Source organism: Helicobacter sp. 23-1048, from assembly GCF_053654545.1.
Map to the genome: position 1 here is coordinate 115344 of NZ_JBSIUT010000001.1, position 57162 is coordinate 172505.

Sequence of the window (57162 nt, forward strand, 5' to 3'; positions counted from 1 at the left end):
TGAATGTCATAGCAATTATAAATTTGTGCCTCACTATTTTTAGAATCTTTGCTCTCTTTTTGGTTTTTATACGATTTTTTGTCTTTTGAATGAAGTGTTTTTTTATCAAAAAGTGTCTTTACCACAGAATGCGCAATTTTGGCAGATTCTTTCATCACATCGCCCAAACTTCCCGTAAGCGTAAGATTCCCTTTGCCTTTAATTTTAATCGCCTCAATCTTTAACACATCTCCACCCACGCTCGTCCAAGCAAGTCCATTAGTTACACCTATCCTATCTTTGCCCTCTGCGCTTGTTACTTCAAAAATAATTTTCTTTAAGAAGCTGGGGAGATTCTTTGGTGTGATAGAAACTTTAGGATTTTTCCCTCGCACGCCTTTTGCTTCCTTTACACTCGTCTTAGTGTTTTTAGAATCTTTGGCAATTTCAAGTTTTAAAATCTCTTGGGCACTTTTACGCATAATGCTTGCGATTTGCCTGCGCAAACTTCTCACGCCAGCTTCTCTAGTGTATTTTTCGATAATTTCTTTGAGAGCTTGGGTGCTAATGCTTACTTCATTGCTTTGCAGGGCGTGTTTTTTAAGCTCTTGGGGGATAAGATATTTCTTAGCGATGTTAAATTTCTCGCTCGGCGTGTAGCTTGAGATTTCAATAAACTCCATTCTATCGCGCAAGGGCGGAGTGATGAAGCTAATATCATTTGCCGTAGCGATAAAAATAGCTTGAGATAAATCTAAATTAAAATTGGTGTAATAATCACGGAAGGCGACATTTTGCTCGGGGTCTAAAATCTCTAAAAGCACGCTTGAAGGGTCGCCACGATAGCTTTTGCCAACTTTATCGATTTCATCAAGCACAATGATAGGATTCATTTCCTTTGCTTCGATAAGCCCTTGTGTAATGCGTCCGGGCATAGCACCGATGTAAGTGCGTCTATGCCCGCGCAATTCATTGACATCTTCCATTCCACCGAGTGCGATTCTCACTAATGCGCGTTTGGTGGCTTTAGCGATAGAGTTTGCAAGGCTTGTTTTGCCCACGCCCGGTGGTCCATAAAAGCATAAAATCGTGCCTTTAGAATCTTTAAGTTTCGCCTTACGCTTCAGCGAAAGCTCACGCACTGAAAAATACTCAATAATGCGCTCTTTAGGACTTTTAAGCGCGTAATGGTCGCTATCGAGTTGCTTATTTATGGCGTTTATAGAAATCTTTGCTTGAGAAAACTTCCCAAAAGGAATCTCCAAGCACCACTCGACATAATTTTGCAACAAATTCGCATCTGCGCTGTCTTGGTGCATTCTGCTTAGTCGTTGGATTTGCTTTTTAATCTCCTTATACGCGTCCTCATTCATATACTTTTTGAGTGATTCAAGTTTTTGTTTGTAGGCTTCTATTTCCTCATCTTTTGGATTCTCGCCGAGCTCCTTTTGGATAAGTTTCATTTGCTCTTTTAAGAAATATTCCTTATTCACCTGCTCCATTTTATTATGCACTTTGGATTTGATTTCTTTTTGTAATCGCTGTGCGCGGACTTCTTCCATTACATATTGCACGATGAGCTCTAATCTCACCAACACATCATCTTGAGCAAAAAGCTCATACGCCGTATCTTTGACCAAATGCAAGCTCGAAGCTACTCTATCAATCACGCGATTCGCATCATAATCCTCATCAATCGCACGCAAAATATCCACATTGCTAAAAAAATGCTGACTTGTGTTTGCTAAGATTCTCACATTTTCGCGTAAAACCTCTAAAAGTGCGTTTGCTGTGCTTTCCTCATACGCTTTATAAGGGTGGGCGTTTATCAACCCGCTTAATCCCTCATCATCGCTCTGATTATTCACACTTATAATCTTGGCGCGCTCTATGCCTTGAAAGAGGACTTTTACCCTGCCATCGGGCGAGGCAGATTTACGCACGATAAGCCCTATCGTGCCCACACCATAAAAGCCATTTTCCTCTTTCGCCTGCGCGATAAAAATAAGTCCGTTGTGTGAATCTAATGCCTTATCAATAGCTTTTATATTTTCCTCATCGCTGACAAAAAGCGGAGTAATCATAAATGGATAGACAAGGGCATCGTTGTGGATAAAAATGGGGGTGCTTAATGGAAAAGAAATGGATTCTGGTTTCATTTGTATGCCTTTATGCGTGTAATTTTTGATTTACCAATTAAAGATTCTCACATACCACGGGATATGAGATGGTTTAATCTTAATGTCTTGGGCTATTTCTTGATTGCGCGAGAGATAATCATCTTGCGCCTGCGTCTTGCCCTTGCGCTTATAAACATTAGCGATAGAGGTATTAAGCTCATTTTCGCCTAGCTTAAACTTAATAAAAATGTATTCCACAAATGGCTTATACCGACTATTTGGAAAATCATTGAGATATGCTTGCGTCTCATCAACCGCGCGGTAGAGAAATTCTTGGTCTTTGGCGTAGTTTTTAAATCCATAATAATTGGCTAAAATTTTAAGAAATCCTAAATAATCTTGGTCGCTAAAAGTAGAAAATCGCTTCGCATACTCATCGATATAAAAACTCGCGAGCAAATATTCCTCTCTATCCATATGGGCTTGAGCTAAAATAAGCATAGCCTCTGGCAGAAGTGGAGAGTTAATATGCTCTGATTGCAATGAGGAATAATGAGAATCTGCGCCCTCAAGATTCCCAAAATTGATTTCTTTTAAAATATTTTCATACCAATATGCCGCGCTTTTGTTGTATTGGACTTCTTTTTGCGCACACGCGCTAAACCAACCCAAACAAAGCAAGGCACAAGAGATAATGAGGGATATTTGTTTCATTTTCTCACCTTTATAAATAAATTTACACGCCAATTCTCATAGAATCTCAAAGAGATTGTATGAATATGGTATTATTTTTGTTTATGTAATTTTTACTAAAAGTGGTATTATACACAATTTAAAGTATATACTTAAACAAATTACAAGGCTTTTCCACAATTTTAAGTGCAGGAGTGAGATAATGCTTTTTGAAGTGAAGTCGCCGATTTTAGGCTTTGAGAATGTAATGCAGATGGAGTTTGAACAAATTGATGACCTTTTTATGCGTATTAGCAACCCAGATGGCGATGGTGGCGTGCCTACCTTTACCCTAGTAAATCCATTCTTGCTACGCAATTATGAGTTTGAGATTCCCACTGCGTTAAAAGTGTTGCTTGAACTAGATACTTGCAAAAATATGCTTGTTGCTAACATTATGGTTTTGCAAAATCCTATCGAAAACTCTACCATAAACTTTCTCGCTCCCATTGTGTTTAACTTTGATAATAAAACAATGGCACAAGTCGTCCTAGATAGCATCAATTATCCGCAATACTCCATTGCAGAGCCTATTAGAATGTATTATGAAAAAGATGAGGCAAACACCCAACAACAATAAATAATCTGTTATAATTTGAATAAAGTAAAATACCAAAGCGTATGAAATTTTTTAGCCACAATATCCAAACAACGCTACAAAACAAAGGTCTAAATCCCACCTCAAGCGCACAAATAGCACGATTTGTGTGGAGTTTTGAGCTTGGTTTTTATATAAGTATTGTTTTGCTTATCATTGCTGGCATTTTACATATTGATTCACATTATTTTTTTGGTGTGCTTGTAGGGTTATGTGGTAATACCGAACACACAATATGTGGCACAGCATACAATGTTTTACTCACTATCCTTGTGTGCAGTCTTTTCTCTCGCCACACATTTTTACTTGCACTTACAGGCATAACGAGTGGTGTTTGTGGTTTGTTAGTGGCGATTGTGGTTTTGAAAGGAATAGCCCCACTACTTATCATCACAATCATTGCAATGCTTTTTATTGCACCTTTTGTGCTAAATTTCTTTGCTAAAAAGCAACGCACAGAGAACTTTTTTACTCTATTATCTATTGAAATATATGCGATAATAGCATTTTTATTGCCTATTTTGTTTTTATCGGCTATCTTTCACGGCAAATAAGCAAGTTTTAAGTAATAAATTTATTGTAAGGAGTGGAGATGAAAAAATTACTTTTTATCGGCTATGGCAATATGGCAAGGGCTATTGGGGCTGGAATCATAGAATCTGGACTTAGCAAGGAATATGAGATTACTATCACTGGGCGTGATGAAACAAAAGCACAGGCTTTATGCGAGTTTTTACGCACTTACTCTAAGAGAGAAAATCTCCGCATTAACGCGCTCAAGGCAGATTCTCACATTGATGTGCAAGATTGCGAGGTGCTTTTATGCGTGAAGCCCCACGCATTTAGTGCGTTTGCATATAAAGGCGAGGCTGGCATTGTGTATTCGGTGATGGCGGGCATTGGCGTAAAAAACCTACAATCCCATATCAACGCACGCAATATCGTGCGCATAATGCCAAATGTAGGCGCACTCTACGCACAATCAGCAAGTTGTGTGTATATCAAAAACCCAAATACCGACAAAGAGCGCGTTATAAGGCTTGTTGAGAGTTTTGGGAATTGCGTGCTAGTAGATAACGAAGACTTAATCGATGCTTCAATCGCTACAAGTGGAAGTTCGCCTGCATTTCTAGCCCTCATCGCAGAATCTTTAATTGATTGTGGCGTGTATAATGGACTTACACACAGCCAAAGCACGGAGTTAGTCGCTCAAACTTTTAAAGGGTTTGCCACATTGCTTGCAAACACATCGCCAAAAGACATTAAAACCTCTATAACTTCGCCATCAGGCACGACAGCGCGAGGATTGGCGGTGCTTGAGAAATGCGCGGTGCGCGGTGCGATAATGCAAGCGGGCATAGAATCTATCAATCGCGCCAAAGAACTAAGCAAGCTTTAATGGCGATTATCGCGCAATTTGCGCGCTTAATGCCCCACCCTTAGCCTTTGTAACACGCACATTGACAAACTCGCCCACCTCACCTCTATAATCATCAATCCTAATAAGCCGATTACTATCGCTACGCCCCTCACTCCAGCCCTGAGATTCATTATAATTTTCTACTAGCACTTCATACACTCTGCCGATTTCGCTTTTAGCGCGCTTAGCAAGCAGTGTTTTATGCAGATTCTGTAATCGCGCCAATCGTTCCTTTGCCACGAGGGAATCTACAAGCAACGCACTATCAATATTATACGCACTCGTATGCGGACGAGGCGAATACACAAAACTATAAATCGTATCAAACCCCACTTCTCGCACCACTTCTAATGTATCTTCAAAGTCCTCTTCGCTCTCTGTTGGGAATCCCACGATAATATCCGTCCCGATTCCAACATCGCTATATCCAGCCAAACGCAAAAAATGGCGGAGCTTTTCTATACGCTCTAAATACCACTCTTTGGTATAACCGCGCTTCATCGCTTTGAGAATCTTTGTCGAACCGCTTTGCAAAGGAATGTGAATGGACTTGCAAATTTTTTTATTGTTTGCAAATTCGTGTAAAAATTCATCATTCATATGAAGTGGGTGCGGGGAAGTAAAACGAATGCGAGAGATACCATCAATTTGACTTAAAGAGCGTAAAAGTTGTGTGAAATTCATTGGTTTATGTGGAATAGAGAATCTCACGCCATAATTATTGACATTTTGCCCTAAAAGTAGGAGTTCTTTTACGCCATTTTGTGCAAGTTTGCGTGCCTCGTTTAGCAAAATCTCTTCTGGGATAGAAATTTCCTTGCCACGCGTAAAAGGCACTATACAATAGCTGCATTTTTTATCACAGCCAATCGAAATATTTAAATGCGCTTTGATTCCCATTGTTTGAGGTGAAGCAAACACATAAGTGCTATCATCGTAGTTAATATCCACCTCAACGGCTTTTGGCGTGTGAAGCACTTGAGTAATCTTAGAGGTATTTCTCGCGCCAAGCACGAAATCCACAGCTTTTGACTTTTTGATAATGCTTTCGCCCAAATGGCTCGCCGTGCAACCACAGATTCCAATCTTTGCACCACTTTTTTTACCCCGCGCCAATGCACCAATTTCGCTAAAAAGTTTTCGTTCTGGTTTCTCACGCACAGAGCAAGTGTTAATGATGATTAAATCTGCATCTTGTGGATTTGCGGTAAGTGTGTAATGCTCTTTTTGTGCAAGCTCAGCGACAATATGCGCGGAATCTCGCTCATTCATCGCACAGCCAAGCGTTTGGATATAAAGTTTTTTTTCACCCATTGTGTATTTTAAGTATTTGTTAATGCAATGTTGAATTCGGGCTAAATAATGTGAATCTCATAAATATAATTATTTGCATCAAGTCCATAGCGCACTTCATTGAGTTTCACGCGCAAATTTGCTTTCTCTAGCGTTGTTTTAGCCTTTTGCATATCTTTATGGGCATTGCTCCCATCGAAGTAAAAAATATGCTTGCCTTCCCCATATTGCTTTTTTACCTCATCAAGAGTGATTTTGGCTGGAGACTTTTTGTCTTTAATATCTGCTTTAGCGATTTGAAGTTCCATAATTTACCCCTTAAGAGTGTAGAATCTAAGACTTTGCTATAAAATCTCTTTTAAGAAAAACGCAAGTATAACTAAAACTTACCAAAATTTTTGCATTTATTAAGCGAATTTTGATTAAAATTATACCTCTGCAAATCTTGCTAAAATAAAATCAAAGGATACAAGTAGCATTATGGAAAAAATTTTAGACATTATTGATAGCATTGCTTACGAAAAAGGCATAGAATCTAAATCTGTTTGCAATATCGTCAAAGAGGGCATTTTACAAATCGCTAAAGAAGAAATCAACCAAGATTACGAATACTTCATCGAAGAAGATGAAAAAATGCGCACACTTAGGCTTTTTTATAAAGTGCAAGTATGCGCAGATGATGATGAGCGTGTGGCAAATGAAAACCCCAATTTTATCGCTATTTCTAAAGTGAGTGAAGACAACATAAATGTAGGCGATACGCTTGAATACGAGCTCAGTTTAGATTCTATGAAAAGAGGGGCAATCAACAAACTTTTTTTAAGCATTGAGAATAATTTACAGCGAGAAATGGAAGAGCAACTTTTAAATAGCCTCAAAGAAAAACTCCACCAAATTGTCGCTGGAGTGGTCGTGGGGATAGATAATGAGGAAAATACCTTTGTAGAAATCAATGCAATCCGCGCAATTTTGCCTCAAAAAAACAGAATCAAAGGCGAGAAATTTAAAGTCGGGCAAACCATAAAAGCATTATTAAAATTCGTAGGTGTGGGAAAAAATGGTATTCGTTTGGAGCTCTCTCGCACCGCACCAAAGTTTTTAGAGGAATTATTACGCCTTGAAGTCCCCGAGCTCAAAGATGATGAAATCCACATTCACAAAAGCGCGAGAATCCCCGGAGAAAGAGCAAAAATTGCCATTTGGACAAACAACGCAAGGATTGACCCTGTGGGGTGTTGTGTGGGAGTAAAGGGCGTGCGTATCAATGCTGTGAGTGCCGAACTCAATGGTGAAAATATTGATTGTGTGGAATACAGCCAAACCTTAGAACAATTCATCGCCCGCGCACTCGCACCTGCTCAAGTAACGAGCATAAAAGTGCTAAAAGAGCCCTTAGATTCCACTCAAGATGAGAATCTCAAAGATTCCACAGACAATAAAGCCAAGCCAAAAGCCATTGTGCAAATTAAATCCGACCAAAAAAGTAAAGCCATTGGCAAAAAGGGCATTAACATTCGCCTTGCTTCAATGCTGTGTGATTGTGAAATCGAGCTCAAAGAGATTGCGTTGGCTGGAGAGACACAAACAAGCGATACACAAGAATCAAAAGATGAAAGCGTAGAGAAAAAGGGCGTAGAGGCATTAGAATCCCTCTTTAAAAGCTAGATTCTCACATCATAAACCTAAAGGAGCGCGTAATGTTACTTTTCACACCCGGACCAACCCCCGTTTTAGAATCTATTCGCAAGGCGATGAGTGAGCCTACTTTACACCACCGCACGCCAGAGTTTGAGGCGATTTTCTCGCGCGTGCGCGAGAATCTAAAAGACTTATTAAATATGCCAGAAGTGCTCATGCTCGCTTCTAGTGGAAGTGGAGCAATGGAATCGTGCGTAAGAACCTTTTGCAAACAAAAGCTCTTAGTAATCAATAGTGGAAAATTTGGCGAGCGGTTTGGCAAAATCGCTAAAGCATACAACATTGATTACGCTGAGATTATCCACGATTGGGATACGCCTGTGAGCGTGGAAGAAGTCATAGAAGCGTTTAAGGCAGATAGCGCGCTTGATTGTCTTTGCGTGCAAGTGTGCGAATCTGCTGGGGGCTTACGCCACCCCGTTGAGCAAATCGCCAAAGAGCTTAAAAAAATCAAGCCAAATGCAATGGTTGTGGCTGATGGCATCACAGCGATGGGTGTCGAACCCATTGACACAAGCCACATTGACGCGCTTATCGGTGGCTCACAAAAGGCATTTATGCTCCCACCGGGTCTTAGCATTATTGGGCTCTCGCAAAATGCTATTGATATGGCAAATGAACGCAACATTGGCTTTTATTTTAACCTCAAAACCGAGCTTAAAAACCAAAGTGCCAACACCACCGCTTGGACTGCCCCTACCACAATCATTCAGGGCTTGGAGGAATATTTTCGCATCGTGCAAGAAAATGGCGGGATACACCGTGTGTATAAACACACAAAAGCGCGTGCATTAGCGATGAATGAAGCACTAAAGGCACTTGGCTTACACATTTATCCAAAGTCCCCTGCTCTAGCGATGAGCGTAATCTATGATGAGACAAATGCTGCGCCACTGCGTAAGATTCTAAAAAATACATTTCATATAAATGCTGCGGGCGGGCAAGACCATATCAAAACAAGCATTGTGCGCTTTAACAATATGGGGCTTATCCCTGTGTATGAGAGTGCTTGGGCGATTAACGCATTAGAGCTTGCGCTACAAGAAGCAAAACTGCGGACATTTGATGGCATTGGCAATCGTGTATTTTTACAAAACTACTATGCGCTTTTAGAATCTTGATGCGGATAATCGCGCTCATTGGTGCAAGTGCAAGTGGCAAAAGCGCACTTGGCTTAGCACTTGCAAGGGAATTTGACATTGAAATTTTTTCACTTGATTCCCTAAGTATTTACAAATACATTGACATCGCCTCTGCTAAGCCCAGCATAGATGAACTCAATGAAATAACGCATTACGGTATCAATATTTTAGAGCCACATCAAAAATGCAATGTAATGACTTTTTGGAATCTTTTAGACAAAGCCATTCAAACCTCAAAACAAAAAGGCAAACGCGCACTTTTGCTTGTGGGTGGGAGTAGCTTTTATCTTAAAAGTATGGTCGATGGGCTTAGCCCGATGCCAAAGCTAAATAGCCAAATCATTGCGCACGCACAATCCATAGATAAGCCATTTGAGTTTTTGCAACGCATAGATAGCGCGTATTGTGCAAACATTTCGCCAAATGACACTTATAGAATCCAGCGGGCTTTAGAGATTTACTTCGCCACGCATAGCACGCCAAGCGCATATTTCGCCACGCATAAAAAAATTACAATGCCCGCATTAGAGAATCTTTGTATTTTTTCCCTCCAAATGCCAAGAGAAACATTAAGAGAGAGGATTTTTAAGCGCACCCGACAAATGATTGATAAAGGGCTTATTGATGAAGTGAAGTTTTTATCACAACGCTACCCTCTAGATTCTCAAGCATTTAAGGCTATTGGGATAAAAGAAACGCTCCGCTACCTTAATCTCACGCCAAAAGAGCAAGATATAAATGTGCTGTGCGAGGAAATTGCCACGCACACCGCTCAGCTTGCCAAAAGACAAACCACTTTTAATCACACACAATTTCCAACAGCCAAATTTCTGCCCTTAGATTCCCTTACGCAAGAATTACGGCATATTTTGCAAACAATTTTATAACCTTTTAAGCACAAATATTTTATAATTACGCCTTTTTGGCAAGATTATCACAAAGGTATTATCAATGCAAGACACACAAAATATCCGCAATATCGCCGTTATCGCTCACGTAGACCACGGCAAGACGACATTAGTAGATGGGCTTTTAAGCCAATCAGGCACATTTAGCGAGCGCGAAAAAGTCGATGAGCGCGTAATGGATAGCAACGACTTAGAAAAAGAGCGCGGTATCACAATCCTCTCCAAAAACACCGCCATAAACTACAAAGGCACGAAAATCAACATTATCGACACGCCCGGACACGCGGACTTTGGAGGCGAAGTAGAGCGCGTGCTAAAAATGGTCGATGGTGTGCTACTGCTTGTCGATGCGCAAGAGGGCGTGATGCCACAAACCAAATTTGTCGTAAAAAAGGCACTAGGCTTTGGAATCCGCCCCATTGTCGTGGTAAATAAAATCGACAAACCCGCCGCCGAGCCTGATAGAGTGGTAGATGAAGTCTTTGATTTATTCGTGGCGATGGGTGCGAGCGATGAACAGCTAGATTTCCCCGTGATTTATGCAGCGGCGCGGGACGGCTATGCAATCAAGAATCTAGAGGACGAAAAAAAGAATTTAGAGCCGTTGTTTGAGGCGATTTTGCAATCTGTCGCCGCGCCTAGTGGGAGCAGCGAAAATCCGCTCCAAATGCAGGTTTTCACGCTAGATTATGACAACTATGTCGGCAAAATCGGCATTGCGCGGGTGTTTAATGGCGTTGTCAAAAAGGGCGAATCCGTGATGCTTGCCAAGGGGGACGGCACAAAAGAAGTCGGCAAAATCACCAAACTCATCGGCTTTATGGGACTTGCCCGCACCGAGATAGAGAGCGCGGGAGCGGGAGATATTGTCGCTATTGCGGGGTTTAATGCCGTTGATGTGGGGGACTCCATAGTCGATAAGGACAATCCTATGCCCCTAGACCCTATGCACTTAGAAGAGCCCACGATGAGCGTGTATTTCGCGGTGAATGATAGCCCGCTCGCTGGCACGGAGGGCAAACATATCACAGCAAACAAAATCAAAGATAGATTGCTCAAAGAAATGCAGACAAATATCGCAATGCGGTGCGAGGAAATGGGCGAGGGGAAATTCCGCGTGAGTGGGAGAGGCGAGCTCCAAATCACTATTTTAGCGGAGAATCTTAGGCGCGAGGGCTTTGAGTTTAGCATTTCACGCCCCGAAGTGATAATCAAAGAAGAAGAGGGCGTAAAAAAAGAGCCCTTTGAGCATTTGGTAATCGACACGCCACAGGACTTTAGCGGGACGATTATCGAGCGACTTGGGCGCAGAAAGGCAGAAATGAAAGCGATGAATCCTATGGGCGATGGATTTACGCGATTGGAGTTTGAAATCCCTGCGCGAGGGCTTATCGGCTATCGTAGCGAGTTTTTGACCGATACAAAGGGCGAGGGGGTGATGAATCATAGCTTTTTAGAGTTTCGCGCATTTAGCGGGAGCGTGGAGTCGCGCAAAAATGGCGCACTCATCTCTATGGAAGCAGGCGAGGCGACAGGATTTTCGCTTTTTAATATTCAAGAGCGAGGGGTGCTATTTATCGCGCCACAGGCAAAAGTCTATGTGGGAATGGTGATAGGCGAGCACAGCAGGGACAATGACTTAGATGTAAATCCCATAAAGGCAAAGCACCTTACTAATATGCGCTCAAGCGGGGCAGATGAGGCGATTAAACTCGTCCCACCGCGTGATTTAACGCTAGAGCGGGCATTAGAGTGGATAGAAGAAGATGAGATTTTAGAAATCACGCCACTAAATCTTAGAATCCGCAAAAAGATTTTAGAGCCAAACTTGCGAAAAAGGGCAAATGCGAAAAAATAAACTAAGTCGGAGTTTGTAGATGTTTTTAAACGATAGTTTTTTGGTGAAAAATTTTGTGTTGCTATTTGTGATAAACTCGCTATACATCACTTTAGCACAATTTTACAATCTCCCAAAATTTTTTGACTCCTATTGGTTTTATTGCTTTTTCTTCCGTGAGGCAATGCTTTTTTGCACTTATTTTGCGGTGTTTTGTGTGATACATTACATTCCTTTGAAGTGGATACAATCAATAATTGTGAATCTCGCAGTCCTGTTAAGCGTTGTGTTGCTTTTGGTGAATGTTTTTTTAGCCTATAATTTTGGTGGAACGCTTAATGAATATCTCGTGGGAGTCGCCTTTGAGACCAACCCCAATGAATCGCAAGAATTTCTTTTTACATATTTTGATGTATGGCTTATATTATCTTACCTAGCGATTATATTGCTTTTGGCTTTTGTATATATGAGAGGCGATTATATCGCCAAAGCATTGGTTGGGAAAGTAGCACCATTAGATTCTAAAAAGTCATTGAGGGGGGGGGGCAGAGTTGTTTGGGTGATATTTATCGCCCTGCTTGTTCTGCTTATCGCTATCCACATTTTTCGCTTGCGCCCCCCAGATGAGCGTCAAAGTGATGTGCTCTACAACGCCACTACCTCTATTTATAGTGCGTTTAAAAAAGTCCGTGAGCAAATCCGCCAATTTGAAAATTTAGCCATAGACTTTGAGGGCTCTATTAAAGACATTGGATTCTCTCCCATACAAACCAAAGACAAAATTGACACCGTTGCCTTAATCATTGGAGAATCTGCGCAACGAAATTTAATGCAACTTTATGGTTACTACCTGCCAAACACGCCCAACCTCATCGCCCTACGCCAAAACTCACCAAAAAATTTGCTTGTTTTTACTGATGTTATCTCCTCTCAAGTTACCACTTCAGAATCTCTCTCGCAAACACTCACTTTCGCCAATCAAGAGGATTTACACACGCCTTGGCACACGCACTTAAATATCATCGATATAGCAAGGCTTGCAGGATACAAAACCATTGGCATTTCTAACCAAGAGCGTTATAGCGTGTGGGCGAAAGCAAGCACAAGTATTTTTAATCGTAATGACGAACTCCATTGGCTAAGCATAAGCTCTTCTTTTGATGGCTCAAAGCCAGATGGCAATATCCTGCCCATTTTAGATAAATCTCTCCAACAAAATGAAAAAGAAAATGTGTTTATCACTCTGCATTTAATGGGTAACCACGCCACTTATTACAAACGCTATCCAAAAACATTTGATATTTTCACTCAAAAAGACATAACAAGCCAGCGAGGAGCAAAAACTATCGCTGAGTATGCCAATGCCACTGCTTATAATGACTTTGTGTTGAGCGAAATATTCAAGCGATTTGAACAAGGCGATAGCATTGTCTTTTATTTCTCCGACCACGGCGAAGAAGTATTTGATAGCCTTAATATGGGCGGGCATAATGATATTACCATTTCACGCTTTATGCTTGAGATTCCATTTATTATTTATGTGAGCGATACATTTATACGCAAACACCCACAAACTTACGCAAGGCTTAAAGCCGCGCAAAATACGCCATTTATGAATGATGACTTTATCCACGCGTTTATTGATATTTTGGGATTCCACATTGATGGCTTTGAGCCACACCGCAGTCTATTTAGCACCGATTTCACTCCACGCAAAAGAATGGTGGGACTAAGGGCAAACAAAGATTATGACGCAGAGCTCAAGTCTCAACAAAGGTTGCCATAATGTTTGTGTTTAATTTTCTAAAGAAGCCAAAACAAACAGGCGCGATACTGCCTAGCTCTAAAAAGCTCGCTCTTGCCATCACACACGGCATCGCTTTAGAATCTGCAACCCACATTGTAGAGCTTGGGGCTGGCACAGGCGCATTTACACAAGCAATAGTGCAAAAAAAGAATAAGAATGCGCAATTTTTGGCTATCGAAATCAACGAAAAAATGGCGCAAAAACTTGCTAAAAAAATTAGCAATGTGGATATAGAAATAAATTGTGCGCAGAATCTCAAAGAAATTTTAGCCCAAAAAGACATACAAAAAGTTGATTGCATTATTTCTGGTTTGCCTTGGACATTTTTCAAAGATACACAACAAGATGAACTCTTAGCTATGATTTATGAATGTCTCAATGAGGGTGGATATTTTGTGGCGTTTGTTTATGCCTTTGCGTTCTCGCCATTTCGCAGGAGAAAATTTGCAAAGAAACTTACCAAAACATTCGGCAATGTGGAGATTCCAAAAATTGTGTGGAAAAACTTCCCCCCAGCTATTATTTATAGATGTAAAAAGTAAGTGTGGATTGGAGTGTCTTGTTTGGGTTATTTGCAAATCAAAACATACGCCCAAAAGCCTACTGTTAGACAAATATGAAAATTTTTATTGCCCTTGCCAATAGTGCGAGATTCTCATTTTTGCCACATTTTTTTCCTAAAAATTGCTCCAAAATTTGGGTATAATATCGCTCTATTTTAACAACACGAAGTTTGATTCTGCGATACTCACGCTTACCTCAAATATCGTGGTTTTAGAGCTTTTATTAGAAATTGCAGGTGCTTGATTTTAAGAGATTTTAACCCAAAGCCTCTTAGCAAAGCAATCTATCTTAAAATTACAAATGATTCTAAGGAGAGAGAATGGATACATTTTTGGAGGGCGTTGCTTTTCGGCACGCTTGCAAAATTTTTGATGAAGATAAAAAAATCCCAACTGAAGTATTTCAAAATATTTTACAAGTGGGGCTTAATGCGCCAAGTTCCTTTGGTATGGAGCCTACACGCATAATGGTGATAAAAAATCCAAAGGTTAGGCAAGACATACAGCCACTTTGTTGGAATCAAGCTCAAATCACTACCGCAAGCGAGCTTGTAATTTTTAAAACCCTCACTACACAGCTTATCCCGCCAAGCAACTATATAAAGCAGGCTATGGCACGCAAGCAAAAAACACCCGAACAACTCAAAGCCTATGAGGAACGCTATACAAACTACCTCAAAGACAAGGGTTATGATGAATATAAGATTGGCTATTGGGCGGCATTACAAAGCTATATCACCGCAACTACGATGATGGATTACGCTTCATATCTAAAGATTGATACTTGTATGATTGAGGGCTTTGAAAAAGCCCCATTAGAGCAGTATTTTAAGCTAGATAGTGCGGAGCAAATCACGCTTTTGCTGGCGTTTGGATATAGGATTAAGCCACAGAGTAAGCGATACCGCATTACTTTAGATGAATTTATAGAATATAAATAAAGGAGAATGTATGCTAAACACATTTACTGTAATCAAACGAGACGGACGCATTGAAACACTAGATGTCTCTAAAATCAAAAAATACACCTCAAGTGCCACAGAAAACTTGGAGGGCGTGAGCTCAAGTGAGTTAGAACTTGATGCAAAAATCCACTTTAAAGACAAAATCACCACTGGTGAAATCCAAAATACCCTTATCCAAACCGCTGTGGATAAAATCGATGTCGATGCGCCAAATTGGACTTTTGTAGCAGCAAGACTTTTCCTCTATGACCTTTATCATAAAGTTAGTCGCTTCACAGGCTATAAGCATTTACGCGACTACTTTGAAAATGCAGAATCTCAAGGCAAAATCGTGCGTGGATTAAAAGAAAAATTTGATTTAGATTTACTAGATTCTCACATTCAGCCAGAGCGGGATTTGCAATTTAATTATCTTGGTATTAAAACGCTCTACGACCGCTACTTGCTAAAAGATAAAGACAATCAGCCTATTGAGCTACCTCAACATATGTTTATGGCAATCGCGATGTTTCTCGCGCAAAATGAAAAAGACAACAATGAGTGGGCAATCAAATTCTACGATATGATTTCTAAATTTGAGGTGATTTGTGCCACGCCCACGCTTGCAAACGCACGCACACCGCGTCATCAGCTAAGCTCTTGCTATGTGGGGAGCACGCCTGATAATATCGAGGGAATCTTTGATGCCTACAAAGAAATGGCGTTGCTAAGCAAGTATGGTGGTGGAATCGGCTGGGATTATTCTAAGGTGCGCGGACTTGGAAGTTTTATCGATGGGCATAAAAACGCTGCGGGTGGCGTTGTGCCGTTTTTAAAAATCACCAACGATGTCGCCATTGCGGTTGACCAGCTCGGCACACGCAAAGGCGCAATCGCCACTTACTTAGAAGTGTGGCATTATGATGTAAATGAATTTATCGATTTGCGTAAGAACTCTGGCGAAGAGAGACGCCGAACTCACGACTTGTTTCCTGCACTATGGATTTGTGATTTGTTTATGAAACGCGTGGAAGAAGATGGGCGATGGACGCTCTTTGACCCATATCAGTGCCCAGAACTCACAGAACTCTATGGTGAAGAGTTTGAGGCGAAATATATCGAATATGAAAACAATCCAACGCTTATCAAAAGCAATGTAAGCGCAAAAGAGCTGTGGAAAAAGATTCTCACCAATTATTTTGAAACAGGAATGCCATTTTTGTGCTTTAAAGATAATGCCAATCGTGTCAATCCAAACGCACACGCTGGAATCATACGAAGCTCAAACCTCTGCACCGAGATTTTCCAAAATACCAAGCCAAATACTTATGTCGTGCAAGTAGAGTTTGAAGATGGAAGTATCGCTGAGTATGCTGAAATGCAAGAAGTAACAACCGACAACAATATTACCAAAAAGGCGAACAAACTTACAAGCATAGATTCTCTTAATGGCAAAAAAGTCTTTATCACGCAAAGAATCTGCAAAGATGAAAATGCTGGAGAGACTGCTGTATGCAATCTAGCGAGCATAAATCTAAGCAAGATTCACACAAAAGAGGACATTGAGCGCGTGTTGCCAATAGCGATTAGAATGCTTGATAATGTCATTGAACTCAATTTCTATCCAAATCGCAAGGTAAAAACCACCAACCTTAAAAATCGCGCCATAGGACTTGGTGTAATGGGTGAAGCACAAATGCTTGCTACACAAAAGATTGAATGGGGAAGCGATGTGCATTTACAAAAAATCGATGAGATTATGGAGTGCATTAGCTTTAATGCCATTAGTGCAAGTAGCGACTTAGCAAAAGAAAAGGGCAAATACGAGCAGTTTGATGGCAGTAATTGGAGCAAAGGCATTTTCCCCATTGATATGGCAAACAAAGAAGCACTCAAACTTGTCAATAGAAGTTTGTTTAAAGATTCTTGTGATTGGAGTTCTTTGCGCCAAAAGGTTAAAGAGCAAGGTATGAGAAATGGCTATCTTATGGCGATTGCTCCTACTAGCTCGATTTCAATTCTCGTTGGCACGACACAGACTATCGAGCCTGTGTATAAACGCAAATGGTTTGAGGAAAACTTAAGTGGCGTGATTCCCGTAGTCGTGCCAAATCTCACACTAGATACTTATAACTTTTACACACCAGCGTATGATTTAGACCAAACACTTATCATAAAAGCCGCTGCCGTGCGACAAAAATGGATAGACCAAGGACAAAGCACTAATATTTTTATGCGCCTTGACAAAGCAGGTGGCAAATACCTTAACGAAATCTATATGCTTGCGTGGAAATTAGGGCTAAAAAGCACCTATTACTTACGCTCACAAAGCCCAGAGATTGATGAGGGGCTTGATACTATGGATAGAAGCATTGAATGCTATAACTGCCAATAGCGTAAATACACTTCGCCCAAACACCATAGGCGATAGTGTCATCTTAGCCCAAAGTGATACCACGGCGGGCTTTTTATGCAAAAATAGCGCAAGGCTTAATCACATTAAAAACAGAAACCCCAAGACAAAAACACTTATAGAATCTCCCAATCTCGCCACACTAAAAATGCTCTCCCGCGTCCCAAACACACATAAAAATCGCATAAGACAAGCAACTCTAAGACAAGCTAAAACAACTTTCATTTTCCCAAATGGCAATGCCATTCGCCTTGTATCCCAACCAAAACAACAACGCGTGCTACAAATTTTTGGTGCGCTCTTTTCATCATCAGCCAACACACACAAGGCGGACTTCAAACGCAATGAGGCAATAGCAAAAAGCGATATAGTGGTGCTAGATTCAAGAGATTTGTTTCAAAGCACTCCATCTCAAATCCTACAACTTGGCACACACAAGATGCGCAAGATACGATAGAATCTGTTGTTACAAAAATACATTCACAAAACAAAAACTCCACAAAAAATAAAAAACAATACACATTTCTCTAAAATAAGTGCTATAATCGTGCCTTGTAATAAAAAATAAGGAGTGGCAATGCCTAAAAAACAATCTAAATCAACCACCACGCAAAAATCTCCCAGTAAATCTATCGACAAACCAGCCCTAAGCACGACCAAGCAACAAGGCATTAAAACGAAGTTTAGCCCAAATGACATAAAGGATAAGCAAGGGGATTATGTCATTTTAAACGATGTATTTAGGACTTTTGCCGTGCAGGCTTCTTTTGTGCAGTATTGTGGGAGGCGCGATATTTCTCTTAAAACCAAAATCAAGCCAAGAAATGCGAAGCAAATCCAGCACTACACCCAAAGTGAAGATTACAACTCAAATGTGTCATCTGTAACGATGAAAATCAAAGATTTGCTCGAAGTTATCAAGCAAATTAAGGAGTTTGAGCGCACTACACACCTTAAACCCAAAAAACTCCAAGTGATTTTTATGCAACGATTAAATGAGTGGGAGCGATTACAAAACAAAATTGCCAAGCAAGATTCTTAAACCCTCGTCAAATACAGAATCTCCAATCAAAGGAAAGTCGTGGCAAAGCTATACCAACTCTTTTTTATAAGCCTGTTTTTTCTAAACACACACGCACTTGCTCAAAGCATTCAATACGACCAGCAAGATTTAGCAGGCATTATTAACAACTACCGCTTTAATGCCAATCTCCCCACACTCCAAAATCACAAAACCCTGCAAAGAATTGCCGATAGAGTGGCGTATTTGCTTGCCTATGATAACACCATTTTAAGGCAAAAATCAACCATTGGCGCGCTGTTTAAAAACATTGATTTAGACATTTCATTTTATCGAGTCTTCGCCACTTATGGCAATATGCAAACCACAGATTTGACAAAACACCTAGTAGAGAAAAACTCCGCTGACATCTTTAGTCAAAAATATGATTATCTTAGCATTGGCTTATATGAAAAAAATAATATGCAATACATAGTCGCGCTCCTTGCCAAAGAAATACAAGACACCCAAAGTGAAGTCCAAAAAGTTATCGCTCTAACGAACCAAGCCCGCAGAGCGAATGGAATCTACAATGATGTCTTTTATGATGAAGATTTAAGCAGAGCCGCACTAAAAAGAGCAAAAGAAACCGTGCGCTTATTTGACCACAAACGCCCTGATGGCAGGAATTTTTACACGGTGTTTGAGGAATTTGGCATTGACTACATTGTAAGTGGGGAAAATCTCGCATCTGGGCAAGCAGACGCCTATGAAGTGGTAAATGGCTGGATGAACTCACCCGGTCATCGTGCTAATATTTTAACCAAAGATTTTGATAGCATTGGGGTTGGATTGTTTTTCTATCAAGGGCAGGCGTATTGGACACAGCTTTTTACCAAACAAGCGCAATAGATTCTAAAAACTTCAACTTAAAAAGGCGATAAAATGATACAAGAAGCGATTTTGGCACTCACACAAAAGCAAGATTTGAGTTTCGCTCAGGCAAAAGAAGTGATGGATGAGATTATGCAGGGCATTGCGAGTCCAGCGCAGATGGCGTCATATCTCACTGCATTAAGCCTAAAAGGCGAGAGTATCGATGAAATCACTGGTAGCGCGATGAGTATGCGGGAGCATTGCGTGAAACTTTTACATAATCACAATGTGCTTGAAATTGTCGGCACAGGGGGCGATGGCGCAAATTCGTTTAATATCTCTACTACCGCGTCCCTTGTGGTATCAAGTGCGGGGGTAAGCGTGGCAAAGCACGGCAACCGCGCGGCAAGCTCCAAAAGTGGCGCAGCCGATGTGCTAGAAGCATTAGGCGTAAATATCAATCTCCCGCCTGAGCGCAGTTTGGAGCTAATGCAAACAATCCACATTTGCTTTCTCTTTGCGCAAAATTACCATATCGCTATGCGCTATGTCGCGCCCATTCGCAAAGAACTAGGCATTAGGACGATTTTTAATATTTTAGGACCGCTCTCAAACCCTGCTGGTGCGAATATGGAGCTTATGGGCGTGTATGATGAAAGCCTTGTGAAGCCTTTGGCGCGAGTTATGAATAATTTAGGCGTTAAACGCGCAATGGTAGTCTATGGCAAGGACAAACTTGATGAAATCTCCGTGAGCGCGAAAACCGCCGTGTGTGAAGTGATAGAGGGGCAGTTTAGAGAGTATGAAATCGCGCCTAGCGACTTTGGCTATCCACTGCGCCAAAAAGATGAGATTCGCGGGGGCGATGCGGTGCAAAACGCCCAAATCACGCGTGAGATTTTAAGTGGCAAAGAGCGCGGGGCGAAAAGAGAAGCCGTGTGTCTCAACGCGGGGGCTGCACTCTATGTGGCAGACAAAGTGAGCGATATAGCGCAAGGCGTGAAAATGGCGGAATCGCTCATTGATTCAGGCAAGGCTATGGCGCAATTAGAGCGGTTTATTGTAGAGAGTAATAAAAATTAGGCAAGATTCACGCGTTTGATTATGAATTTTGGGAGGACATTGTAAGTGAATCTAAATAGTAAAAACACCGCACAAATGCCACCTAGCACGATAATCCAAAAAGATAAAATTATCTTTAATGATTATCCATACAAGCCTAGTATCGTCTGCAAGGGCAATGGGGTGCTTTTGGCAAAGGATATTGTGGCGTATATCACTTTGCCAAATGCTTTTGTGGTGGTAAATAGGCATTTTGGTGCACCATTTTATGAGCTCATAGCAATGCGATATGCGACAAGTGATGAAATCGCCACATTTGCCAAACGCAATGGTTTGCGCAAGTTAAATCATACGGATAATTGGATATATTTACTTGAGGAATATTTGGATACAGAGTATTCGCAAGAAACGCACGAAAATTTTATGGAGCGTTTGCGTAAAAATGGCTTTTTGGCACAAGAGATTGCTACTATCAAGGCAAAAGAAGGCAAAATGGTAGATTGGTGCAATGGATTTGCGTGGGAGTGGATTGCGCTTGATGTGTTTAGTTTGCTACATTTTGAGTTGCATAATCCCAAAGGTGTGATTAAATACTTACTTTTTCCTAAAAAATTTGATGATTTTTACAAAAGGGCTATGACTATCGCACTAAAAGGCGCGAATCTAAAATCGCTCAATGATTCGCTATAATTGCGCTTTTAAATTTTAAAAATACAAAGGATTGTAATGCCAAAACTACGATTTCTCGCGCTATTGCTATTTCTCACGCTAAATGTCGCAAATGCTATGTTTGACTACAATATTCTTAACATACGATTTGAGCTAGTAAGCAAATATGATTCATTGAATTGGGATGGGCGCAACAAAGACTTAATCACACCGCAAGATTTAGCAAACCTCCAAGACAAAGACTACAATGCCTTTGGGATTCCACTGCCTAAACGCATTATTTTTGAAGTCCTAAATTTTCATAAAAATCACAATGATGAATTTTCGCTTTTGGTAAAGCAATATCCATTTGCCCAGCTCATTTTCTCGCAATGGCAGACTATCAAACTCTATGAAAGGCACAAAGAATTAACGCAAAATCCAAAATTGAAATACAAAGACTTTATGAGTGAGCATTTTAGATTCACTTACAATGGCAGGAATCTCAACATTTATGAAGCAATCGCAAAGATGAAGTTGCAAGAGAGAAATAATGCAAACAACGAATCATATTATGGCATTGATGATGTTTGGACTACACTTGCTGATAACACTGAAAATCTTACACTTTATGACTTCATCTATGACATTATCCCAAATTCTATTAAAAGAGAGTTTCTAAAAGATGAATCTACAATGAAATCTTACTTACCCCTTAAAAGCGAATCTTTTGAATACACGCAAAATAATTTTAAAGATAAAATAGAATTACACACAAATATCTATGGCGATAAGCCTTTCAATGAAAAAAATATCAAAAAAGAGTGGCACACCATAAATGCGCTGAATCTCAAAGGCTATGACATTGCTTCAAAAGAGCTTATAATCCCAAAAGCAAAGCACAATAAATTAGGCATAGCATACAATGAGCTTTGGGAGTTAATGAATGTGAATCAAGAGGATTTGGAGTATTTTACATTTTGGGAGTTGAAGCACATTCCCGCTCCAGAATTAACAGAATATGACATTGATGAAGAAGGTGTAAAATACGCAGTGGGCGAATGGAATAAACATGTATTAGATTATAAAACAAAGGCTTCTTGGGAGGATATTCTTCGTTTTATGCAATCGTATGCACCTTATGCTGATAGTTATTTGCATCTTTATGGTGGAGAAATTTGGGATAGAGGCTCTGCATTTATAACAAGTAGCGAAATCAAAAAACTCGCTGCTACGCAATATTACCAAGCACAAATGCTGATTTTACATAATAATTTTTCTACAAACAACGCTATATTTGAAGAAGCAAGGCAACAAATGAGAAAAGACCCCAATATAGACTTTCACCCAACGACTAGACCCTCTTGTGCTGAATATTGCCATTATGTCGCAGGATTTGAGCTAGATGCTTATCTAGCCTACCGCTTCAATCAAGCATTGGCTTTGGTATTTGTGGGCGCGTATTATAAAGGGGAATGAATGGATATTTTAGCAAAGATTGTCGAATCGACAAAAGGCACGAATCTAACAAATCTAATGCGAATCTAGTGGCGATTCAAAGGATTCACGCAAATCTAAAAAGCGCGAATTTTCGCTACAATCACGCATAAAATTTATGGAGTCGATACGATGAAAAAAGTCTCATTTATCCTATTATTTATCATTTTAGGCTTGGATATTGCAGAGGCAATGTCAATAGGTAGGGCTCGGAATCCAAAAATCCACAACGACTTCCTACGCAATCGAGCCGATAAAGAAATATATTTAGGCATAAATACAGCCATAAATGCCATTGATAATTGGTGTCCTAATGATGAATATCAAATATTAGACCATAAAGTAGGCTTATATTTAGGTAAAATTATTTTTAGCAAAAATAAGCAAGGCATTTTAGCTCCAAAATTTATCCCTTCAAACATAGCAAATATCGCTAATGAAGCAGATAAAATCAATCCCTTGTGGCTTGATGAAATAAATAAAAATTATGTCCCACCGCAAACGCATTGTGATATGGGGTGTTTCACTATATACAACGCCAATAATGTAAAAACACTTTGCAAAAATAGCAAAAATAATATTACTTTAACAAAAGAGCAAATCATCTCATATTTTACGGAATTGCACAGGGCAAATACGGCGTTTATTCAAAATTACATAGATTCGATAAATGCAAATCGTGGTATTAAAGCATATCATTTGAATCATAAAGTCTATGATGAATTATTTAAAAAAGGCATTATTTTTTATGAATCAATGCTAAAATGGCAAGATGGCACTACGGAGCAACGCAATCAGCTTAAAATAATCGCATTAGACTACCTAGCAAAATCAAATCAATCTAATTTTAAAATCTTACTATATGATGAGCTATTTTATGCGTATTTGGTATGGAGTTTGAGAGATTATACGATTCGTTATTATCAAGGCTATCTCGCAGAAAAAAACAATATGCTATTTAATATAGCTACTTATATAGATGAGATATTTTTGTCAAGATATGATAATTGGAATCATTTGTTTTACAAACTACGAAATTATATTAGCGAAATGTATCATAGTGATTTATCGCAAGCATTAAAAGATGAAATACTTGGTAGTTCTGGTAATGGCTGGGAATATGGCTTTTTTAATGTGGAAGTTTCAAACTATCTTCCAACCGATGAAAAAGGATATTATCACACAGAGTGGGGGTATCCAAACTATTCGTTTGTCTCCCCAAACCAAGCCCTATTCACAAGAGGACAACCAATCACCCCCTCCCCACTTGGCAAATACTACTTTGAATTAAGCGATAATAAAGGTGTATTTATTGAGTTTTTTGATAGAATCTACCCAAGCATCACAAATCCCCCAAAAGGCTGGAGCAAAGAAATGATGCAAAAACTAGATTTTAAGTTAGAATAAGGTTACTATGGTGATAAAAATCGCAAAACAAATCAATCACACATTGAAGTGTTGCATATTGCCATTGTTGATATTGCAAATGAATTTATATTCTGGTTGTGCGCTAAATCCACTTAAGGCAGAGTATTTTTACATAAAAGAGCCATTTGACTTTACCAAGCAGGGAAATGTGTATGAAAAACACTTCACAATGCCACTTGATTTGTGGAGGCACGACCCGCATATTGCTATTCAAATATTTTTTAAGCCTGATACATATTGGAGGGATAGCTATCCCACAGATGATGACAGCGACATTAGGGTAGCATTTGAGAATCTCCCTATCAAAAATGGAGCGGATTTTATCAAGCGACTTGATTATATTTGGCGACCTGCGACTACAAATAAATTTGCTTATGGTTGTCGCCCTATATGCCATTGGGACGATTTGCAAAAGCAAAAGGTTTTAGAGATTTTGCAAAGCTATCACCCAAATCAGTATTTTAAATTTAAACTCATTTTTACGCCACTAGGCAATCCAAAGCTAAGGCAAGAGCAAATCTTAACATTGCCATTGTATTTTACAACAACAAAGGGTGATTTGTGGAGCGATGAGGGTATCATAACTTTGGCATTATTTGATACAAAAGTTTGGAGCAAATATAGCATTAGGCTTGAAGTGCTAGAAAACGCGCCTTTGCCAAGCGGCATTACGCCACATATTATCATCACAGGCGCATTTAGGAAATAATAAAAGGGGGATAAATGGATATTTTAGCAAAGATTATAAAATCGACAAAGGCACGAGTGGAGCGCGAAAAGGCGCAAATCCCTTTTAATGAAATGCGTGAAAAAGCGCAAACGCTGTATAAAAATCAGCTTAAATCGCTTGAATTAAGCGCAGATTCAATGATAAAGCCACCCTTTGCGTTTGAAAAGGCGTTAGATTCGCGTAGAGATTTAAGCGTGGATTCAAATGCGGATTCACGCTTAAATGGTGTAGATTCGCGCCACACAATGCACTTTATCTGCGAAGTCAAAAAGGCTTCGCCCTCAAAAGGCATTATCGCGGAGGATTTCCCATATCTCCAAATCGCGCGGGATTATGAGAGTGCGGGAGCGGATTGCATTTCCTGCTTGACAGAGCCAGAGTATTTTTTGGGTGCGGATAGCTATTTGCGCGAGATTGCAAATGCGGTAAAAATCCCCACTCTACGCAAAGATTTTATAGTGGATAGCTATATGATTTATGGTGCGAAAGTTTTGGGCGCGGATTGTGTGTTGCTCATTAGCGAGGCGTTAGAATTAGCGCAAATGGTGGAGTTTTGCGACATTGCAAAATCGCTTGGATTAAGCGTTTTGATAGAATCGCATAGCGAGGGTGCGCTTCAAAATGCGCTTCAAACCTCCGCGAAACTCATCGGCGTAAATAACCGCGACTTGCGGAGCTTTAAAGTGGATTTAGGCACAAGTGTGCGCCTTAAAAAGCTTGTCCCAAAGGACAAAATCTTTGTCAGCGAATCGGGAATCGCCACAAGAGAGGACATTGCCCTTTTAGAATCGCACGACATAAACGCCGTCCTCATCGGCGAATCACTAATGCGACAAAATGATAAAACAAAAGCATTAAACGATTTGCGAGGCACTCCACAATCAATTTGATTTTTAAGAAATGTTTGGTATTATTATAAAATAATTATTTTTTCTAAAGGTGTTAATATGACAAAGCTCGTAAAAATAGGCACTTCTTATGGTATTCGCATACCAAAAATTTTTATACAAAAAGCGAAGTTGCAAGATGTTGAGATTGATTTAAAATTACTAAAAAATGGGCTCTTGCTAACCCCACATAAACAACCTCGTGCTTCTTGGAATAGTGAGAATCTACGCAAAAAAGCAATGCAAAAAAAACACAGCACAACATTCCAAGAATTGCAAAATGAATTTTTGGGCGAAGATATAAAAGAGTGGGATTGGTAGTTGTGCGTGAAATAAGGCAGTTTGAGATTTTTTGGATAGATTTAGACCCTACAAAGGGCAAAGAAATCGCCAAAAAGCGTCCTTGCGTGATTATCTCGCCAAATGAACTAAATTACTTGCAAACGCGACTTATCGCACCTATCACTTCAAAGGGTTTTGACGCACCTTTTCGGGTAGATTTTAGCCTAGAAGGGAGGAATGCTAGGATTTTGTGCGACCAGATTCGGTGCGTGAGTGTGGATAGATTTTTGGATAAAATTTGTGATTTAGAGCCAAAGACACAAGAAAAGCTAAAGGCTATCTTGGCGGAAATGTTTGCATAAAGTAAGCGAGGAGCAAGTTTGTAAAATTTACATCTAAAACAATCAAAACACCACAAAGATATAATTTTATAAAAAAAAAACAGATATAATGGCTTTTAAAAATCAAGGAGTGAAAATGACATTTTTAGAATTAGCCGAAGCGGTTTTGAAAAAAGCAGAAACGCCGTTAAATTATAAAGAAATGTGGGAAAGCGCAAAGGTAATGGGGCTTGATAAGCAAGTTAATAGCACAGGACAGACACCGTGGCAGACAATGCAGGCGTTAATGTATGTCAATATGCGAGATAAAGCGGATTCAACAAAATTTTTTATTGCAAGCAAACGCCCCACGACATTTTGGCTAAAAGAACGCGAAAAGGAATTAAGCAAACCAAACGCACAAGTCCAAAACACCACAACACAAAACATAGAATCTAAAAAGCAAAAAGAAACATTCTGCGAGCGTGATTTACACCCCTTGCTTGTATATTTTTTGGCTAATGATGAGGGTTTTTCGTTGCATTCAAAAACTATCTTTCACGAAAGATGCACCAGAAAAGAACAAGGCAGAAGCAAGTGGAATTACCCCGATATTGTGGGGGTGAAATTCCCTTTTAGCAGGGAGATAGAGACGCTTGATTTGCTAGCTAATATCAATCAAAGCGAATACAAACTCTACTCATTTGAGCTAAAAAAATCCATAGATTTTAGCAATCTAAAAGAATATTATTTCCAAGCCGTATCAAACTCTAGCTTTGCAAATGAGGGTTATCTCGTAGTGTTTGAGTATATTGATAAAGAAGTGCTAGGCGAGCTGAAGCGACTAAATGCGAGTTTTGGCATAGGGGTAATCCAGCTTAAAGCTGATGTGCTAGATTCTGAGGTGGTTTTACCCGCTACACAAAGAAATTTAGACATTGAAACGCTCAATATGCTTGTCGAGGAAAGCCCTTGTTTTAAAGAATTTATCAAAGATATAAATGAACATATTAGGGCAAAAAAGCAAAATCTAGACTACACAAAAGATAAGTTTGACAAAATCTTAAAAGATGAATATGAAGTAGAAACATATAAGGCGAAATACAACATTGCGGAGTAGATTTACATTCCACATTTTGCTATATTTGCTACAATCACGGTTTTAAATTTTAAAACACAAAGGACAGCACAAATGAAAAACGCATTAGCAAGGATTGTGGTTTTTATCGCGGTAGGATTGTGCGGGGTTGGCGTATTTTTTAGCGGTTGTGCGAAAGATAGCGAGGCTACGCAAATCATCATAGAGCAAATCAAAGCACAAGAAGCGGTGGCAGAAATCCTCCCAACTGATGAACGACCGATTTTTGTGGATTCTAAAGGCAGGGAAGATTGCAAACTTGCACTGATATTTAAGCTAGATTGGGGGAGAGATGAGGAGGGATTTTCAACGCGTGTTGAAAAGCCATTCAAAGATAAGCTAAAAATTGCGAAAACTAAATCTAAGACTTTTTGGGACGGGGAATGCGTAAATGGCTATGCAGATGGCATCGGTGCGGAAATCTCCCCAAATGGCGAGGTGTTAATCGCAGAGTATAAAGACAAAATCCCGCGCTATGTCTATGCTTATACACCAAAGGGCGTATTTAAGCGCGATTATGAAGTCTTTATCGCGCAATATGAGGAGGGCTATGAGGACATATATGATAACCATAGATATGGCTTGCGCTCCAAAAATAAGGGACAACACATTAACATAAAAAACAAATGGGTAGAATTTACCATAGAGGATAACAAAGACAAACAAGCAGGGGATAAAAAAGATAGCTGCGAAAGCCAAACTTGCAATCCAGCCAACGAATGCGAGCGTGAGAATCACAAAGCGCAAGATGAATGCGATTGGTTTGATGAGGATAATATAAAGGATTTAAGCAAGTATAAAATCGATTTAGAGGATACATATAATACGCTCAAACAATCTATCGCTATCATAGAACACTATAAGCAAAAAACCTGCGCAAATCCTAACGCCCTAAATAGCGCAACAAACGCCACTACAAAGCATAATAGCCATTATGAAATATGTAGCATAGTGATAAACTACGAAGATGGAATGAAGTTTTTAGCACAATTACTTGCCAAACTTCCAAATGAAGCAAAAAAATAGTTTGAAATGGTGGAATACGCGTTTTAATGCGTTATTGTGAGCAGATTTGTCAAAATCCGCGTGGCAATCTATTTATTTTTTCATTATATCGTAGATTGCCACGCAAGTCTTGCGACTCGCTCGCAATGACGATATATTATTTACGATAAAATATATTTTAAATTTTAAAAAGGACAAAAACAAATGAAAACATTACGCAAAATCTTTGCGCTCATCGCGCTTTTGGCATTTGGGAATCTCATCTCGCTTAATGCCTTTCCTAGTGAAATGGCGACTAGCGGGTGTTTTAGAACTTGGACTCCACTAAAGGAATTTTATGAAAATGGGCTTACCCCGCAACTAGCCTCGCAAAAATTCTGCGTTGATAGGGAGTTTCGCAAAAAGGTGCAAAGAAAATACGCGTTAATTTTAATACAAGCCCTGATACAATCATCGCTGATAAATCACGCATAGAGCGCGTGAGACTGCATAATGGAAGCAAAATCGCCTCTTATGACACACGCGGGATTTTCCCCAAAGAAGTAGTGTTTTTGGATAAGGACGATAATTGGGGATATATAAACGCAAATGTAACGGCGATAACGCACCCGCACACTACTATTGCCAAAGTGTATGAACGCTTACGCAAAGAGGAGCTAGAAAATGCTGCATTCCCCGTGTATATGGGCGAAATAGTCCCGCTAGACTTTGTCAATAAAATTTTCCCCGCCACAATGCCTACGAAAGATTATGGCGCGTTTTTAGACTATGATATGGGAGCAAGGATAAAGATTGCGCTAAGCAAAGAGGAGCGAGAAAAAATACAGCAAAGCGAATACGAATATAACCTAAATGATTTTAGCGTAGTAGAGATTGGCGAGGATAACGGCGCGGGCTGGGCAGTGCCTTTGTGGGATTTTGGGGTTATCACTTGGGCAGATTCTAGCCGAATGCTTTTTGAATTTGATGAATGCTCTGGCTATTATTTCAAGCAAGTAGGCGATGATGTGTGGCTTATCAATTTGCATTATCAATGTGTGTAGGGGGTTGTGAGTTATTTATATGCTTCGCTTCTGTGCGTGATTTCAAGGCAGAGGATAATGAGTTCATTATCGTTGATATGACAGATAAGCCGATAATCACCAACGCGATAACGCCAAAGCCCAAAGAGATTCCCCACCAAAGCCGTGCCTTTGTCGCGGGGATTTTCTAGGGTTTCTAGCTCGTCTGTATATTTTTTAATTCGCTTTTTTATAACGCTATCTAATTTGTCAAATTGCTTTTGTGCTTTTTTAGAGTATGCAAATTCCATTAGATTCCCAATTTTTTATAAAGTTCTTTGGCTGGAATACTCTCTTTGCCACTCTCCAAATATTCTTTATACGCTTGCTCGCCAATCCTCGCATCCTCTAAATCCTCCAAATATTGCAAAATCATCTCTTGCAAAAGGTGTTCTTGCGAGATGCTGCGCTCTTTTGCTAGATTGAGTAGCATTTTTTCTGCCTCTTTTGGCAATTCTACAACTACGCTCATTTGCTTATCCTTTATCGTAAAATCTAGCAATTATAGCATAAAGCACTCAATTTACGCATTTGTTGTTGTCATATTGAGGTTTTGCTAGAAACCGAAATATCTCTATTTTGCAAAGATTGGGATACTTCGGGCTACGCCACTCAGTATGACAACAAATTGTCATTGCGAGCAAAAATAAGCATAGCGAAATTTTTGCGTGGCAATCCATTCAAACAATGCTACAAAGTGGCAAGTGCAAGGAATAAACGCTAAATTTTAAGCGAATTTGGGCTACAATATCGCTTTTAAAATTTAAAAATACAAAGGAGCAAAACAATGGGATTTATCGCAAAATGCGAAGCGTGCGGAGAGAATCTAAACAAATTTGAGACACTCTCTGTTTATCAAAGTGTGATTAACGGCGGGATTATCGAGTGCAAAAAATGCAAAGCACGATATAAATCCAAATTTAAAACGGCGTGGTGCAACGGGGTAGTGGGGTTAGAGAGCATTGTATTTTTATGCGTTGTGGTGGTGGCAATCGCTATTGAGCCAATATGGCGGTGGATTTCTAAACTCACTGCAAAAGAACCAAACTTTGCAGAACAAATGTATATGCAATACAAAGCGCAATCTCGCTCTTTTGGAGACACAGTAGAGCAGATAAACTCGCAACTTTTGCAAACAATCAATGCAATAGATAGTAGAGAAAACTTTTTTTGGTATTGTCTTTTTGGTGTGTTTATTTTTATAATACTTTTTCGCGTTGCGATGACTTATTATGTCCCGCTACGCAAGATTGATGGCAAAGATGAGGAGTTTTTTTGATATTCGGCAAAAAGATTGATTTTTAAATTTTAAAGGACAAAGCAAAAATGGCAGTTATCTTATGCGAATGCAACATAAAAGGCAATAAATGAAAATCAAATTTTGTGGGTTGTTTAGGGAGTGTGATATTGATTTCGCAAACGCGCTAATGCCCGATTTTGTAGGCTTTGTGTTTGCGAAAAAATCCAAGCGATTTGTGGATTTTACTTTGGCAAAAAGGCTAAAATCAAATCTAGATTCGGGAATCAAGGCGGTGGGTGTGTTTGTAGATAGCCCTGTGGAGCGCGTTTGTGAAGCGGTGCAAAGCAAAATCATCGACATAGTGCAACTTCACGGCAATGAAAATAACGCCTACATTAGCGCGTTGCGTGAATCTTTGCAAAAAGATTATGGCAAGAGTGCGACTATTATCAAAGCGATAAAAATGCACAATTCGCGCTCTTTTAGTGAGGCTTTAAAATCAAGCGCGGATTTTATCTTGCTAGATAGCGCAAATGCGGGGAGTGGAGTGGCGTTTGAGTGGGAGATTTTGGAGGGGAAATTGCAAGATTCGCGCGATTTGCAAAATGCAAAATCAAACAACGCCGATTCGCAACATTTGGATTCACAAAATTTGCGGGGTTTAGATTCGCAGGATTCGCGTGTTTCACAAGATTTTGCCCACGATTTTGCTTCGCGCTTTTTCCTCGCAGGTGGGATAAATGCGGATAATCTGCCCCGCGCAATGTCGCTCAATCCCTATGCGATTGACATTTCAAGCGGAATCGAATCAAATGGCAAAAAAGATTTTGCTAAAATGCAACAAATCATCAAAACCCTCCGCGCTAGTGGCGAATCCAAATAAGATTCATAGCGGATTCATAGCCCCAAAGCGTGGATTTTATACGGCGCGATTTTAGATTCTCTATAATTGTGATTCGCATAAATCCATTAAATTTTCGCTACAATCGCATTTTTAAAATTTGTGATTCTAAATAAGGGGCAAAAAATGAAATTATCCAACAAATGCAAAGTATGTGGCAATAATATAAGCCACTTTAATGCAGAACAAGAAGTGTCGTATGGGGATTGGACAGATGATAATGAAAGAGACAGGGCGCGAGGCTTTAGCATAATAATATGCCCGATATGCAAGACAAAATACAAAACAAAGCCCGTAAATAAAACACACATAACGATTATGTCGGTGGCTCTTGGCGTCATAGCTTTGCTTTGCCATATATTATTTGATATAGGCTATTTGGTGGCGTTTTTTGGGATTTTTGTATGCGGAACCGTGGCTGGTTATATTATATTAGATTGTCTTGATAGCACTTTTGAGCAAGTCATAGAAAACGATGAGGCTAGTAAAGATAAGGGGCTAAAATGAAAAAATTAGTATTTGCATTACTTATATTGTTTAATTTTTCGTATAGTGAAACGGGCAGATTCTATGGAAATGAAATTGCCCACTGAAATCAAAGATAGATTCAATGCGGTAAATACAAAGGATTCGCGTGAAAATGTGGGCTGTGGCGTTTGGCTTGTTTGGGATTTTGCTAACGCTTTTTGCACTAAATGGCTGTGATTATCCTACGAGCTATAAGGCGTTTGTGCATAGAAGTATGGATAGTGAATACAAAGAATACGAGCGACTTTGTAAAGAGAATCTAGGTAAGGTAGTGTATGCTAGAGCAAGACAAAATCTAACAACAAACAATATAAAGACAAAAAGTTTTATGTGGTTTTTGCCAAATAAACAGATTGTGCCACAGGTTGTAGTGCTTTCAGATTCTAGCACGGCTCGTGCATTTTATATAAAAATCATAGGATTTCATTATGATACATTATGGAATAAATTTTACCCAGAACTATTTATAATGCCACATAGCGAAACGAAATATTTGTATTGTGGAGCAAATTTAGAAGATTCTATCAATGAAATTAAGCAAGAAGCAATGAACAATAATAGCGATATTGGCGAGATATTTAATGATGAAAATGGCTTTGATTCATATACGCCTTATATGTTGAAAATATTATTTAAAGAGAAATAAAATGACTTGCAATAAAAAATACTCACTTGGAATCTATGGTAAAATTAGCGTTGGCAAGTTAATGGATATTTTCACTAACGAAAGGAATTGTAAATGAACAAAGCATATTTTGGCGAGTTTGGTGGGCAGTTTATCCCTGAGACGCTGATGAATTGCGTCATAGAGTTAGAGAGGGCGTATAATTTTTATAAAAACGACAAGGGCTTTAATGCCGAGCTAACCGAACTTTTTAATGGCTATGCGAATCGCCCCTCCCCACTCTATCACGCTAAAAAGTTGAGCGCGGATTTAGGTGTGAAAATCTACCTAAAACGCGAAGATTTAAACCACACAGGCTCACACAAGATAAACAATGTGCTTGGACAAGCCCTACTAGCGCAAAAAATGGGCAAGACGCGCATAATCGCCGAGACAGGCGCAGGACAGCACGGCGTGGCTACGGCTACGGCAGCGGCACTTTTGGGGTTGGAATGCGAGATTTTTATGGGTGCGGAGGATTGTATCCGTCAAGCGTTAAATGTCTATCGTATGCGCCTTTTGGGCGCGAAAGTCAATGCTGTAAAAAGCGGGACTGCCACGCTAAAAGACGCTGTAAATGAGACGCTTAAAGAATGGACTACGCGAATCGATGATACGCACTATGTGCTAGGGAGCGTTATGGGACCACACCCGTTTCCTACCATCGTGCGCGACTTTCAATCGGTGATTTCGCGTGAGAGTAGAGAGCAGATTTTAGCGTTACAATCGCGTCTGCCAAATATGATAATCGCCTGTGTGGGCGGTGGAAGCAATGCGATAGGAAGCTTTTATCACTTTTTAGAGGACAAAGAAGTCGCATTAGTGGGCGTGGAAGCCGCAGGGCGTGGCATTGAGACAAAGCAAACAGCAGCCACCATTAGCACGGGCAAAGCGGGAATCTTTCACGGAATGAAATCGCTCTTTTGCCAAGATGAGTTTGGACAAATCGCGCCTGTATATAGCATAAGCGCGGGGTTGGATTATCCGGGCGTGGGACCAGAGCACGCATTTTTACACTCACAAAATCGCGCCAAATACGAGGCGATTACCGATGATGAAGCGGTGAGCGCGTTTGAGTATCTCTCACGCGTAGAGGGGATAATCCCCGCGATTGAATCTGCTCACGCGATTGCGTATTTGCGAAAAGTCGCGCCAAATCTGCCAAAAGATTCGCTAATCATAGTTACGCTATCAGGGCGCGGGGATAAGGACTGCGCAGCGATTGCAAGGTATCGCAATGAATCTTTGGAGGGCGAAGTGTATGAATAGTGAGATTTTTGCGGGACGCAAGGGCTTTGTGGCGTTTATCGCGTATGGTTATCCTAGCATTGAAGCGAGTGAGAAACTCATCGAGGTTATGGCACAAAATGGCGTGGATTTGATTGAAATCGGGATTCCATTCTCCGACCCCACAGCGGAGGGCGCGCTCATCGCAAACGCCAATGAAATCGCCCTAAAAAATGGCATAAATACGGATACAATCTTTGAATCTTTAAAGCGTGTGCGGGAGCGTGTGAGCGCGAATCTGTCCTTTATGACTTATGCAAATGTCGTGTTTTCTTATGGCAAAGAGCGGTTTATCACGCAAATGCGGGATTTGGGAATGTGTGCGCTGATTTTGCCCGATGTGCCTTTTGAGGAAAAGGGCGAGTTTGAGAGCGAATGCAGGGCAAATGGTGTGGATTTGATTTCTTTTATCGCGCCTACGAGTGTGGATTCTGCGGATAGAATGGCGCGAATCGTGCGCGAGGCAAGAGGCTTTATCTATTGTGTGAGTTCGCTTGGCGTAACGGGAATGCGTGAAAATGTCGGCGTGGGTGTGCGCGAAATGGTGGCACAAATAAAGCAGATTCGCGCAGATATTCCTGTGGCAGTGGGATTTGGCATATCAAATGCGCAAAAAGCGCGTGAAATAGCAGAGTTTGCCGATGCCATAATCATCGGTAGCGCGATTGTGAAGCTATGCGAGAGCGAAAAAGATTGTGTGCAAAAAGTCGGCGCGTTTGTCAAAGAAGTGCGAGAAGCGTTAGATTTATAAAAATACCATAAAAATTGCCAACACTAAATGCACCTCACAAATTACTTTGGGCGAGCATTTTTAGATTCTCACTCGCCAAACACCCGCTTAAAGATACTATCCACGCTTTTTGTGTAGTAGCTCACATCAAAGCATTCTTTTATCGCCTGCTCGCCTATCGCGCTTACCAATTCAGAATCTTCAAGCAAATATTGCAGATACAGGCTCTCTCCGCGCTCATTTAGCGCGCTTTTGCCCCCTGCGCTTTTCCCCTCTTGCACCTCATTATTTTGTAGATTTTGCCACACCCTCATCGCATTTCTTTGCACGATTTTATAGGCGTTTTCGCGTGAGATTCCCTTTTTGGGTAGCTCTAAAAGCACGCGTTGAGAAAACACAAGCCCGCCTGTGAGATTAAGATTTTTACGCATATTTTTAGGATACACCACGAGCTTATCTAGGAGCTGTGTGAGGCGAGCGAGCATAAAATCCGTAGTGATAAAGCTATCAGGCAGGATAAATCGCTCCACGCTAGAGTGGCTAATATCGCGCTCGTGCCATAAGGCGACATTTTCCATAGCAGGCAGGGCGTAAGCGCGAATCACGCGACAAAGCCCCGTGATATTCTCGCTTAGCACGGGGTTTCGCTTGTGTGGCATAGCAGAGCTTCCCTTTTGCCCCTCTTCAAAGAATTCTTCAGCCTCATACACTTCCGTGCGTTGCAAATGGCGAATCTCAACGGCGATTTTCTCGCAACTGCTTGCTAGCAGGGCTAAATCCGTGATGACTCGGGCGTATCTATCGCGCTGGATTACTTGGTTGCTTACAGGGGCTGGCTTTAGCCCGAGATTTTCGCATACGAGCTCTTCTAGCTTCATCGGCGTGTGGGCGAGATTTCCCATCGCCCCGCTTAGCTGTCCCACACTGATAATCTCAAGGCTAGAATGCAACGCGTCTAAATGCCTGCCTAGCTCGGCAAACCACACCGCGCACACTAGCCCAAAAGTGATAGGCTCGCCGTGAATCCCGTGGCTTCGCCCCACCATAACCGTGTCTTTGTGTTCATAAGCGCGCCTTTTTACCACTTCGCGCAAATTTTTCACGCCATCAATGATGAGTTTGAGAGAATCGCGCATCTGCAACGCCACCGCCGTGTCGATACAATCACTGCTCGTAATGCCATAATGAAACCACCGCGACTCCTCGCCCAAAGATTCTGCCACGCTCGTGGTAAAGGCGATTAAATCGTGCTTGGTAACCGCTTCAATCTCATCGATTCGCTTTATGTCAAACTTCGCATTCGCGCAAATCTTTTCGCAATCGCTATCAGGGATTAGCCCTAGCTTGTTCCACCCGCGCACAAGGGCAATTTCAACCTCTAGCCACGCGCTATACTTCGCCTCCAAACTCCATAATGACTTCATTTGCTCTCTTGCATATCGCTCTACCATTTTGTTGTCCTTTGCATTGCTACTCCTTTTTTGGATTTTGGTTTGTTTTTAGCGTTCTTTTTGTAACATTATAATACAATAGTAGGCTAAAATCTCATCTCTTAAAGCAACTTACTTAAAAAGGATAGGTATGAATATAGCTCTTTTACAAACAAATACGATACAAGATGTTGCACGCATTGAGCAATATGTGCAAAACTGCGCTAAACAAGAAGTGGATTTGATATGTTTGCCTGATTATGTTTTTGCGCCATTTTTTGCGCCATTTCAATCGAACGCCACTTTTAAATATGACACACACTACAACGCACAAATCATACAAAACATACAAACATTAAGTAAGACATACAAAATGCGATTCCTTGTGCCATTAGTCGTTGGTGAAGCGGTATTAAAAAAACACACAAAGGCTCTACATTGCACGACAAAAGATTCTAAAACGACCAAAAGCACACTGCCAAAACTCTACAAAGTCCTTGTGCTTGTAGATTCTAAAAATATTACAATATATACACAACAGAAACTTATGGGCTTTGCGCATTGGAATGAACGCGCGATTTTCGCAAATCCAAAATCAAAAACTCTGCACTTGCCACTAAGTTTTGAGTGTGGCGGGCTAAAGATTGGCGCGCTTTTTGGCTTTGAGCTTCATTACGATGCACTTATGCTAAAGATGAAAACACACAATTATGATTTGCTTATCGTGCCAACCGCAAGCACTTTTGAGACACATTTGCGCTGGCGAAGTCTGTGTAAAATGCGTGCATTTCTAGCCTCTAACGCGCTTGTGCGCGTGAATCGTGTGGGAGACGAATGTATCGATGGACATAATTGGAAATTTTATGGCGATAGTTTGTTTGTCAATGCCTATGGGGAAATCGAAGATAGTTTGCAAGATTATGAGGGCATTATGATTGTAAGTGTGGAAAAAAGCGATATTGATAAAGCAAAAGAATTATGGGCGTGGAATAAGTTTTAGATTAGAGGCAAGGGCGCAAAATGGAGCTTTTAGAATACGAGGAGTTAGAATCTACGCAAATATTTTTGGTGAATTGCATCAAAAGTGGAGAGTTAGTCGCCCCCATTTGTATAACTTGCAAGATTCAAAGCAGGGGCATTGGCTCAAGAGGCAATGTGTGGGAAAAAGTCCCAAATGCGTTGTATTTCTCATTTGCCATTGACAGAAATGCCTTACCGCAAGACTTGAAAATAGAATCTACATCTATTTATTTTGGATTTTTATGTAAGCAAGAGCTCGCGGAGCTTGGCTCAAAAGCGTGGTTAAAGTGGCCTAATGACATCTATGTAGGGGATAAAAAAATTGGTGGAGTGCTTAGCACCATTGTCAAAGACAGCTTGTGTAGGGAAGTTATCGTATGTGGAATAGGGATAAACCTGCATAATCAGCCACACAGCAACAATGACTCAAATAAAAATGAAGTTGGACGATTTTGCACTTTGGAGAAGGGAGCAAGCCAAAAAATCGTGCCACGCGAATTTGTTAAGAAATTTTGCGAAAATGTAGAAAAAAAGCTTTTATGGAAGCAGATTTTCAGCTTATATAAGTTAGAATTTCAAAACAATTTAGCTTTTAACTTTCATCATAATGGCGTGCGAATGTCATTTGAGGGAGTTAAGTTGTGCGAGGACGGCGCATTAGAGCTAGATTCTCAAAAAATCTATAGCTTTAGATAATCCCACATTTTTTATTTAGGAGTTACACAATGAGTGAAGTTATCACTGTCGCCAATCAAAAAGGTGGCGTAGGAAAAACAACAACAGCGGTTAATTTGGCGGCAAGTTTGGCTTGTTCAAACAAGCGTGTTTTATTGATTGATTGCGACCCACAAGCAAATGCAACAACGACATTTGGCATTCGTAGAAGCGAAGTCCAAGCAGACATATACCACGTTTTAAGTGGTTCAAAAAAGCTCTCTGAAGTGCTTATCCAAAATGAAGATATAGAAACTTTGCACATTGTGCCATCAAACATTAGCCTTGCTGGATTTGAAAAGGATTTCTACAACAAAAAATCTGCCCAAAGCATTTTGCGCCATAAAATTGAAGAGGTGCGCGGGGAATATGATTTTATCATTATCGACTCGCCTCCCGCACTTGGTGCATTAACCGTGAATGCGCTGGTGGCATCAGATTCTGTAATCGTGCCTATTCAATGCGAGTTTTACGCGCTAGAGGGTTTGGCGCAGTTACTTAATACGGTGAAAGTCATCAAAGACACAAGCAATCCTGATTTAAGCATTCGTGGCTTTTTGCCGACAATGTATTCCACTCAGCAAAACCTCTCAAAGCAAGTTTTTGATGATTTATTGCACCACTTTGAAAAACATTTATTTAAAAATGAGGACAAGGAATTTATCATTGTGCCAAGAAGCGTAAGACTAGCAGAATCTCCAAGTTTTGGCAAGCCTATAATGCTTTATGATGCAAAATCTAATGGCTCTATGGCATATCAAAACCTCGCAGAATTTATCTTGCAAGGCGCGTAATGGCAAAGAATCGTGGGTTAGGCAGGGGGCTTAGTGCCGTATTTGGCGAAGTCTCCCAAGAGTATGAAAACAATCTCAACGCTCAAAATGAACTTGTGCTTGATTTAAGCATAGAAAACATTAAACCCAATCCTCATCAACCTAGAAAAACCTTTGAAGCAAGTAAGCTCCAAGAGCTTGCAGATTCCATTAAGGAGCACGGGTTACTTCAGCCTGTGGTCGTGCAAGAAGGTGAGGGTGGCGAGTATATTTTGATTGCGGGTGAGCGGAGATTACGAGCAAGCAAACTTGCAGGATTAAGCAATATTCGTGCGGTGCTTTTAGATTCTGATGCGCAAAAAAAATTGCGCGAGCTTGCACTCATTGAAAACATTCAGCGCGAGGGACTAAATCCCATTGAGCTCGCACAATCTTACCAAGAACTCCTGCAAGAATATAACATCACCCAAGATGAACTCGCCTCAAGGATTAAGAAATCACGCCCACAAATTGCTAATACACTCGGGTTGCTTAAACTTGAAAAATTTGTCCAAGACTGCATAATAGAGGGGAAAATCACGCAAGGACACGCCAAAGTCCTTGTAACCCTTAGCCCTAAAGACCAAAAACTTATGCTAGATTCCATACTTGGGCAAAAGCTAAGCGTGCAAGAAACAGAATCATTGGTAAGAAACATTAAAGACACGCAAAAATCACAAGAATCAAAAAACCCATCTAAAAAATCTACCCCCACAACTATCAATCAATCGCTTTTAAAACAAGCGAAAAATATGCTTGCTGAAAATGATTTTAAAGTAAGTGTAAAAAATAATCAACTTTGTATTACATTTAGCAAAAATGTAGAAATTGAGTCTTTTATTGCGAAAATTTCACATTAACTACTTACAAAAACTGCTAAATTTGTTACAATCAACTAAATCTTGGATATTTTACAAGGAGAGATAAATGGGAATATCAGTAAATCCACAACTTATGCTTTTAGTGTTTGTGTGCTTTATCATACTGCTTGTCCTGCTTAATCAATGGCTGTATAAGCCTTTGTTAAACTTTATGGACGAGCGTGATGCGATGATAAACAAAGATTTGCACGACATCAAAGGGAGCACTCAGCAAATTGCCGAGATTGAGAAGCAAATCGCCGAAGTTTTGGGCGAGGCACAAAAAGAAGCAAAAGCCATCATCGATAAAGCCACTGCCCAAGCAAGGGCACTCTCGGAATCTACGATAGCACAAAAAAAGCAAGAGTTAGATTCTAAAATGGTCGAGTTTCATAAAGAGCTTGCCAACGAGCGTGAGAATCTTAAAAAAGAGCTCTTAAGCCACATTGGTGAATACAAGCAAAGTATTCAAGCAAAATTACAACAAATCTAAAATGCAGTCAAGGAGAAAGTGATGAAAGAGGGTGTGAGAAAAGTTTTTTTACTTAGTGTATTGCTTGCCTTGCCTAGCGTGGCGTTAGCATCTGGTGGGTTTGAGGAGAGCGACTTTGTCGTGCGACTTATCAACTTTGTGCTGTTTTTTGCGATTTTGTTTTATCTCACATTTGGCAAGATTAAGGCTATCTTTGTCAATCGCAAGAATAACATTATCAATCAACTACAAGAAGCGCAAAACAAACTAAAAGCTGTGAGCAAGGATAAAGAAAACGCACAAAAAAGACTAAAAGAAAGTGCAATTAAAGCAAAAGAAATTATCGAAAATGCCAAGCGTGAAGGCGAACATATCGCACAAAAAATCCAAGAACAAACCAATGCGCAAATCCAATCAATGATAAACACAATGGAATCTAATATGGAGTTTGAGCAAATCCGCGCCAAAAGAGAGTGTGTGGAGGAAATCTTAAGTGATGTGATGTATTCAAAAGACATAAAGTTTGACAATAAAGATTATGTCAATATCATTACAAAAAGGATTGCCTAATGATAGCTAAGAAATACACGAAAGCCATTTTAGAGAGCTTCTCAAATAATGAAGTTCAAGAAATCATTGACATTTTATCAAAGCTCAATAAAGCACTAGAGGATAAAAAAGTCGCTGAGTGCATTAACTCGCCATTCATCGACAAAACACAAAAAGAACAGCTCATTTTAAGTGTTTTTGATAAATTGGAGCAAAAGTTTGAAAACCTACTTAAGGTTTTGGTTGCAAGCGATAGAATCTGCCTAATCCCAGAGATTATCAAAGGCTTAGAGAAAAAGCTCCTCGCAGACAAAAAGCAATTTGTAGCGATTTTGAAAATCAAGCAAGAGCTAGATTCTGCGACATTGCAGAGCATCGCTAAAAGTCTTTCTACTAAACTCAATGCCAATCTTGATGTGCGCCAAGAAAAGGCCTCCATTGAGGGCATTAGACTTAGCGTGGAGGACTTGGGCGTAGAGATTGCGTTCTCAAAAGAGCGTTTTTTAGGGGATTTGACAAATCATATCCTCAAAGCAATTTAATCTAAACATAAGGAGAAACAATGGTAGCAAAGTTAAAGTCAGAAGAGGTGAGCTCGATAATCAAAGAGCGCATTGAAAATTTTAATATCAATGTGGATATTAGTGAAACAGGCAAGGTTGTTTTGTATTCTGATGGCGTGGCGAAAGTCTATGGACTTAATAATGTTATGTATTATGAAATGGTGGAGTTTGAGACAGGCGATATTGGACTTGCTTCAAGCTTAGAAGAATCAAGTGTCGGTGTCGTGGTGCTTGGCAGTGGTAAAAACATTAAAGAGGGCACTTCAGTAAAGAGGTTAAAGAAACTTATGAAAGTGCCTGTCGGCGATAGTGTCGTGGGACGCGTGATAAACACTCTTGGTGAAGCCATCGATGGTAAGGGCGCGATAGAATCTAGCGAATATCGATTTATAGAGGAGAAAGCCCCGGGCATTATGGCAAGGAAGTCTGTGCACGAGCCATTGCAAACAGGACTAAAGGCTATTGACGCTCTTGTGCCTATCGGTCGCGGACAAAGAGAACTTATCATCGGCGATAGACAAACAGGCAAAACCACTGTGGCTATGGATACTATCATCAACCAAAAAGGGCAAGATGTGATTTGTATCTATGTAGCAATCGGGCAAAAGGAATCCACAGTCGCCCAAGTGGTGCGCAAACTTGAAGAGCACGGCGCGATGGAATACACCGTGATTGTGAATGCCCCTGCCTCATCTTCTGCGGCGATGCAATTTATCGCTCCTTATGCTGGAGTAACCATTGGAGAATACTTTAGAGATAATGGCAGACACGCGCTTATCATTTATGATGATTTGAGTAAGCACGCTGTGGCTTACCGCGAAATGTCTCTTATCCTTAGGAGACCGCCCGGACGCGAGGCATTCCCCGGTGATGTGTTCTATCTGCACTCTCGATTGCTAGAGCGTGCGGCTAAGCTTAGCGATGCGCTAGGAGCTGGCTCTTTAACTGCATTGCCAATCATTGAAACACAAGCGGGTGATATTTCTGCGTATATTCCTACCAATGTGATTTCGATTACTGATGGGCAAATATTCCTCGAAAAAGACTTGTTTAACTCTGGTGTGCGCCCCGCTATCAATGTGGGCTTATCTGTTTCTCGCGTGGGTGGTGCGGCGCAAATTAAGGCGATTAAGCAAGTTTCTGGTAATTTACGCCTTGACTTGGCGCAATACAGAGAACTTCAAGCGTTCTCACAATTTGCTTCAGACCTTGATGAGATTAGTCGTAAGCAACTTGATAGAGGACAAAGGATGGTTGAGATTCTCAAACAACCTCCATATTCACCTCTAGCAGTTGAAAAGCAAATTGTTATGATTTTTGCTGGCGCAAGAGGCTTTTTAGATGATGTAAGTGTGGATAAAATCGGGGAGTTTGAAAATAGCCTTTATCCATTTATCGAGGCAAAATATCCTAAGGTCTTTGAGGAAATTCGTGCGAAAAAAGCCCTAGATAACGACATAGAATCTACACTCAATAACGCACTCAAAGAGTTTAAAAGCACTTTTGTAGGCTAAAATAATAAGGAGTATGCAATGGGTGGGAATCTAAAGGAGATACGAAGAAAAATCACAAGCGTGAAAAATACGCAAAAAACCACGCGCGCAATGAAGCTTGTCTCCACTTCAAAGCTCAAAAAGACCGAAGAGCTCGCAAGACGCTCTAAGGTCTATTCACAAAAGCTCAATGAAGTTTTTGATGATATTGTGCGCAAGGTTTTGATTAAGGGAGTGGAAAATATCAATAGCAAATACTTTTTGGGCTCTAAAAGCAGAGACATTAAAAAGATTGATATTGTGTTTATCACTGCGGATAAAGGACTTTGTGGCGGATTTAATCAAGCTACAATCAAAGAAGTATTGCGTTTGATGAACTCTTATAAAGAGAAAAATATCAAGGTGCGTCTGCGAGGCATTGGTAAAAAGGGCATTGGGTTTTTTACTTTCAATGATATTGAGGTGCTTGATAAAGCGATAAACCTAAGCTCAATGCCTACTTATGAGGGGGCAGCGAACTTTATTGGCAATGTCGTGCAGGACTTTTTAGACGGACTTACTGATGAAGTCATCATCGTGCATAATGGCTTTAAAAATATGATTTCTCAACAACTAGAATCTCGTGCTTTGCTTCCGCTAACTATAAACATCGATACAGAGCAAGTAAAGCAAGATAACGCAATCCTTAATATAGAATCCGAAGAGTCAGAAGATGTCGTGCTCGACCAACTTGCACAAAAATACATCGAATACAATATGTATTACGCGCTTATAGATTCTCTGGCTGCTGAGCACAGCGCACGCGTGCAAGCAATGGATGCTGCGACAAACAACGCTGGGGATTTGGTTAAGAGTTTGAGTATTTCTTACAACAAAGCACGCCAAGAGGCTATCACAACAGAGCTTGTTGAGATAAACGCTGGTGTAGAATCAATGAAATAAAACAAAGGAGAACAAATGCAGGGCAAAATTATTCAGGTTATGGGACCAGTGGTTGATATGGAGTTTGATTCATATCTTCCTTTTATCAATGAAGCGGTGGATATAGACTTCCAAGTTGAGGGGCGCAAAAATAAACTTGTGCTTGAAGTAGTGGGACATCTTGGTGATAATCGTGTGCGCACTATCGCTATGGATATGACAGAGGGCTTGACACGCGGACAGGCTGTAAAAGCGCGGGGCAAAATGATTGAAGTGCCCGTAGGCGAGCAAGTGCTAGGAAGAATCCTTAATGTAACAGGCGATATTATCGATGGTGGCGAAGAGCTAAAGACTGATTTAAAATGGCCTATCCACCGCGAAGCACCGAGCTTTGATAACCAAAGCACAAAGACTGAAATCTTTGAGACAGGCATTAAAGTTGTTGATTTGCTTGCTCCTTATTCCAAAGGTGGTAAAGTTGGATTGTTTGGTGGTGCTGGTGTGGGTAAGACGGTGGTTATTATGGAGCTTATCCACAATGTGGCGTATAAACACAGCGGTTATTCCGTATTTGCTGGTGTGGGCGAGCGCACAAGAGAGGGGAACGACCTCTACCACGAAATGAAAGAAGGTGGCGTGCTTGACAAAGTGGCTCTATGCTACGGACAGATGAACGAGCCACCTGGGGCGAGAAATAGAATCGCCTTTACAGGACTTACAATGGCAGAATATTTCCGTGATGAAAAAGGCTTAGATGTGCTTATGTTTATCGATAATATTTTCCGTTATGCGCAATCTGGTGCAGAAATGAGTGCGTTGCTCGGCAGGATTCCATCGGCGGTGGGCTATCAACCGACACTTGCAAGCGAAATGGGCAAGCTCCAAGAGAGAATCACCTCAACCAAAAAAGGCTCGATTACTTCGGTCCAAGCGGTGTATGTGCCAGCTGACGACTTGACTGACCCAGCTCCTGCGAGCGTGTTCTCTCACCTTGATGCGACTACCGTGCTTAATAGAAAGATTGCTGAAAAGGGCATTTATCCAGCGGTAGACCCGCTAGATTCCACTTCGAGAATCTTAGACCCACAAGTCGTAGGCGAAAACCACTACAATGTCGCCACAGAAGTGCAGCAAATCTTACAAAAATACAAAGATTTGCAAGACATTATCGCAATCTTGGGAATGGACGAGCTCTCTGAGGAGGACAAGCAAACCGTAGATAGAGCGCGCAAGATTGAGAAGTTCCTTTCTCAGCCATTCTTTGTGGCAGAAGTCTTCACAGGCTCTGCGGGCAAGTATGTAACGCTTGAGGAGACATTAGAGGGCTTTAAGGGAATCTTAGAGGGCAAATACGACCATATCCCTGAAAATGCGTTTTATATGGTGGGCAACATTGGTGAAGTGCTAGAAAAAGCAGAGAAACTCAAAGCATAAAGGCAACGCTATGGAACATTTGGAATTAAGTATCATCACGCCCTATGGTAAGATTTATGATGGTAAGGTAGCGTGGGTGGTGATGCCGGGCTCTCAAGGCGAGTTTGGTGTATATCCCGGACACTGCAACTTGCTCTCCACACTTAAGACAGGTGTCGTGGAGCTAGAGAGAGCAAATGGCAAGACAGAGCTTATAGCTATAAATTGGGGCTATGCCGAAGTCTCACCACAAAAGGTGAATATTATCGCCGATGGTGCTGTCTCTATCAGCGGAAGCACGCAAGATAAGATTGCTAGCGCGATTGAAGATGCTAAAAAGCTCTTAGAGGAAGCAAGTAGCGATACTGTGGCTATGGCTTCTGTCGTATCGCGTATAGAAAGCACCGTAAAAAGCAAGCTCTAAGGCTTGCTTTTCCACACTTAAAGAAACAAATGTAGCTAAACAAATTTGTCTTATTTAAGGATTTGAAATGCTTAAATTACCCCCCCCCCCCCGCACGCGTGTTTTAACGCTTGTAATCATTTGTTGTATTAGCATATTTTGCGCGTGCAATGCACCACAAACCCCACAAGATTCCATTGACACAATGATACAATCCCACGCCAATGCGCTAGAGAAATTTAGCGAGGGATTGAAAAAGCCAAAAGTCATCGCCATTTCAGATATTGCAAACTACACGGGTGAAGCCATTGATATACAATCACTCATCGCCAAACTCAAACTCGCCCTTTCACAGAACCACAAAATCACCTTTAGTAGCGCGGTGGGCGGGAGTGGGGCGAGTATAGACACAATGATTAAACAATCTCGCAAACTACGCGATAATGCGGAGTTTAACCCCTACACGACTAAAGAAAAGGGCGAATTGCTCGCACCTGATTACTCCCTCTCTGGCAAAATCACTAAAGTAGCGGGTGGGTATGAGTTTCTCCTCACTTTGAGTGATTTAGGCAGGGGAGTGGAAGTGTGGAGTAATATTGCAAGATTTCATACAATTCCTAAAATGACAAAGAAGACTATGAGTAAAGAGGAGGAAGCACTCCAAAATTGCTTACAAAATGGCATTGAAGATTCTGTATGTAAAGAACTTACAAAAACTATTATGGCACTATACAAAGATGGCAAGGATTTCGATGACCTATGGAAAGAATCATTTGATAAGTGTTTTGAAGAAAGTAATGCAAATGCGTGTAAAGAAGGAAAAGAGCTTGCAAAAACATTCATAAAATTCTTTGAACTCTCTGAGGAAGTGGCAAAAGAGTATCCTTCGCTAGCTAATAAAGAGGATTCTCCATTTGGAATATTCAACCAATGCGAAAAGGATACAGAATGTGCCTCATTTATGAGTATGCTTTACGCTCTTGCTGAGCGCGACAAAGAAGCCATAGCTCTTGCTAAAAAGGCAAAAATTTCTACTGAAATCTTTCACAATATTGGAAGATTACTCTATGAAATAATTGGGGAGGATTATGATAGGGTGATATTATATTTCAAACTTGCTTGCAATGGGAGAAACTCTTCTTGTGTCAATTTAGCTTTTATTTACAATGAGAAACAAGATTATTTCAACGCCAACAAAATTAACAACACATTATGTCAAAAAGCTACTAATGGAATAATAAAATCAAGTGGCTGTTTTGGCATAGGATTAGCATATCACAAAGGTGAGGGTGCGCGACAAGATTTTATCAAAGCGATGGAATCTTACAAAAAAGCGTGTAATTTGAAACACGCAGGCGCGTGTAACAATATAGGGCATCTCTATGATGCTGGACTTGGTGTAAGGCAAAATTACCCTCTTGCCAAACAATACTATGGCAAAGCGTGCGATTTAGGCGAGCAAATGGGCTGTGATAACTATAAACTTCTCAATAGTTTTGGTGTCCCTTAAAAATTCCCATAATTTTTTAAGCAAGACACATCGAACCCAAACCAAAAAAACACAACAAAATCCCGCAAAAACACACCAAAATTACAATTTAGATTCTATAATTCCACATAGCAAATTTATCATCACTCAAGGAAGTGCCAATGGATATTTTCGTTTCGTTTATTACCAAAAGCTCTGTTCCCACGCTCATAGTCATTTTTTGGCTAGCAGTGTATCTTTTTATCACGCTATGGATTTATATTTATAAAAACTTCAGTCTCAATGATTGGCTAAACAACGAAAATACCAACCTAGAGATTCTCATCGCTAGCCCGCACACTCTGCCACAAAGCAAAATCTTGCAAGTCATCACCCAAAACTACGATACGACTAGATTAGATTCTAATATCTTAAGCATTTGGAAAACGCGCGCACTTCAGCAAGCGACAAAAGGCTTAGTGATTCTTAGCATTATCGCCTCCACCGCGCCATTTATCGGGCTTTTTGGCACGGTGGTAGAGATTTTAGAGGCGTTTTCGCACCTAAGTGGCGGGGGAGTGAGCTTTGATATTATCGCGCCTATTATTTCAAAGGCACTCGTGGCTACGGCTTGTGGGATTCTCACTGCTATTCCTGCGTATTCATTTTACTTACTGCTCAAGCGCAAATCCTACAACCTAAGCGTATGTATCCAAATGCAAATAAACCTTATCCTAAGCGCGCAACGATAACCTTAAGGGCAAATATGAATGAGGAAAATGACGAATTAGGATTAGATGATAAGCCAGAGCTTAATATCACGCCACTTGTCGATGTGATGCTCGTGCTTTTGGCGATTTTGATGATTGGGATTCCCACCGTTACTTACCAAGAGGACATCACTCTACCACGCGGGAGTAAAAGCAAAAAGTTAGAGCGCGATTCTATCATCGAAGTGCGTGCCACCGTGGATAAAAAAATCTTTGTGCGCGATGAAGTGTTTGATTATTTTAGTTTCGCAGATAACTTCACGCTTAAATCTGCTCGCCTTGATAAATCGCTCCCTGTATTTATCCGTGCGGATAAAAATTTGCGTTATGAAGAAGTGATGACTATATTAAAAGTGATTAAAGAAGCTGGATTTTTGAGGGTTTCGCTCGTTACAGGAGGGTAGATGCGAAGGTATGAGATGCGCGAGCGCAATGACTTTTTGCTTTTTGTTTCTAGTGGAATGATTGCGTTTTGCCTAATGGCATTACTTGCTTTTGGGCTTTTTGCTGGATTAGTTCTCGTGCCTACCAAATACGCCTCCATAAGCGAAAGTGCCATAACCATAGAATCTATCGACCTCCAAGCCTACCTCGATATAAGTAAAGAGACACAACCACAAATACAAACTCCCAAAAACAATCCGCTTGAAGGGCTTGGTGTGAATGAAATGTTTGAAAACATCGATAGTGATAACGCGCCAAAGAGCGAGGAAATCGCAGACAATAGAGAGAAAATGGCGCAAAACACTGACACTCAAAAGATCCAAGAACTCATCGAGCAAAGTAAAAATATACAAGAACGACTCAACGCAATGGATACTATCGCTATCACAAATAGTCAAGATTCCAATGAGGGCGAGTTTGATGAATATTACGCACAGATTCAACAAATTTTCCAAAAACAATGGGACAGCAATAAAACCTTTTTGCCACCTGATTTGGTAGGCGTGGCACTTATCCACATTAACGAAAAAGGTGAAATGACTTATAGCGTGAAGCGATATAGCCAAGATAATAGCTTTGATAGCACGCTTGATTCTGTGTTGCGCTCGCTTAAGGATTATCCATTTCCTCCGCCTAAAAAGACGCGTAGCATTGACATTCAGTTCAAAAGCAATATAACCAAAAATCGCTCTAACACAAATGCTGGAATCACACCAAATGAATAACCCCGCTAAAATTTCAGTCTGCATTATCGTAAAAAATGCCCAAGCCACGCTAAAAGAGTGCTTAGAATCTTTGCGCGAATTTGATGAAATCATCTTGCTCGATAATGGGAGCACTGACGCCACACTGCAAATCGCGCAGGATTTTAACGCTACTTATGGCAAATTGCACATCAAACAAAGCGAGTTTATCGGCTTTGGTGCGCTAAAAAATCTCTGTGTGAGCTATGCCAAAAATGAGTGGATTTTAAGTCTAGATTCTGATGAAGTGCTAGAATCTAGCGCGTTAAGCGCAATCAAAGCCCAAAATCTAGAGCCAAACCAAATCTATGCTATAAGTCGCAAAAATCTCTATAAAGGCGAGTGGATAAAGGCGTGCGGGTGGAGTCCAGACTTTGTATGGCGGATTTTTAACAAAAACTTCACGCGCTTTAATGAAAACATTGTGCATGAGAGCGTGATAATCCCGCCAAACGCACAAAAGATTCGCTTGCAAGGGCACATCAAACATTATGCGTGTAGTGGAATCGCGCAGTTGCTTGATAAATTGCAACGCTACACTAGCCTATATGTCGAGCAAAATTACAACAAAAATAATCCCAAAAATATCTCAATGTCAAAGGCGATTGCGCGTGGTTTGTGGGCTTTTGTGCGAAGCTATTTTTTGCGAAAAGGCATTTTTTATGGTTACAAAGGCTTTGTGATAAGCCTATGCAACGGACTTGGGACATTTTTTAAATACGCAAAATTATATGAAATAACTCACGCGCCCCCCCCCTATGCCACTTCCTTAATCGTTACTACTTACAATCAAAAAGAGCGATTAGCGTTAGTTTTGGATTCACTCCGCGCTTTGAATCCCCTCCCCAAAGAAGTCCTAATCGCCGATGACGGAAGCAAGGCAGACACGCGCGAAGTCATACAATCTTACGCGCAAAATTTTCCCTGCGAGTTGCGCCATATTTGGCACGAGGATAAGGGCTTTCGCGCCGCTCATATTCGTAACCGCGCAATAGAATCCGCAAAAGGCGAATATATCATCATTATCGATGGCGATATGATTGTCGATTCGCGATTCGTAGCGGAGCATTTGCGATTTGCACGGCGTGGCGTGATTTTGCAAGGCTCACGCGTGATTTTACGCGATGGCGAAACCACGCAGATTTTAGAATCTAAAAACTATGCTTTAGCTTTTGATTCGCGCTCTTTGAAATCCACGCATTGCGATTTTTTGGCGCATTTGATTTATGCCACTTCCAAAACCACCGCCAAAATTTTTCACAAAAAAGAGCTGATAAAAGGCGTAAGAAGTTGCAATATGAGCTTTTATAAGCGTGATTGCGAGGCGATAAATGGCTTTAACGAAGAGTTTGTCGGCTGGGGGCGCGAGGATAGCGAGTTTGTCGCAAGGTTTTTGTTTAATGGCGGAGAATTACGGCGCGTGAAATTTAACGCTATCGCCTATCATCTCTACCACGCAGAAAACCCCCGCACAATGCTAGAATCTAACCACAAAATCTACCTAGACGCAATAAGCCACAAAAGCAAATGGGCAAAAATGGGTTTGCAAAAGCCATAACAAAAGGGCTAAACCAAATACCTAATATTTGTAATATGGGCGAGTTTTTTTGGTTGGCGGTGCAAATCTTTGAGGAAATGCCACCACACCAAAATCTTAGGGAATTTAAGCGTTGCAAGCATTGATTGTATCCCTAATGTATCTTTTGAAAGCGGGATTTTAAAGACTTTCATCGCATAGCCTAAAATCACGCTACTAAAAAACCGCTCATAACGCTCTCTAAATTCTGAATCTTGCCCGCCATTTTGCGATAGCTGCGCCTCATAAAATCCCCAAATGATAAAGCCTAGTCGCACAAAGCAATACGCCCTAAAATACTCTCGCAAAGATTTATAATCGCTAAAATCCCCCCGCAACGGCTCTAAAAAGCTAGGGATTTGTGCGGGGAAAGCAGCTTGCTTTTGGACATTGATGATAGAAGTGGCGCGCTTGCGATACACATACAACCCCTCATTTACATAAGCGACTTTGTGAGCGAGGCAAAATAGCAATGTCCCAAAGTCGTGGTCTTCGTGGTAGATTCCCTCTGTGTAGCGCAAAGCATAGCGGTTTAAAATCTCCGCTCTAAAGAGCCCTTGCGGCGAGAAATAAAAATCATAGATTTTGTTTTGCGCGAGTAGCTCTAATCCCGTGTCATACTCGTTTTGTTTGAGTTTGGAGAGATACGCGCCTTTTGTGGATTGCTTGGTGGTATCATCATATTCTAGCCAATTATGCACGGCAATGTCTAAACCCCCTTTAAGCAGTCTTGCCACGCATTTTTGTATGCAATCCTTTGTGATTATATCATCGCTATCTACGAAGTGAATAAGCGCGTCTTTTGGCAACTCTTGGGTGATAAAGCCATTTATGCGCTCCAAATCGCTTTTGATGAAATGTGGCGTGATTTGGGTGAAATGCGCGTCTAACTCTTGCGCTGTAATTGTTTTGTAAGTTTTGGTAAATGTGTGGGTTTGAGCGAGGGATTTTATTTCCCTATTTATTGCGGATTTGCTTTCCTCTACTTCCCCCTCACTTGCATAAGATTTTTGTTCGCAATCTATTAAGCCCCCTCCCTTGCGGATGGGGTTTGGGGGTGGGTTTAGCTCTGTGGAATTTAATGTGGATTCTACCCTCCCCTTAAGCCCTCTCTCCGCAAAGGGATTTTGTATTTCAAAAAACTCTCGCAACGCAGAGCCTTTGATACACTCAAGCCCAAAGTTTCGCGCTGTGGCTTGTCCTCCATTTGGCTTACTTATCACAAAAATGCGTTTATCTTGCCTAGCAAAATCTAGCGCAATGTCTAAACTCTCATCACTGCTTCCATCATCAACTAAGATAATGTCGAGATTCTCATAGCTTTGCGCCATCACAGAATCTAAACATTCTTTGAGATAGGGCGCGACATTATAAATAGGGATAATGATAGAGACAAGCGGGGTTTGCATTAAGATTCCTTTATAAAATAGAATAATTATAGTGAAATTTTAGCACGATGTGTTTGTGATTTTCCCATTTGGTAAGACACAAATATCTTTATATAGTGTGTTTCGCACTACACGGATTTGGAATCCACTTGGCAATGGCGTTGGAATCTTCGCACAAAAGCTCCGCCCAAAAGAATCAAAATAGAGCCTCGCCGTATCACGCTCGATACAAACATTGGGCGCGTAAATTTGTAGATTCTCCACATTTATGCTCTCTGCTAATCGTGCTTCAAAAAGCGCGTTATTTTTGCATTCCGTAGAAATATTTGTGTTGTTATATCCACTTATGCACCGAGAGCTAAAGTCTTTAGCGATAATGTCTCCTGCCATAGGACGAGAATCAAAGTCCGTGCTCTTCGCTGCTCTTGGCGTATCGATAAACACAGAATAACTAAAAGTCGTATAAACTTGTCTGCCTAAGTGAAGCTGAAACTGCCATAGTGCATTTTTGGATTGAGAGAGGAGACGCCCTTGGTGGATTGCTGGATAATTTTGAGCAAGAGTGTGTATGTGCGAAGTGTGTAAAAAATGGCGATTGTCGCTAAGTGCGAGAATCTGAGCGTGCTGAAGGTGGTGATGGAGTGATTTTTGTGCGATAAGTAGGTTTTGGTTTTGACTAGGTAAGGCAAAAGCATAAAAAATCGCGCAAATACTAAACACAAAAGCAAATTCAAGCAAGTTCATTTTTTGTCCCCTTTTGCGTGCAATATCATTGCAATATCATTGTGCAAAATCAACAATCTCATACGCCATAATGATTCTCCCTAAGTATTCCACAGTGATTAGTTGCTCTGGTAAGACTTTATCCACGCTTGCCACATCAATAGAGCGCAAGATTCTTAGCGAGTCATTACTAATGCCATAAAAGCGCAACTGCATACCAATGCGATATTCATCTGCTCGGATAGAATCAATGCCTTTTTCCCGTAGTTTTTCAGCAATTTCTTTGCCATAATAATATGAATGCGCGAAATGTGTCTTCACAGGGAAAAGATACAAAAACTTGTTGCCATATAAAATCGCACTTTGAGCGAATGTAAAAAACAAAACAATCACCAAGCGCATAATATATGGGCGTCTAAAGAATCGCAATCGCACACGAATATCGCTAAGCATTTTTTTGATTGCCACAGGGATACAAAATACCCCCAAAGGCAAAAATGTCTGTAAATCTACACTTTGGCGAATGGATAAAAGAAGCACAAAAACGATTGCCACAAGGCTTATGATTCCCATTAAATCGCTACCTCTGCGTAAAGAATCAATAAGCGCGTAAAGACTATACAACAAAAGTAATGGTGAAAACAAAAAAACAAGATTCCCTAAAGTTTCGACAAAATAGTTTTGCGGACGCCCACCAATGCCAAGCTCAAAGATATTCATATTTACCCCAAAGCACATAAGAGCAAAAAACATATACGAAGTGTTTTTGTTTTTCATCGCATAAAAAAACAAACCTAAAAACAAAATACTAAAACTTTGGTCGATAAAAATGCTAATGGCAGGCAAAAAATACGCATTTTTCTTAAATTTCACCTGCCACAACACGCATAAAAGTGCGATGAAAATCACCAAATTACTTTTGGAAATCAAAATGGAGTTAAACATAAGACCGGGCAAAAACATAAAGGTTAGTGCGCAAAGCACACTATCATAGGGCTTTTTAAAATAATCCAAACAAATCACATAAAACAGCACTACATTGATACTATGCAAGCACAAAAATGGCGCGCGCAGAGCAAAATCATCGCCACCAAAGTTTGTATGCGCAAATCTTGCTACCTTAAAAAGCACTTCATCACTATAAAAAAGCCCAAATACTTCCTTATGATGCACGCTAATTTCATTGATATTAAAGAGCAAACTTGCAATGTAGGCAAGCAAAATGCAAACAAAGACAATATGGGCTTTGATAGGACTTTGTGTCGAAGTTGGCAAAGAAGCACTTGGCATATCACACCCATTAAATATGGCGTAATAGTAATGCTAAAGCATTTTGCGCGCTAAGATATTGGATTTGTGCTCGAGGGAGATTCCCAAAGTTGCATTGCTCTATGATAGCACGCTCGCCCTTTTGCTTCACGCCGATAAACACAAGTCCCACAGGTTTGTGCTCGCTCGCACTTGGTCCTGCCACACCACTTGTAGCAAGCGCGAAATCCGCACCACTCACGCGCAAGATTCCCTCACACATTTGCGCTACGACTACTTCGCTTACCGCACCAAATTGCATTAAACTTTGAGAATCTACGCCCAAGACACGCTCTTTAATGTCGTTAGCATACGCGATGATTCCACAATCAAACACTGCCGATGCGCCACTAATGCTTGTAAGCTGATGAGCCAAAAGTCCGCCTGTGCAACTCTCTGCAATGCCTACTTTTTGTTCGCTCTTGGTTAAGGTGCGCACCACTGCTTCGCCTAGATTCCCTGCAATGAGCTTTTGTCCAAATATCTTGCAAACCTCATCAAAAAATCGCTCCACGCTTGTGCAATCTGTGTCATCTTGTGGCACAGCATATAAAAGCAAGGCACGAGATTCCAAACGCACACCATACTTGCTCGCATAAGGAGAAAGGAGCAACACGCAATCTTCAACATCAAAGCCAAGCAAGATAAACTGCCATTGTGTAGATTTCATACACCACCTTTATATCAAATGCGCAATTATGACAAAAAAACTAAAATTTATGGTAGCATTATTGGCATATCAAATTACAAAAGGAGGCAGTATGTCAAAAGACAAGCAATTGGTCATAAGACCTGAGAACGAAAAAGATATACGAGATGTGTATCGTAAGAAAAATGGGCGAATGAAAGAGGAATTTTACCTTGATGAGCTAGAAAAGCTCCAAATTGAGCTTTGTAAGCTCCAAAGCTGGGTAAATGAAAAAAAGAAAAAGATTGTCATCATCTTTGAAGGGCGCGATGCAGCTGGGAAAGGTGGCACAATCAAGGCATTAAGAGACCATTTAAATCCTAGAGGATGCAGAATCGTAGCACTTCCTAAACCAAGCGATAGAGAAGCCACAGAGTGGTATTTCAAACGCTATATCTCTACTTTGCCAAGCGGTGGTGAGATTGTCTTTTATGATAGAAGTTGGTATAACCGCGCTGGAGTGGAGCGCGTAATGGGCTTTTGTAGCGTGGAGCAGTATAAAGAATTCATCACACAAGTCTCAAATTTAGAGCAAATGCTCATAGCAAGCGGGACAATGATTTTTAAATATTTCTTAGATGTAGGCAAAGAGGAGCAAAAACGCAGAATCTCTCGCCGTAAAACTGACCCGCTACGAATGTGGAAACTAAGTCCTGTCGATGATAAATCACTAGGGCTTTGGGACGAATATACAGAAGCATTTGAAAAAATGTTCGCACGCACACACACACATTTTTGCCCTTGGGTGATTGTCAATACTAATGATAAAAAGCGCGCACGCATTAACATTGCCCGCGACCTTTTAAGCAAAATCGATTATGATGGCAAAGACCAAACAAGCGTTTGTATGCTCCCTGACCCACATATCGTATGGCAATACTCTGAGTATCAGCGACACAATAGCGACCCGACACAAGACATTCTCAAGCAAATAAAAGAGGAGAAAAAAGAAAGGGAAGCGCGAAAAGCAGAGAAAAAGCGCGAAGAAAGCAAGAAACAAAAAGAAGTAAAAAGGGCAAGTGTCCCCACACCAAAGCCATCTGCGCCAAAGCCAGCTCCAAAGCCTAAAGATTCAAACAACACACAATCTTAAGGCTTAGGCGGGGAATCTCCCCTGCCTAACTTATCCCCTCATAATTCTTAAAATTTCACAAAATTACAATATTTTAAAGCATTGGCGTTCATTATGAAAGATTGTGGTGTAGCAGTGAGGCTTTGTGGCGACCCCTGCAAGATTTGAACTTGCGTTCCCGCCTCGAAAGGGCGGTATCCTTGGCCTCTAGATGAAGGGGTCAAAAAACTATAAGCAATTTAGATTCACAAAATGGTAAATTCTTTACAATTTCTCTGCACTTTTATATGATTTTTGCTTTTATTACATTATAATTTAATGCCTTACAAAATTCAACCTAAAGGACACATTATGAAAAGTTTGTATGTATTTCTCACACTCACATTTGGAATGGCTACCCTTTTTGGTGCAGATGCACACGCGCATCACGACCATCACAATCATCACGCACAAGATTCCGCTCAAACAGAATCTGGTAAAATCATCGAGGCTATGCACGCTCCTATGCACGCACAAAAGCCCTCAAGCACAAAAAGCGTAGAGATTGACTTTTTGAGTGATATGATACCTCATCATCAAGGTGCGATTGACTCTGCTAATCTCTTGCTCCAAAAGGTAAAAAGTGGCAAGACAGCAACGCTCGCACAAAACATCATCAAAGCTCAAGAGGGTGAAATTGCAGAGTTCAAAGAGTTAATCGCTAACAAAAGCGTAACAACTACTAAAATTTCCTCAAAAGAGTATAAAGGCTTTGCTGAAAAAAATGCTAAAGCAATGGGTATGATGATGCACAGAATGGCGATTAAAGAAAGTGGCAATGTAGAGCGAGATTTCCTTGCAGCGATGATTGCACATCATCAAGGTGCGATTGACACTTCTACTATCGTGCTTGAATACACCAAAGATGAAAAAGTGCGCCAAATCGCACAAAAAATCATCGATGACCAACAAAACGAAATTGCCACTATGCAAAAACTTATAGACACCATTGACAAAAAGAAGCGTAAATAACACTTTGCTTACAAGAGGGCTGTTTGGATTCTTATCAATATGGCGAATTGCTAAAAACTTTGCAAAGCAAATACGCCACTATCGGCGAGATTATCAAGCCCTCTATTTTGCAAGAGGAGCTAGCCAAACTAGAGGCGTTAGAATCTGCGCCAAACTTCTGGGAAGACGCCAAAAGGGCTAGCGAAATATCCAAGCAAAAAACCAAAATCACCAAAACTCTCCAATCCTACACCACACTAGGCAACAATCTAAACGATAGCGCGGAGCTTTTTGAGCTAGCGAGCGCGCAGGGCGATAGCGATACGCTTGAATTGCTTTTCGCAGAATCAAGCGCGCTAGAATCCGCTATCTTGCAAGCCGAGCTAGAGATTTTGCTAAACTCCCCAAATGACGCGCTCAACGCCATTATCACTATTCAGCCCGGAGCGGGTGGCACAGAGGCGCAGGATTGGGCGAGTATGCTCTATCGTATGTATCTACGCTGGGCGGAGCGGCGGGGGTATAAAGTCGAGATTTTGGATTATCAAGACGGCGAGGAAGCGGGAATCAAAGGCGCGGCATTTATCATTAAAGGCGAAAATGC

The 57162-nt window shown here is 40.7% G+C and carries 63 protein-coding genes and 1 tRNA gene (2 of these 64 running past the window's edge); 52 read left to right on the forward strand and 12 right to left on the reverse strand.

The window, feature by feature from the left end; genetic code table 11:
* Positions 1–2138 carry the 5' portion of an endopeptidase La gene (lon, locus tag ACWIWK_RS00565; RefSeq protein ID WP_454149876.1) on the reverse strand. It extends 328 nt beyond the left edge of the window, so the window shows 2138 of its 2466 coding nt (coding positions 1–2138); the start codon lies at positions 2136–2138; the stop codon falls past the left edge of the window.
* A 30-nt stretch (positions 2139–2168) separates the two neighbouring features.
* Positions 2169–2813, reverse strand: coding sequence for an outer membrane protein assembly factor BamD (locus ACWIWK_RS00570; RefSeq protein ID WP_454149878.1), 645 nt, complete (start codon positions 2811–2813; stop codon positions 2169–2171).
* A gap of 181 nt (positions 2814–2994) precedes the next feature.
* On the opposite strand from ACWIWK_RS00570, the gene fliW reads away from it, so the two are divergent.
* From fliW to proC, 3 genes are read left to right on the forward strand one after another with little or no spacing between them, the layout of a single operon-like run.
* The gene (gene fliW, locus ACWIWK_RS00575) at positions 2995–3411 is read left to right on the forward strand and encodes a flagellar assembly protein FliW (protein ID WP_454149880.1); all 417 of its coding nucleotides are present in this window, start codon (positions 2995–2997) and stop codon (positions 3409–3411) included.
* A gap of 41 nt (positions 3412–3452) precedes the next feature.
* Positions 3453–3983, forward strand: a complete 531-nt coding sequence (locus ACWIWK_RS00580; RefSeq protein ID WP_454149882.1) for a hypothetical protein — start codon at positions 3453–3455, stop codon at positions 3981–3983.
* Between the two features lie 38 nt (positions 3984–4021).
* The gene (gene proC, locus ACWIWK_RS00585; protein ID WP_454149884.1) at positions 4022–4828 is read left to right on the forward strand and encodes a pyrroline-5-carboxylate reductase; all 807 of its coding nucleotides are present in this window, start codon (positions 4022–4024) and stop codon (positions 4826–4828) included.
* Positions 4829–4834: 6 nt separating this feature from the next.
* Here proC and miaB read toward each other — a convergent pair whose 3' ends face one another.
* Both miaB and ACWIWK_RS00595 read right to left on the reverse strand, forming a co-directional pair.
* Complete coding sequence (gene miaB / locus ACWIWK_RS00590) at positions 4835–6163, reverse strand: tRNA (N6-isopentenyl adenosine(37)-C2)-methylthiotransferase MiaB (RefSeq protein WP_454149886.1); 1329 nt, start codon at positions 6161–6163, stop codon at positions 4835–4837.
* Between the two features lie 41 nt (positions 6164–6204).
* Positions 6205–6450, reverse strand: coding sequence for an HP0268 family nuclease (locus tag ACWIWK_RS00595; protein ID WP_454149888.1), 246 nt, complete (start codon positions 6448–6450; stop codon positions 6205–6207).
* A 172-nt stretch (positions 6451–6622) separates the two neighbouring features.
* On the opposite strand from ACWIWK_RS00595, the gene nusA reads away from it, so the two are divergent.
* The 24 genes from nusA (at position 6623) to ACWIWK_RS00715 (ending at position 29370) form a co-directional block, all read left to right on the forward strand.
* Positions 6623–7807 carry a transcription termination factor NusA gene (nusA, locus tag ACWIWK_RS00600; RefSeq protein ID WP_454149890.1) on the forward strand — a complete coding sequence of 395 codons (1185 nt, stop codon included), beginning with the start codon at positions 6623–6625 and terminating at the stop codon, positions 7805–7807.
* A 32-nt stretch (positions 7808–7839) separates the two neighbouring features.
* The gene (locus ACWIWK_RS00605; RefSeq protein ID WP_454149892.1) at positions 7840–8961 is read left to right on the forward strand and encodes a pyridoxal-phosphate-dependent aminotransferase family protein; all 1122 of its coding nucleotides are present in this window, start codon (positions 7840–7842) and stop codon (positions 8959–8961) included.
* Positions 8961–9869: a tRNA (adenosine(37)-N6)-dimethylallyltransferase MiaA gene (gene miaA / locus ACWIWK_RS00610; RefSeq protein ID WP_454149894.1), complete on the forward strand. Its 909-nt coding sequence runs from the start codon at positions 8961–8963 to the stop codon at positions 9867–9869. Before ACWIWK_RS00605 ends, miaA begins: the two co-directional genes overlap by 1 nt.
* A gap of 64 nt (positions 9870–9933) precedes the next feature.
* Complete coding sequence (typA, locus tag ACWIWK_RS00615; RefSeq protein WP_454149896.1) at positions 9934–11748, forward strand: translational GTPase TypA; 1815 nt, start codon at positions 9934–9936, stop codon at positions 11746–11748.
* A 196-nt stretch (positions 11749–11944) separates the two neighbouring features.
* Positions 11945–13513 (forward strand): phosphoethanolamine transferase, encoded by a 1569-nt coding sequence (locus ACWIWK_RS00620; RefSeq protein ID WP_454149898.1) that lies wholly within the window; start codon positions 11945–11947, stop codon positions 13511–13513.
* The gene (locus tag ACWIWK_RS00625; protein WP_454149900.1) at positions 13513–14076 is read left to right on the forward strand and encodes a class I SAM-dependent methyltransferase; all 564 of its coding nucleotides are present in this window, start codon (positions 13513–13515) and stop codon (positions 14074–14076) included. The genes ACWIWK_RS00620 and ACWIWK_RS00625 overlap by 1 nt, the downstream gene beginning before the upstream one ends.
* Before the next feature lie 341 nt (positions 14077–14417).
* Positions 14418–15038 carry an NAD(P)H-dependent oxidoreductase gene (locus ACWIWK_RS00630; protein ID WP_454149902.1) on the forward strand — a complete coding sequence of 207 codons (621 nt, stop codon included), beginning with the start codon at positions 14418–14420 and terminating at the stop codon, positions 15036–15038.
* A gap of 10 nt (positions 15039–15048) precedes the next feature.
* Positions 15049–17436, forward strand: coding sequence for a ribonucleoside-diphosphate reductase subunit alpha (locus ACWIWK_RS00635; RefSeq protein ID WP_454149904.1), 2388 nt, complete (start codon positions 15049–15051; stop codon positions 17434–17436).
* The gene (locus ACWIWK_RS00640; RefSeq protein ID WP_454149906.1) at positions 17384–17911 is read left to right on the forward strand and encodes a Sua5 YciO YrdC YwlC family protein; all 528 of its coding nucleotides are present in this window, start codon (positions 17384–17386) and stop codon (positions 17909–17911) included. Before ACWIWK_RS00635 ends, ACWIWK_RS00640 begins: the two co-directional genes overlap by 53 nt.
* 120 nt (positions 17912–18031) lie before the next feature.
* Complete coding sequence (locus tag ACWIWK_RS00645) at positions 18032–18496, forward strand: hypothetical protein (RefSeq protein WP_454149908.1); 465 nt, start codon at positions 18032–18034, stop codon at positions 18494–18496.
* A gap of 39 nt (positions 18497–18535) precedes the next feature.
* Complete coding sequence (locus tag ACWIWK_RS00650; RefSeq protein WP_454149909.1) at positions 18536–19366, forward strand: CAP domain-containing protein; 831 nt, start codon at positions 18536–18538, stop codon at positions 19364–19366.
* 33 nt (positions 19367–19399) lie between these two features.
* Positions 19400–20413, forward strand: a complete 1014-nt coding sequence (trpD, locus tag ACWIWK_RS00655) for an anthranilate phosphoribosyltransferase (protein WP_454149911.1) — start codon at positions 19400–19402, stop codon at positions 20411–20413.
* Between the two features lie 45 nt (positions 20414–20458).
* Positions 20459–21082, forward strand: a complete 624-nt coding sequence (locus ACWIWK_RS00660; protein ID WP_454149912.1) for a hypothetical protein — start codon at positions 20459–20461, stop codon at positions 21080–21082.
* Positions 21083–21118: 36 nt separating this feature from the next.
* On the forward strand, positions 21119–22519 hold the full coding sequence (locus ACWIWK_RS00665; RefSeq protein ID WP_454149914.1) for a hypothetical protein: 1401 nt from the start codon (positions 21119–21121) through the stop codon (positions 22517–22519).
* Positions 22516–22650: a hypothetical protein gene (locus ACWIWK_RS00670; RefSeq protein ID WP_454149916.1), complete on the forward strand. Its 135-nt coding sequence runs from the start codon at positions 22516–22518 to the stop codon at positions 22648–22650. The genes ACWIWK_RS00665 and ACWIWK_RS00670 overlap by 4 nt, the downstream gene beginning before the upstream one ends.
* Positions 22651–22669: 19 nt before the next feature.
* Positions 22670–23944, forward strand: a complete 1275-nt coding sequence (locus ACWIWK_RS00675) for a hypothetical protein (RefSeq protein ID WP_454149918.1) — start codon at positions 22670–22672, stop codon at positions 23942–23944.
* A 10-nt stretch (positions 23945–23954) separates the two neighbouring features.
* Entirely contained in the window at positions 23955–24674 is a 720-nt protein-coding gene (locus ACWIWK_RS00680) for a hypothetical protein (protein ID WP_454149920.1), read from the forward strand.
* A gap of 14 nt (positions 24675–24688) precedes the next feature.
* Positions 24689–25585 (forward strand): indole-3-glycerol phosphate synthase TrpC, encoded by an 897-nt coding sequence (trpC, locus tag ACWIWK_RS00685; protein WP_454149922.1) that lies wholly within the window; start codon positions 24689–24691, stop codon positions 25583–25585.
* Between the two features lie 57 nt (positions 25586–25642).
* The gene (locus tag ACWIWK_RS00690; RefSeq protein ID WP_454149924.1) at positions 25643–25903 is read left to right on the forward strand and encodes an AbrB/MazE/SpoVT family DNA-binding domain-containing protein; all 261 of its coding nucleotides are present in this window, start codon (positions 25643–25645) and stop codon (positions 25901–25903) included.
* Positions 25904–25905: 2 nt separating this feature from the next.
* Complete coding sequence (locus tag ACWIWK_RS00695) at positions 25906–26226, forward strand: type II toxin-antitoxin system PemK/MazF family toxin (RefSeq protein WP_454151993.1); 321 nt, start codon at positions 25906–25908, stop codon at positions 26224–26226.
* A 115-nt stretch (positions 26227–26341) separates the two neighbouring features.
* Positions 26342–27304 (forward strand): HTH domain-containing protein, encoded by a 963-nt coding sequence (locus ACWIWK_RS00700; RefSeq protein ID WP_454149926.1) that lies wholly within the window; start codon positions 26342–26344, stop codon positions 27302–27304.
* Between the two features lie 72 nt (positions 27305–27376).
* Entirely contained in the window at positions 27377–28348 is a 972-nt protein-coding gene (locus ACWIWK_RS00705) for a hypothetical protein (protein ID WP_454149928.1), read from the forward strand.
* A gap of 183 nt (positions 28349–28531) precedes the next feature.
* On the forward strand, positions 28532–28801 hold the full coding sequence (locus ACWIWK_RS00710) for a hypothetical protein (protein WP_454149930.1): 270 nt from the start codon (positions 28532–28534) through the stop codon (positions 28799–28801).
* A gap of 5 nt (positions 28802–28806) precedes the next feature.
* A complete protein-coding gene (locus tag ACWIWK_RS00715) occupies positions 28807–29370 on the forward strand; it encodes a hypothetical protein (protein ID WP_454149932.1) in 564 nt (187 codons plus the stop codon).
* 11 nt (positions 29371–29381) lie between these two features.
* Here ACWIWK_RS00715 and ACWIWK_RS00720 read toward each other — a convergent pair whose 3' ends face one another.
* Positions 29382–29639, reverse strand: a complete 258-nt coding sequence (locus ACWIWK_RS00720) for a type II toxin-antitoxin system RelE family toxin (protein WP_454149934.1) — start codon at positions 29637–29639, stop codon at positions 29382–29384.
* Positions 29639–29860: a DUF6290 family protein gene (locus ACWIWK_RS00725; protein ID WP_454149936.1), complete on the reverse strand. Its 222-nt coding sequence runs from the start codon at positions 29858–29860 to the stop codon at positions 29639–29641. Before ACWIWK_RS00725 ends, ACWIWK_RS00720 begins: the two co-directional genes overlap by 1 nt.
* Positions 29861–30175: 315 nt before the next feature.
* Between ACWIWK_RS00725 and ACWIWK_RS00730 the strand changes: the two genes are divergently transcribed.
* The 6 genes from ACWIWK_RS00730 (at position 30176) to trpA (ending at position 34759) form a co-directional block, all read left to right on the forward strand.
* Entirely contained in the window at positions 30176–30667 is a 492-nt protein-coding gene (locus ACWIWK_RS00730) for a hypothetical protein (RefSeq protein ID WP_454149938.1), read from the forward strand.
* 88 nt (positions 30668–30755) lie between these two features.
* Positions 30756–31511 (forward strand): phosphoribosylanthranilate isomerase, encoded by a 756-nt coding sequence (locus ACWIWK_RS00735; protein WP_454149940.1) that lies wholly within the window; start codon positions 30756–30758, stop codon positions 31509–31511.
* Positions 31512–31655: 144 nt separating this feature from the next.
* Positions 31656–32036, forward strand: a complete 381-nt coding sequence (locus ACWIWK_RS00740) for a hypothetical protein (protein WP_454149941.1) — start codon at positions 31656–31658, stop codon at positions 32034–32036.
* Positions 32037–32163: 127 nt separating this feature from the next.
* Positions 32164–32703 carry a hypothetical protein gene (locus tag ACWIWK_RS00745; protein WP_454149943.1) on the forward strand — a complete coding sequence of 180 codons (540 nt, stop codon included), beginning with the start codon at positions 32164–32166 and terminating at the stop codon, positions 32701–32703.
* 93 nt (positions 32704–32796) lie between these two features.
* Entirely contained in the window at positions 32797–33990 is a 1194-nt protein-coding gene (trpB, locus tag ACWIWK_RS00750) for a tryptophan synthase subunit beta (RefSeq protein WP_454149945.1), read from the forward strand.
* Positions 33983–34759, forward strand: coding sequence for a tryptophan synthase subunit alpha (gene trpA, locus ACWIWK_RS00755; protein WP_454149947.1), 777 nt, complete (start codon positions 33983–33985; stop codon positions 34757–34759). Before trpB ends, trpA begins: the two co-directional genes overlap by 8 nt.
* A gap of 68 nt (positions 34760–34827) precedes the next feature.
* Here the strand turns inward: trpA and purB are convergent, their stop codons facing one another.
* Positions 34828–36189, reverse strand: coding sequence for an adenylosuccinate lyase (purB, locus tag ACWIWK_RS00760; protein WP_454149949.1), 1362 nt, complete (start codon positions 36187–36189; stop codon positions 34828–34830).
* A gap of 130 nt (positions 36190–36319) precedes the next feature.
* On the opposite strand from purB, the gene ACWIWK_RS00765 reads away from it, so the two are divergent.
* From ACWIWK_RS00765 to ACWIWK_RS00840, 16 genes are all read left to right on the forward strand, one after another.
* Positions 36320–37168 (forward strand): carbon-nitrogen hydrolase family protein, encoded by an 849-nt coding sequence (locus tag ACWIWK_RS00765; protein WP_454149951.1) that lies wholly within the window; start codon positions 36320–36322, stop codon positions 37166–37168.
* 20 nt (positions 37169–37188) lie between these two features.
* Positions 37189–37884, forward strand: coding sequence for a biotin--[acetyl-CoA-carboxylase] ligase (locus ACWIWK_RS00770; RefSeq protein WP_454149953.1), 696 nt, complete (start codon positions 37189–37191; stop codon positions 37882–37884).
* 29 nt (positions 37885–37913) lie between these two features.
* Complete coding sequence (locus ACWIWK_RS00775; protein WP_454149954.1) at positions 37914–38696, forward strand: ParA family protein; 783 nt, start codon at positions 37914–37916, stop codon at positions 38694–38696.
* Positions 38696–39574 (forward strand): ParB/RepB/Spo0J family partition protein, encoded by an 879-nt coding sequence (locus ACWIWK_RS00780; protein WP_454149956.1) that lies wholly within the window; start codon positions 38696–38698, stop codon positions 39572–39574. The genes ACWIWK_RS00775 and ACWIWK_RS00780 overlap by 1 nt, the downstream gene beginning before the upstream one ends.
* Positions 39575–39641: 67 nt before the next feature.
* On the forward strand, positions 39642–40067 hold the full coding sequence (locus ACWIWK_RS00785) for a FoF1 ATP synthase subunit B' (protein WP_454149958.1): 426 nt from the start codon (positions 39642–39644) through the stop codon (positions 40065–40067).
* Between the two features lie 21 nt (positions 40068–40088).
* Positions 40089–40616 carry a F0F1 ATP synthase subunit B family protein gene (locus tag ACWIWK_RS00790; protein WP_454149960.1) on the forward strand — a complete coding sequence of 176 codons (528 nt, stop codon included), beginning with the start codon at positions 40089–40091 and terminating at the stop codon, positions 40614–40616.
* Positions 40616–41137: a F0F1 ATP synthase subunit delta gene (locus ACWIWK_RS00795; protein ID WP_454149962.1), complete on the forward strand. Its 522-nt coding sequence runs from the start codon at positions 40616–40618 to the stop codon at positions 41135–41137. The genes ACWIWK_RS00790 and ACWIWK_RS00795 overlap by 1 nt, the downstream gene beginning before the upstream one ends.
* Before the next feature lie 20 nt (positions 41138–41157).
* Entirely contained in the window at positions 41158–42672 is a 1515-nt protein-coding gene (gene atpA / locus ACWIWK_RS00800; RefSeq protein WP_454149964.1) for a F0F1 ATP synthase subunit alpha, read from the forward strand.
* 18 nt (positions 42673–42690) lie between these two features.
* Entirely contained in the window at positions 42691–43593 is a 903-nt protein-coding gene (atpG, locus tag ACWIWK_RS00805) for an ATP synthase F1 subunit gamma (protein WP_454149966.1), read from the forward strand.
* Between the two features lie 15 nt (positions 43594–43608).
* On the forward strand, positions 43609–45006 hold the full coding sequence (gene atpD / locus ACWIWK_RS00810; RefSeq protein ID WP_454149968.1) for a F0F1 ATP synthase subunit beta: 1398 nt from the start codon (positions 43609–43611) through the stop codon (positions 45004–45006).
* 10 nt (positions 45007–45016) lie between these two features.
* Positions 45017–45409 (forward strand): ATP synthase F1 subunit epsilon, encoded by a 393-nt coding sequence (gene atpC / locus ACWIWK_RS00815; RefSeq protein ID WP_454149970.1) that lies wholly within the window; start codon positions 45017–45019, stop codon positions 45407–45409.
* A 67-nt stretch (positions 45410–45476) separates the two neighbouring features.
* On the forward strand, positions 45477–46898 hold the full coding sequence (locus ACWIWK_RS00820; RefSeq protein ID WP_454149972.1) for a hypothetical protein: 1422 nt from the start codon (positions 45477–45479) through the stop codon (positions 46896–46898).
* A 140-nt stretch (positions 46899–47038) separates the two neighbouring features.
* Positions 47039–47608 carry a MotA/TolQ/ExbB proton channel family protein gene (locus ACWIWK_RS00825; RefSeq protein ID WP_454149974.1) on the forward strand — a complete coding sequence of 190 codons (570 nt, stop codon included), beginning with the start codon at positions 47039–47041 and terminating at the stop codon, positions 47606–47608.
* Between the two features lie 14 nt (positions 47609–47622).
* On the forward strand, positions 47623–48030 hold the full coding sequence (locus tag ACWIWK_RS00830) for an ExbD/TolR family protein (RefSeq protein WP_454149976.1): 408 nt from the start codon (positions 47623–47625) through the stop codon (positions 48028–48030).
* Positions 48031–48795, forward strand: a complete 765-nt coding sequence (locus ACWIWK_RS00835; RefSeq protein ID WP_454149978.1) for a TonB C-terminal domain-containing protein — start codon at positions 48031–48033, stop codon at positions 48793–48795.
* Positions 48788–50371: a glycosyltransferase family 2 protein gene (locus ACWIWK_RS00840; RefSeq protein WP_454149980.1), complete on the forward strand. Its 1584-nt coding sequence runs from the start codon at positions 48788–48790 to the stop codon at positions 50369–50371. Before ACWIWK_RS00835 ends, ACWIWK_RS00840 begins: the two co-directional genes overlap by 8 nt.
* 8 nt (positions 50372–50379) lie before the next feature.
* Here the strand turns inward: ACWIWK_RS00840 and ACWIWK_RS00845 are convergent, their stop codons facing one another.
* The 4 genes from ACWIWK_RS00845 to ACWIWK_RS00860 are packed head-to-tail and all read right to left on the reverse strand — an operon-like array spanning position 50380 to position 54478.
* Positions 50380–51798, reverse strand: a complete 1419-nt coding sequence (locus tag ACWIWK_RS00845; protein WP_454149982.1) for a glycosyltransferase family 2 protein — start codon at positions 51796–51798, stop codon at positions 50380–50382.
* 39 nt (positions 51799–51837) lie between these two features.
* The gene (locus ACWIWK_RS00850; RefSeq protein WP_454149984.1) at positions 51838–52521 is read right to left on the reverse strand and encodes a hypothetical protein; all 684 of its coding nucleotides are present in this window, start codon (positions 52519–52521) and stop codon (positions 51838–51840) included.
* A 36-nt stretch (positions 52522–52557) separates the two neighbouring features.
* A complete protein-coding gene (locus tag ACWIWK_RS00855; protein WP_454149986.1) occupies positions 52558–53790 on the reverse strand; it encodes a hypothetical protein in 1233 nt (410 codons plus the stop codon).
* Between the two features lie 10 nt (positions 53791–53800).
* Positions 53801–54478: a CinA family protein gene (locus ACWIWK_RS00860; protein WP_454149988.1), complete on the reverse strand. Its 678-nt coding sequence runs from the start codon at positions 54476–54478 to the stop codon at positions 53801–53803.
* 91 nt (positions 54479–54569) lie between these two features.
* Here ACWIWK_RS00860 and ppk2 point away from each other — a divergent pair, with 91 nt between their 5' ends.
* On the forward strand, positions 54570–55589 hold the full coding sequence (ppk2, locus tag ACWIWK_RS00865) for a polyphosphate kinase 2 (RefSeq protein ID WP_454149990.1): 1020 nt from the start codon (positions 54570–54572) through the stop codon (positions 55587–55589).
* Between the two features lie 125 nt (positions 55590–55714).
* Here ppk2 and ACWIWK_RS00870 read toward each other — a convergent pair.
* Positions 55715–55790: transfer RNA gene (locus tag ACWIWK_RS00870), tRNA-Glu, on the reverse strand.
* Between the two features lie 129 nt (positions 55791–55919).
* Between ACWIWK_RS00870 and ACWIWK_RS00875 the strand changes: the two genes are divergently transcribed.
* Both ACWIWK_RS00875 and prfB read left to right on the forward strand, forming a co-directional pair.
* Positions 55920–56579: a DUF305 domain-containing protein gene (locus tag ACWIWK_RS00875; protein WP_454149992.1), complete on the forward strand. Its 660-nt coding sequence runs from the start codon at positions 55920–55922 to the stop codon at positions 56577–56579.
* A gap of 23 nt (positions 56580–56602) precedes the next feature.
* A protein-coding gene (gene prfB / locus ACWIWK_RS00880) for a peptide chain release factor 2 (protein WP_454149994.1) crosses the window boundary here: on the forward strand, positions 56603–57162 show its 5' portion. The gene runs 532 nt beyond the window's last position; the window shows 560 of its 1092 coding nt (coding positions 1–560); its start codon is at positions 56603–56605; the stop codon falls past the right edge of the window.

Excerpts from the sequence above, each read along its gene's own strand:
- atpD (WP_454149968.1), top strand. The coding sequence starts at position 43,609 with ATGCAGGGCAAAATTATTCAGGTTATGGGACCAGTGGTTGATATGGAG.
- ACWIWK_RS00855 (WP_454149986.1), bottom strand. The coding sequence starts at position 53,790 with ATGCCAAGTGCTTCTTTGCCAACTTCGACACAAAGTCCTATCAAAGCC.
- miaB (WP_454149886.1), bottom strand. The coding sequence starts at position 6,163 with ATGGGTGAAAAAAAACTTTATATCCAAACGCTTGGCTGTGCGATGAAT.
- trpC (WP_454149922.1), top strand. The coding sequence starts at position 24,689 with ATGGATATTTTAGCAAAGATTATAAAATCGACAAAGGCACGAGTGGAG.
- ACWIWK_RS00630 (WP_454149902.1), top strand. The coding sequence starts at position 14,418 with ATGGATACATTTTTGGAGGGCGTTGCTTTTCGGCACGCTTGCAAAATT.
- ACWIWK_RS00665 (WP_454149914.1), top strand. The coding sequence starts at position 21,119 with ATGCCAAAACTACGATTTCTCGCGCTATTGCTATTTCTCACGCTAAAT.
- ACWIWK_RS00830 (WP_454149976.1), top strand. The coding sequence starts at position 47,623 with ATGAATGAGGAAAATGACGAATTAGGATTAGATGATAAGCCAGAGCTT.
- purB (WP_454149949.1), bottom strand. The coding sequence starts at position 36,189 with ATGGTAGAGCGATATGCAAGAGAGCAAATGAAGTCATTATGGAGTTTG.
- ACWIWK_RS00605 (WP_454149892.1), top strand. The coding sequence starts at position 7,840 with ATGTTACTTTTCACACCCGGACCAACCCCCGTTTTAGAATCTATTCGC.
- ACWIWK_RS00825 (WP_454149974.1), top strand. The coding sequence starts at position 47,039 with ATGGATATTTTCGTTTCGTTTATTACCAAAAGCTCTGTTCCCACGCTC.
- ACWIWK_RS00850 (WP_454149984.1), bottom strand. The coding sequence starts at position 52,521 with ATGAACTTGCTTGAATTTGCTTTTGTGTTTAGTATTTGCGCGATTTTT.
- atpG (WP_454149966.1), top strand. The coding sequence starts at position 42,691 with ATGGGTGGGAATCTAAAGGAGATACGAAGAAAAATCACAAGCGTGAAA.
- ACWIWK_RS00675 (WP_454149918.1), top strand. The coding sequence starts at position 22,670 with ATGAAAAAAGTCTCATTTATCCTATTATTTATCATTTTAGGCTTGGAT.
- ACWIWK_RS00820 (WP_454149972.1), top strand. The coding sequence starts at position 45,477 with ATGCTTAAATTACCCCCCCCCCCCCGCACGCGTGTTTTAACGCTTGTA.
- miaA (WP_454149894.1), top strand. The coding sequence starts at position 8,961 with ATGCGGATAATCGCGCTCATTGGTGCAAGTGCAAGTGGCAAAAGCGCA.
- ACWIWK_RS00580 (WP_454149882.1), top strand. The coding sequence starts at position 3,453 with ATGAAATTTTTTAGCCACAATATCCAAACAACGCTACAAAACAAAGGT.
- ACWIWK_RS00840 (WP_454149980.1), top strand. The coding sequence starts at position 48,788 with ATGAATAACCCCGCTAAAATTTCAGTCTGCATTATCGTAAAAAATGCC.
- typA (WP_454149896.1), top strand. The coding sequence starts at position 9,934 with ATGCAAGACACACAAAATATCCGCAATATCGCCGTTATCGCTCACGTA.
- ACWIWK_RS00705 (WP_454149928.1), top strand. The coding sequence starts at position 27,377 with ATGAAAAACGCATTAGCAAGGATTGTGGTTTTTATCGCGGTAGGATTG.
- ACWIWK_RS00710 (WP_454149930.1), top strand. The coding sequence starts at position 28,532 with ATGAAAACATTACGCAAAATCTTTGCGCTCATCGCGCTTTTGGCATTT.
- trpD (WP_454149911.1), top strand. The coding sequence starts at position 19,400 with ATGATACAAGAAGCGATTTTGGCACTCACACAAAAGCAAGATTTGAGT.
- atpA (WP_454149964.1), top strand. The coding sequence starts at position 41,158 with ATGGTAGCAAAGTTAAAGTCAGAAGAGGTGAGCTCGATAATCAAAGAG.
- ACWIWK_RS00780 (WP_454149956.1), top strand. The coding sequence starts at position 38,696 with ATGGCAAAGAATCGTGGGTTAGGCAGGGGGCTTAGTGCCGTATTTGGC.
- trpA (WP_454149947.1), top strand. The coding sequence starts at position 33,983 with ATGAATAGTGAGATTTTTGCGGGACGCAAGGGCTTTGTGGCGTTTATC.
- ACWIWK_RS00725 (WP_454149936.1), bottom strand. The coding sequence starts at position 29,860 with ATGAGCGTAGTTGTAGAATTGCCAAAAGAGGCAGAAAAAATGCTACTC.
- nusA (WP_454149890.1), top strand. The coding sequence starts at position 6,623 with ATGGAAAAAATTTTAGACATTATTGATAGCATTGCTTACGAAAAAGGC.
- ACWIWK_RS00875 (WP_454149992.1), top strand. The coding sequence starts at position 55,920 with ATGAAAAGTTTGTATGTATTTCTCACACTCACATTTGGAATGGCTACC.
- ACWIWK_RS00860 (WP_454149988.1), bottom strand. The coding sequence starts at position 54,478 with ATGAAATCTACACAATGGCAGTTTATCTTGCTTGGCTTTGATGTTGAA.
- fliW (WP_454149880.1), top strand. The coding sequence starts at position 2,995 with ATGCTTTTTGAAGTGAAGTCGCCGATTTTAGGCTTTGAGAATGTAATG.
- ACWIWK_RS00635 (WP_454149904.1), top strand. The coding sequence starts at position 15,049 with ATGCTAAACACATTTACTGTAATCAAACGAGACGGACGCATTGAAACA.
- ACWIWK_RS00690 (WP_454149924.1), top strand. The coding sequence starts at position 25,643 with ATGACAAAGCTCGTAAAAATAGGCACTTCTTATGGTATTCGCATACCA.
- atpC (WP_454149970.1), top strand. The coding sequence starts at position 45,017 with ATGGAACATTTGGAATTAAGTATCATCACGCCCTATGGTAAGATTTAT.
- ACWIWK_RS00775 (WP_454149954.1), top strand. The coding sequence starts at position 37,914 with ATGAGTGAAGTTATCACTGTCGCCAATCAAAAAGGTGGCGTAGGAAAA.
- ppk2 (WP_454149990.1), top strand. The coding sequence starts at position 54,570 with ATGTCAAAAGACAAGCAATTGGTCATAAGACCTGAGAACGAAAAAGAT.
- ACWIWK_RS00625 (WP_454149900.1), top strand. The coding sequence starts at position 13,513 with ATGTTTGTGTTTAATTTTCTAAAGAAGCCAAAACAAACAGGCGCGATA.
- ACWIWK_RS00595 (WP_454149888.1), bottom strand. The coding sequence starts at position 6,450 with ATGGAACTTCAAATCGCTAAAGCAGATATTAAAGACAAAAAGTCTCCA.
- ACWIWK_RS00765 (WP_454149951.1), top strand. The coding sequence starts at position 36,320 with ATGAATATAGCTCTTTTACAAACAAATACGATACAAGATGTTGCACGC.
- ACWIWK_RS00835 (WP_454149978.1), top strand. The coding sequence starts at position 48,031 with ATGCGAAGGTATGAGATGCGCGAGCGCAATGACTTTTTGCTTTTTGTT.
- ACWIWK_RS00700 (WP_454149926.1), top strand. The coding sequence starts at position 26,342 with ATGACATTTTTAGAATTAGCCGAAGCGGTTTTGAAAAAAGCAGAAACG.
- ACWIWK_RS00730 (WP_454149938.1), top strand. The coding sequence starts at position 30,176 with ATGGGATTTATCGCAAAATGCGAAGCGTGCGGAGAGAATCTAAACAAA.
- ACWIWK_RS00790 (WP_454149960.1), top strand. The coding sequence starts at position 40,089 with ATGAAAGAGGGTGTGAGAAAAGTTTTTTTACTTAGTGTATTGCTTGCC.
- ACWIWK_RS00735 (WP_454149940.1), top strand. The coding sequence starts at position 30,756 with ATGAAAATCAAATTTTGTGGGTTGTTTAGGGAGTGTGATATTGATTTC.
- ACWIWK_RS00845 (WP_454149982.1), bottom strand. The coding sequence starts at position 51,798 with ATGCAAACCCCGCTTGTCTCTATCATTATCCCTATTTATAATGTCGCG.
- ACWIWK_RS00770 (WP_454149953.1), top strand. The coding sequence starts at position 37,189 with ATGGAGCTTTTAGAATACGAGGAGTTAGAATCTACGCAAATATTTTTG.
- ACWIWK_RS00740 (WP_454149941.1), top strand. The coding sequence starts at position 31,656 with ATGAAATTATCCAACAAATGCAAAGTATGTGGCAATAATATAAGCCAC.
- ACWIWK_RS00720 (WP_454149934.1), bottom strand. The coding sequence starts at position 29,639 with ATGGAATTTGCATACTCTAAAAAAGCACAAAAGCAATTTGACAAATTA.
- proC (WP_454149884.1), top strand. The coding sequence starts at position 4,022 with ATGAAAAAATTACTTTTTATCGGCTATGGCAATATGGCAAGGGCTATT.
- ACWIWK_RS00795 (WP_454149962.1), top strand. The coding sequence starts at position 40,616 with ATGATAGCTAAGAAATACACGAAAGCCATTTTAGAGAGCTTCTCAAAT.
- ACWIWK_RS00785 (WP_454149958.1), top strand. The coding sequence starts at position 39,642 with ATGGGAATATCAGTAAATCCACAACTTATGCTTTTAGTGTTTGTGTGC.
- ACWIWK_RS00570 (WP_454149878.1), bottom strand. The coding sequence starts at position 2,813 with ATGAAACAAATATCCCTCATTATCTCTTGTGCCTTGCTTTGTTTGGGT.
- ACWIWK_RS00670 (WP_454149916.1), top strand. The coding sequence starts at position 22,516 with ATGAATGGATATTTTAGCAAAGATTGTCGAATCGACAAAAGGCACGAA.
- ACWIWK_RS00640 (WP_454149906.1), top strand. The coding sequence starts at position 17,384 with ATGAGGGGCTTGATACTATGGATAGAAGCATTGAATGCTATAACTGCC.
- ACWIWK_RS00645 (WP_454149908.1), top strand. The coding sequence starts at position 18,032 with ATGCCTAAAAAACAATCTAAATCAACCACCACGCAAAAATCTCCCAGT.
- trpB (WP_454149945.1), top strand. The coding sequence starts at position 32,797 with ATGAACAAAGCATATTTTGGCGAGTTTGGTGGGCAGTTTATCCCTGAG.